Annotated in this window: 31 protein-coding genes and 2 pseudogenes; 20 read left to right on the forward strand and 13 right to left on the reverse strand. The window is 56.7% G+C overall.

All coding sequences use genetic code 11. The features are described from left to right. Positions 1–242: hypothetical protein (locus U5798_RS35155; protein ID WP_322084703.1), on the reverse strand; the 242-nt coding region annotated here is incomplete at its 3' end. 1,002 nt (positions 243–1,244) lie between these two features. Here U5798_RS35155 and U5798_RS35160 point away from each other — a divergent pair. From U5798_RS35160 to U5798_RS35175, 4 genes are all read left to right on the forward strand, one after another. Then, positions 1,245–1,559 (forward strand): hypothetical protein, encoded by a 315-nt coding sequence (locus U5798_RS35160; RefSeq protein ID WP_322084704.1) that lies wholly within the window; start codon positions 1,245–1,247, stop codon positions 1,557–1,559. Positions 1,560–1,678: 119 nt separating this feature from the next. Then, positions 1,679–3,292, forward strand: a complete 1,614-nt coding sequence (locus U5798_RS35165; protein ID WP_322084705.1) for a recombinase family protein — start codon at positions 1,679–1,681, stop codon at positions 3,290–3,292. Next, entirely contained in the window at positions 3,289–4,191 is a 903-nt protein-coding gene (locus tag U5798_RS35170) for a ParB/RepB/Spo0J family partition protein (RefSeq protein ID WP_322084706.1), read from the forward strand. Before U5798_RS35165 ends, U5798_RS35170 begins: the two co-directional genes overlap by 4 nt. Beyond that, positions 4,188–5,096 carry a plasmid partitioning protein RepB C-terminal domain-containing protein gene (locus U5798_RS35175; protein ID WP_322084707.1) on the forward strand — a complete coding sequence of 303 codons (909 nt, stop codon included), beginning with the start codon at positions 4,188–4,190 and terminating at the stop codon, positions 5,094–5,096. The genes U5798_RS35170 and U5798_RS35175 overlap by 4 nt, the downstream gene beginning before the upstream one ends. A gap of 79 nt (positions 5,097–5,175) precedes the next feature. Here U5798_RS35175 and U5798_RS35180 read toward each other — a convergent pair whose 3' ends face one another. Together U5798_RS35180 and U5798_RS35185 are read right to left on the reverse strand one after the other, a co-directional pair. Beyond that, positions 5,176–6,180: a hypothetical protein gene (locus tag U5798_RS35180; protein ID WP_322084708.1), complete on the reverse strand. Its 1,005-nt coding sequence runs from the start codon at positions 6,178–6,180 to the stop codon at positions 5,176–5,178. 57 nt (positions 6,181–6,237) lie between these two features. After that, positions 6,238–6,540 carry a DUF6388 family protein gene (locus U5798_RS35185; RefSeq protein ID WP_322084709.1) on the reverse strand — a complete coding sequence of 101 codons (303 nt, stop codon included), beginning with the start codon at positions 6,538–6,540 and terminating at the stop codon, positions 6,238–6,240. A gap of 290 nt (positions 6,541–6,830) precedes the next feature. On the opposite strand from U5798_RS35185, the gene U5798_RS35190 reads away from it, so the two are divergent. Further along, positions 6,831–8,612 (forward strand): hypothetical protein, encoded by a 1,782-nt coding sequence (locus U5798_RS35190; protein WP_322084710.1) that lies wholly within the window; start codon positions 6,831–6,833, stop codon positions 8,610–8,612. A gap of 146 nt (positions 8,613–8,758) precedes the next feature. Next, positions 8,759–9,226 (forward strand): HAD domain-containing protein, encoded by a 468-nt coding sequence (locus U5798_RS35195; protein ID WP_322084711.1) that lies wholly within the window; start codon positions 8,759–8,761, stop codon positions 9,224–9,226. 49 nt (positions 9,227–9,275) lie between these two features. On the opposite strand, the gene U5798_RS35200 is transcribed toward U5798_RS35195, so the two are convergent. Next, complete coding sequence (locus U5798_RS35200; protein WP_176051391.1) at positions 9,276–9,719, reverse strand: 3'-5' exoribonuclease; 444 nt, start codon at positions 9,717–9,719, stop codon at positions 9,276–9,278. A 546-nt stretch (positions 9,720–10,265) separates the two neighbouring features. Between U5798_RS35200 and U5798_RS35205 the strand changes: the two genes are divergently transcribed. Further along, positions 10,266–11,540, forward strand: a complete 1,275-nt coding sequence (locus tag U5798_RS35205) for an IS256-like element ISBcen18 family transposase (protein WP_415859532.1) — start codon at positions 10,266–10,268, stop codon at positions 11,538–11,540. On the opposite strand, the gene U5798_RS35210 is transcribed toward U5798_RS35205, so the two are convergent. The 8 genes and pseudogenes from U5798_RS35210 to U5798_RS35240 form a co-directional block, all read right to left on the reverse strand. Continuing rightward, complete coding sequence (locus U5798_RS35210) at positions 11,521–12,603, reverse strand: hypothetical protein (protein ID WP_322084712.1); 1,083 nt, start codon at positions 12,601–12,603, stop codon at positions 11,521–11,523. The genes U5798_RS35205 and U5798_RS35210 overlap by 20 nt on opposite strands. A 326-nt stretch (positions 12,604–12,929) precedes the next feature. Further along, complete coding sequence (locus U5798_RS35215) at positions 12,930–14,075, reverse strand: hypothetical protein (protein WP_322084713.1); 1,146 nt, start codon at positions 14,073–14,075, stop codon at positions 12,930–12,932. A gap of 36 nt (positions 14,076–14,111) precedes the next feature. After that, positions 14,112–14,438: pseudogene (locus tag U5798_RS37175) on the reverse strand (TniQ family protein); the annotation flags it as partial. A gap of 1 nt (position 14,439) precedes the next feature. Beyond that, entirely contained in the window at positions 14,440–15,414 is a 975-nt protein-coding gene (locus U5798_RS35220; RefSeq protein WP_322084714.1) for a TniB family NTP-binding protein, read from the reverse strand. Then, positions 15,368–17,329, reverse strand: coding sequence for a DDE-type integrase/transposase/recombinase (locus U5798_RS35225; RefSeq protein WP_322084715.1), 1,962 nt, complete (start codon positions 17,327–17,329; stop codon positions 15,368–15,370). Before U5798_RS35225 ends, U5798_RS35220 begins: the two co-directional genes overlap by 47 nt. 13 nt (positions 17,330–17,342) lie before the next feature. Continuing rightward, complete coding sequence (locus U5798_RS35230; RefSeq protein WP_322084716.1) at positions 17,343–17,972, reverse strand: TnsA endonuclease N-terminal domain-containing protein; 630 nt, start codon at positions 17,970–17,972, stop codon at positions 17,343–17,345. A gap of 279 nt (positions 17,973–18,251) precedes the next feature. Next, positions 18,252–18,656 carry a helix-turn-helix transcriptional regulator gene (locus tag U5798_RS35235; protein WP_322084717.1) on the reverse strand — a complete coding sequence of 135 codons (405 nt, stop codon included), beginning with the start codon at positions 18,654–18,656 and terminating at the stop codon, positions 18,252–18,254. Between the two features lie 61 nt (positions 18,657–18,717). Further along, entirely contained in the window at positions 18,718–18,939 is a 222-nt protein-coding gene (locus U5798_RS35240; protein ID WP_322084718.1) for a hypothetical protein, read from the reverse strand. A gap of 447 nt (positions 18,940–19,386) precedes the next feature. Between U5798_RS35240 and mads1 the strand changes: the two genes are divergently transcribed. From mads1 to drmC, 9 genes are all read left to right on the forward strand, one after another. Further along, positions 19,387–19,599, forward strand: a complete 213-nt coding sequence (mads1, locus tag U5798_RS35245) for a methylation-associated defense system helix-turn-helix domain-containing protein MAD1 (protein ID WP_415859451.1) — start codon at positions 19,387–19,389, stop codon at positions 19,597–19,599. Positions 19,600–19,664: 65 nt separating this feature from the next. Further along, the gene (locus tag U5798_RS35250) at positions 19,665–20,711 is read left to right on the forward strand and encodes a DNA cytosine methyltransferase (RefSeq protein ID WP_322084719.1); all 1,047 of its coding nucleotides are present in this window, start codon (positions 19,665–19,667) and stop codon (positions 20,709–20,711) included. 17 nt (positions 20,712–20,728) lie between these two features. Further along, on the forward strand, positions 20,729–21,187 hold the full coding sequence (locus U5798_RS35255; protein ID WP_322084720.1) for a very short patch repair endonuclease: 459 nt from the start codon (positions 20,729–20,731) through the stop codon (positions 21,185–21,187). 13 nt (positions 21,188–21,200) lie between these two features. Then, positions 21,201–24,335: a DISARM system SNF2-like helicase DrmD gene (gene drmD / locus U5798_RS35260; protein ID WP_322084721.1), complete on the forward strand. Its 3,135-nt coding sequence runs from the start codon at positions 21,201–21,203 to the stop codon at positions 24,333–24,335. Next, positions 24,332–28,450 (forward strand): Eco57I restriction-modification methylase domain-containing protein, encoded by a 4,119-nt coding sequence (locus tag U5798_RS35265; RefSeq protein WP_322084722.1) that lies wholly within the window; start codon positions 24,332–24,334, stop codon positions 28,448–28,450. Before drmD ends, U5798_RS35265 begins: the two co-directional genes overlap by 4 nt. 88 nt (positions 28,451–28,538) lie before the next feature. After that, positions 28,539–29,741, forward strand: a complete 1,203-nt coding sequence (locus U5798_RS35270; protein WP_322084723.1) for a restriction endonuclease — start codon at positions 28,539–28,541, stop codon at positions 29,739–29,741. A gap of 8 nt (positions 29,742–29,749) precedes the next feature. Continuing rightward, a complete protein-coding gene (gene drmA / locus U5798_RS35275; protein WP_322084724.1) occupies positions 29,750–33,733 on the forward strand; it encodes a DISARM system helicase DrmA in 3,984 nt (1,327 codons plus the stop codon). A 2-nt stretch (positions 33,734–33,735) separates the two neighbouring features. After that, the gene (locus U5798_RS35280; RefSeq protein ID WP_322084725.1) at positions 33,736–35,607 is read left to right on the forward strand and encodes a DUF1998 domain-containing protein; all 1,872 of its coding nucleotides are present in this window, start codon (positions 33,736–33,738) and stop codon (positions 35,605–35,607) included. Position 35,608: 1 nt separating this feature from the next. After that, positions 35,609–36,370 (forward strand): DISARM system phospholipase D-like protein DrmC, encoded by a 762-nt coding sequence (gene drmC / locus U5798_RS35285; RefSeq protein ID WP_322084726.1) that lies wholly within the window; start codon positions 35,609–35,611, stop codon positions 36,368–36,370. 38 nt (positions 36,371–36,408) lie between these two features. On the opposite strand, the pseudogene U5798_RS35290 reads toward drmC, so the two are convergent. Next, a pseudogene (locus U5798_RS35290) lies at positions 36,409–36,641 on the reverse strand (transposase); the annotation flags it as partial. Between the two features lie 165 nt (positions 36,642–36,806). On the opposite strand from U5798_RS35290, the gene U5798_RS35295 reads away from it, so the two are divergent. The 4 genes from U5798_RS35295 (at position 36,807) to U5798_RS35310 (ending at position 42,002) form a co-directional block, all read left to right on the forward strand. Then, on the forward strand, positions 36,807–37,850 hold the full coding sequence (locus U5798_RS35295; protein WP_322084727.1) for a DNA cytosine methyltransferase: 1,044 nt from the start codon (positions 36,807–36,809) through the stop codon (positions 37,848–37,850). 91 nt (positions 37,851–37,941) lie between these two features. Continuing rightward, positions 37,942–40,137, forward strand: a complete 2,196-nt coding sequence (locus tag U5798_RS35300; RefSeq protein WP_322084728.1) for an ATP-binding protein — start codon at positions 37,942–37,944, stop codon at positions 40,135–40,137. Beyond that, entirely contained in the window at positions 40,127–41,392 is a 1,266-nt protein-coding gene (locus U5798_RS35305; protein WP_322084729.1) for a hypothetical protein, read from the forward strand. Before U5798_RS35300 ends, U5798_RS35305 begins: the two co-directional genes overlap by 11 nt. A gap of 4 nt (positions 41,393–41,396) precedes the next feature. Further along, positions 41,397–42,002, forward strand: a complete 606-nt coding sequence (locus U5798_RS35310; protein WP_322084730.1) for a hypothetical protein — start codon at positions 41,397–41,399, stop codon at positions 42,000–42,002. The last annotated feature ends 904 nt before the right edge of the window (positions 42,003–42,906 follow it).

The following is a 42,906-nucleotide window of genomic DNA, read 5'->3' on the forward strand; positions in this document are numbered from 1 at the left end:
AAAAGGCGGGGGTTTTTGCATTGGCGCGGCAGAAATGTGCGCGGTGCCCGTCCAGCCTCGAATCCCGCGTCCTCAAGCGATACTCCAGTCAATTTGATCCACGGGTAATACGCTGTGTTCAGTTTCCGGTGCGCTCTGATAGCACGGAGAACCCCAGACAAGGAATGATGGCGTGCTGACTCTTGAACAGTGACGAAGCGTTCCGTTACGGGGGTACGTGACTTATGATTGATGTTAGCCATTTCCGACTCCTGCGTTGAGTTGGTGGTGGTCAGCGGGTCGTATGGGTGGCAGCCCATGCGGCCCGCGCTTTTTGCGGTGATGCTGTTTGAGTCTACCTAACTGGGCATCTCGAAATATGGAAACTTCGAGAGATGGCCGAACGGCATAGCTGGGAAAGAACTCCGCAACATCCCGAAATCAAACCGGCTTGATTTGCTGCGTCGATATATCAACGCAAAACTTAAGGGGTTGTGCTCAAATAATGCGGTCATTGACAACTCCCCGAACAGCAATCGACAGAATGTCGCGGAGTTCAGCTCGAACAACCTTCGCTTCTAGCGCCAGATCCACTGTAGCGAATGCGACGGCATGTCCTTGAATCGTAAATGACTCGTGGAGGCAAACATCAACCGCTGGGTGCAAAAACAGCCCTGATGCTTGATCCCACAATAGATCGACCCCCTCTTGCGATCGCAAATACGTATACATTTGATATAGGTAAGGACTCTTCAGACTTGCGTCACGAAAGCGGCTTGCAGCAAGAATCGATGTGAACTTGGCGTAGGGCGACTTAGTTGATGAGACGCCGTACACTAAAAATCAAAGACTTACGAAGACGCCCGCCACAAGCACTTTGTGGCGACGACGGAGTTGTTGCGACTGGTCTACTTCCGCGCCGAAGTAATAGCGTCTGGGTGCGACCCCAATAACGCGTGAGCTCTCTGAGCGGCTCGTGCGATCCTCGGAAGGTCCAGGCCTAGAAAAAGCTCAAGAGCGTCTCCAAGAGCGGGAAAATCTGCGAGGGTGGGACGCCGCGTCCCGTGAGCTGGCTTCAACTGACCCTGGCCCCGAACACGGCCGGCCCCACTGCGATTCCTCTGTGGAGCACGGCCATGAAATCGGATCGGATCTGTGCCGCCTGCGGCACACCCTTCACTCCGCTCTTACACATCCCGCATCAACGCTTCTGCTCGGCCAAGGCATGTCAGTGTGCTCGCCGGCGTGCATGGCAGCACCAGCGCATGCGAGTCGATCCCGACTATCGCGAGAATCAGATCCGCGCCCAGGCCAGCTGGCGGGCCCGACATCCTAACTACTGGCGCCACTACCGCGAGACGCACTCAGCCTATCGCGATCGCAATTGCGCGATGCAGCGACGACGAAATGCGCGGCGCACTGCTAGTGCTGTTGCAAATATGGACGTGTGGCCGGCCCATCGCCCACTGGCATCTGGGTTTTATATCCTGCGCAACGCGGTTGAGGCCGGCGTTGCAAAGATGAACGCGTGGACGGTGCACATCGCCGTGCTATCTGAGCCGAGGCCGGTTCTGGCGTGATTGCAAAGAGATGACGTGTTCGACAAGGGTCTATGGCCTGCTACCTTGGCTGTGTACTCGCTCGCATTCGACGTCATTGCAAGGCGCGACGCGTTCGCCGATACAAGTCCTCGTAGCTGATGTCGGGGACGGCGCAGCGAGGAGCGGTTGCCGGTGGGAGCTGGATCGTGGACCTCGATTGCACATGCGAATCCGTTGATGAGCAGGCCTGCAGGATGCGGGCTGCTGAATACGTTCGGATGTCGACGGAGCACCAGCAATACTCGACGGAGAATCAGCGTGATCGCATTCGCGACTACGCTGCTCGTCGCGATCTCGAGATCGTGCGGACCTACGCCGACGAGGGCAAAAGCGGTTTGCGTATCGATGGGCGCCAAGCGCTGCAGCAACTGATCCGGGACGTGGAAACCGGCATGGCCGATTTCCAGGTGATCCTCGTCTACGACGTAAGCCGCTGGGGACGATTCCAGGATGCAGACGAAAGTGCCTATTACGAGTACATCTGCCGGCGCGCTGGCATCCAGGTCGCCTATTGCGCCGAACAGTTCGAGAACGACGGCTCGCCAGTTTCGACGATCGTCAAAGGCGTGAAGCGCGCGATGGCCGGTGAGTACAGCCGCGAGTTGTCAGCGAAGGTCTTCGCTGGCCAATGTAGGTTGATCGAGCTCGGTTTCCGGCAAGGCGGGCCTGCAGGCTATGCGTTACGCCGGATCCTCGTGGACGAACATGGCCTCATGAAGGGGGAATTGCAGCGCGGTCAACACAAGTGCCTGCAGACGGACCGCGTCATTCTGATGCCTGGCCCGGAAAGCGAGGTTCGAATAGTCAACCTCATCTACAGCTGGTTCATCGACGAGTCACTCAACGAGCACGAGATCGCCGCACGCCTGAACGGCATGAACGTTCATACGGACCTTGGCCGACCTTGGACTCGGGCGACCATTCGGGAGGTGCTGACCAACGAGAAGTACATCGGCAACAATGTCTACAACCGTGTGTCGTTCAAGCTGAAGAAATCGCGAGTCACGAATCCGTCGGAGATGTGGATACGCAAGGAGGGTGCGTTCGAATCCATCGTGCCGAGCGAAACGTTCTATACCGCGCAGGGCATCATGCGGGCGCGCGCCCGGCGCTACTCAAGTGAGGAACTGATCGAGCGTCTGCGAAACCTGTACCGAAGCCGAGGCTTTCTATCGGGCGTCGTGATCGACGAAACGGAAGGCATGCCGTCCACCTCAGTCTATGTGTATCGCTTCGGTAGCCTGATTCGTGCGTACCAGACGGTTGGCTTCACGCCAGGTCGTGACTATCGTTACATCGAGACGAATCGCTTCATTCGGCAACTGCACCCAGAGATCGTTGCCGAGACGGAAAAGAAGATCGCTGATCTCGGCGGATCCGTGTCGCGTGATCCGGCGACGGACCTGCTGACCGTGAATCGGGAGTTCACTGCCTGCATCGTGCTGTCACGGTGCCAGGTGCGCGGCAGCGGTCGTAACCACTGGAAGGTGCGATTCGATACGAGCCTGCTGCCGGATATCACCGTGGCCGTCAGGTTGGACCAGAGCAATTCGACGGCGCTCGACTACTACCTGTTGCCGCATATCGATTTTTGGCAGCCTCGTATCAGCCTCGCTGACTGGAATCCGATCGAGTTCGAGAGTTATCGCTTCGAAACGCTGGACTACTTATACGGTATGGCACAGCGAGCTCGGCTGAGGAGAAGAGCATGACTCAGCGTGAACAGCCCGGTGAGGTTCGGATGATCCCCATCAGTCAGATCGAGGTGATCAATCCTCGCGAGCGTAATGGTCGAGTTTTCGACGAGATCGTCACCAACATCAAGACGATTGGCCTGAAGAAACCGATTCTGGTCACGCCACGGGCAACGGCAAGTGGCGTGGAGAAGTATCTGCTCGTGTGTGGGGAGGGACGACTGAAGGCGTTCCGATCGCTCGGCGAAACGACGATACCAGCGCTGGTGGTGAGCGTGAGCGACGAAGACGCGTTCATCATGAGCCTGACGGAGAACATCGCGAGACGGCAGTGCCGACCGCTCGAGTTGCTCGCCGGCATACGCGAACTGCAAGAGCGCGGATACGCACCGAAGGTGATCGCCGAGAAGACGGGGCTCACGCAGCACTACGTGCAGGGAATCCTGACGCTGCTGCATCAGGGTGAGGAGCGTCTCGTGATCGCTGTGGAGAAAGGCCGAATTCCGCTAAACGCAGCGTTATCGATTGTGGGTGCCGGCGACGATGATGAGGCAATCCAAGCAGCACTCCAGGAGGCATATGAATCGGGGAGATTGCGCGGGCGCCAGCTGATGGACGCTCGGCGCGTCATCGAGCGCAGGAAAGCGCTCGGCCGCACGGCGAATCGAAACATGACGCGCAAGGTGATGGACGTGACCACATCGAGCCTCGTCCGAACGTATCAGCATGAAGTTGAGCGGCAGAAAACGATGGTGCGGAAGGCAGAGTTTACGCAGCAGCGGTTGCTGTTCATTGTCGGCGCCCTCAGGCAGCTATTTGCCGACGAGAACTTCGTCAATCTGCTGCGCGCCGAGGAACTGGCGACTCTGCCGAAGTATCTGGCGGAACGTGTATGGCCGAGCGGGAGTCCAGCATGACCGGCGTAGCACTTGGGTTCATTCCGGAACCACTCTCCGTTCCGATCACGAGCATCCTGCCATCACGGCGCACGCCGGCCGGCATGATGAACTCGCGAAAGTTCAGGCAGATCATAAGCTCCATCGAAGAGGTGGGCCTGATCGAGCCGCTTTCAGTGACGCCGGTCGATCAGGCATCGGGCAACCACGTTCTGCTTGATGGACATCTTCGCTTGATCGCATTGCAGGAACTCCAGTTCAGCGCCGTGTCGTGCCTCGTTGCCACGGACGATGAGAGCTACACGTACAACAACCGCGTCAATCGACTATCGACCATCCAGGAGCACTTCATGATTCGTCGGGCCGTTGAACGAGGGGTGTCCCCGGAGCGGCTCGCGAAAGCGCTGTCGGTAGATGTGTCGCAGATCATCAAGAGGATTGCATTGCTGGATGGGATTTGCGCTGAAGCGACCGAGCTCCTGAAGGACCGGCAGTTTTCACCTGAGCTCGCGCGAGCTCTGCGGAAGATGAAGCCGACACGGCAGGTCGAATGTGTCGAGCTCATGGTGGCAGCAAACAACCTGTCTGTCTCGTACGCTGAAGCGTTGCTCGTTGCGACGCCGGCTTCGCGACTGGTTGAAGGGAAGAAACCGAGGAAGCTTGCCGGCGTGAGCCCCGAGCAAATGGCGAAGATGGAGCGGGAGATGAGCAATCTGCAGGGACAGTACAAGGTAGTCGAGCAGACTTATGGACAGGACGTGCTCAACCTCGTGCTGGCAAAGGGCTATCTTGCGAGGCTGCTTGAGAACGAGTCCGTGCGCCAGTACCTGCAAGCCCAACAAGCGGACTTGCTATGCGAGCTCCAGTCTGTCGTCGATACGATTGCCTTAGAGCAGCCAGCCCTCGAAGCGGCGACAACGGAATAGAGGCGGGTCTAAGCGGCATGGGACTATTCACAATGCCATACTGGAACGCGTCCCATCATTTAGTCGGCTTTACCGACTCTCAGCCGAACACATGTTGTGCGTGGGCCACATATGCTAGCGGTCGATTGGCCAGAGCATGATCTCCCCTCATGCTGTTGATTGCTTGGTAAATGACGTTAGTAAGCGTCAACGCGGCGCCCGCCCGGCCGGCCGGGCTACTGGGGTCTGTTGCGTAGAGTGATAGTCCAGCGCCGCCCAACGGAACTAGCGAGCCAAAAACTATATCGCCGAAGGACGGACGCATTGCATCTTCGATCTCCGCAATGCGCGATTTGCAGCTTAGCAAAAATGCTTCGTTAGCCTCAACGCGGCCATTCGCGTCGGGAAGCGTTGCCACGTATGCGCAATGGGCTTCGACTTGCGCACGTAGCGGGGGAAGAAGGTGGCCATGCTGGCGCTTGAACCGCACTAGTTTGTCCAACTCCACCGGGCCTGTAGGGGTTGGTAACAGATGCTGTAATACGACTTCACGGCTCTTATGATGGTGCAAGGGGCGTACCGAGCGGCTAAGACTCGAGTTGAGCCCTGCAGCGAAAACCATCTTGTTGGTTACGGGGGTGGCGTCGACCTCAGGAACCGCGCCTAAACATGCGGCAAGATAGGACATGAACAAGTTTGCGGTGGGAGTCTCAACGTCGTACCACACGCCATCAACCTGCTCGGCGAGACCCGATTCCACAAGAAAGTGCGGTATTTCACCCAATTTCTCGACATGAATTCGAGTCGTAGCTCGTGGCGAAAGTGCGGGCTCGATGCGTTTAGAGTTTCGTCTCAATCGTTGTTCGATTAGTTTAATGAAACTCTCATCAAAGCTGCGTACATGATGTATGTACTGAGCCGGTATTACGGGCTCCACGAGTCCTTCTGTTAGAAGTTCCCGCATGAAATCACTCATCTGATCGGGGCGTGTCATATAGTCCATCGGCACGATCGACGATAGCCTGTCCCAATACAGCAATGACTTGACTGTCCATGCATCGTCGGGAAGTGCGATGTAGGGGAAATAGAGGGCGTTGGCGCGCATGGTCTGCTTATAATTTAAGGATCTTATCGTTCGAGATAAGAATGTGATGCATGGGTGCTAGCGCAATCCGATAGCGCGCTCCATCGCCTCACGATTGGCTCTGAGAATTTCATTTCTCTCTGATTCGTTATCGACCGCGAATTGAAGAAGGTATTCGAAAGGATCGATGTTGTGGCTCTTTGCGACCTCGTCCAAAGCCTTGGCTGTTTCAACTTGTCGGAGTTCATCGAGTTTTACTCCGAGCATGTCCGCAACTTCTTGACTGATTTCGTTGACGCGCGCTCTCGCCTTCGGGAATTTTGACAAAAACTGCTCATATCCGGATGTAATTTGCTGGTCGGATAAAAATGACAGGCTCATTGATATAAATGTCACGAGAGTTGAATGTGTTATGAGATTTACCACGCCCGCCCGTATTTGGTCAAGTGGATGTTGTGAAAAAACCTCCTGTCGCACGGTTAATCGACATCGAGTACAAGAGGCGAGTAAATATCATACTTGAATCAATATACTTGATCTGCCGCCACTGGGAACGGCATGACAATTTTGTAGTTGCGAAGTGACGGTGTCGCGGTGATGGTTTTTGTTGAATCAAATTGCCGTTGGCGGATAGTGAAATAATTCGCGTGAAAATATGGGGGTGTGCAAACATGTCGAATGGCAAGAAAAATAGAGGCCTTGGAGAGTTAAGTAAGATCATATTTGGCGCAATTACAGGAAATCTATCCGTCGTCGCGTCGGTATCTGCATTGGCAATCGGCGGTTTAACGCTGCTGATGTATGCTTTGAGTATTGGGCAGCTGCCAGATTTTACGTGGAATGAGCTCACCGGAACTTTGCTTGCGGTATGTGCGACGGGGGTGTTGGTAGTCACGGTAGTCGTAATGTATTGTCTGAGTGCGGGATATTTCGCCAGGGCGGCATTGGAATCAGTGTATCCAGAGGCGGCATTACACACGTCTACGTCGCTTCCGGATCCAGATGCACCAGTCGAACCATATGTGAGGCTAATCCGTGGCCCGTTTATCTTTGGTGTGACCTGTATTAGTGTGCTCGCATGGATTGCACTATTCATATGTGCGATGGACGGAACTCTGATTTCACCTCATAACGAGCACCTTGTCGGTGCGTTGATCATTGCATTTGCTACTGCAGTGACACTGCTCTTTGTCGATTGGCGTAGATTCCGTCGGCAATGGCTGAGAAAAGCACTTCTCAGCATATTCAGTGGTGCCGTAGTGGCACTAGTCGTAATCATGACCGCATGGTCTGTCGGACCCAACAACCTATCGACAAAGGCGACAGTACGATATTTGGGGCAGCCAATATCTATTGATTGGGCCACGTACAGTGTCGCATTGCTCAATAATGTGATTTTGGTGGGTGTGTTGGTGGTCGCAGCCACCACGATTCTACTGAACATTCAGGTGATTGCCGCGCACATAAGACGTGCGGCGCGCTGGTGCACTAAATTCATTCCCTGGAAGATGCCGTCATGGCTGAGTGTGACTTTGGCTCGCACGTCACGCGTCGCGTTGGGAAATGCATCTGATCGGAGACTCGTGAAAGCAAAGATCTATGTCACGATTGTGTTCTGTTGCTTCACAATTGGCGTGTTTTTGACAGCATATGCGATGGCGAGTATAGGAAGCAAAAATGACTGGAACGTCAATTTCTTCTTTGTTGTTTCGTTGCTCACGGTCTTGAATTGGGTTTCATTTTCCGTGAGGCATTGGAGGGAACGTGCAGGTCTGGGTCTTGTAACGGCCGCGCTGGTATTTCTTACTTACCCTATTGTGGTTAATAATCCAGTATTGTTCCCCCGGGCAATCGTGTCGATGCTAGGGTTGGGTAATGAGCGACTTGATGTCGTTGCTCTATCTAGTAAACAATGTGCAACGTTGGCTAACTATGGTGTAAGTTGCATAGCTGATAATGACAGGGCGATAACACTCGCAAATGTGAATATGCTCAACCGGTTGGGTAACTCAATAGTGTTGGAGCTTCTGATAAAGGACGAAAGAGCTGATAAGAAGACTGCGATCGTAGCTTCGAGCGTAAATGATTTGGCGCCTCCTTCGTCTAGCTTCGGACAGGTCTCAAAGATGCCGACAACTCTAGTTGCGAATTCGCTAATGGGGGCGAGCAGTCCGTCGGCAAAATTTTGCGATAAATCCTTGTTGTCAAACATTAGTTCAACTGATGCGATCAAAGTCGATGCACTGCGTTGTGTAGAGCTCGTCGTTCCGAAGGATCAGGTGCTTGGATATTCAAAGGTAAGTTGGCGAAACTACCGAGGTGAATATACAGCATATCGACCTGGTCCAATTAAGCCGCCGGCGACGGTGAATGTGACAACTTCCTCAGCAGCAGAAAAGAGAGGTGTAGCGGCAGCTGTCTCAGCGGCGACGACATCGCAGACATACAATTGAACGTGGCATATGTCGGATCTGCACGATCGACGACATCATTTCGTAGGGCCAATCGCCCGGCATAGAATAGTGCTGAGCGGAGCACGCCTCCCCGGCGCTGTCGCGGTCCGGCGTGCTCTCATTGTTCACTATGGGCGACCTCCGCAATGAGCAAGAGGGCAACGATATTCCTCGACATCGATGGGGTCCTACATCCAAATTCTGTGGGCGACCTCGAATACGGCCCCAACGGACCGGTGGTGGTCGGCCAGGGAGTTTGTTCACTGCAGACCAAACTCGCCGAACGGGTTAACGGGAAAGCGGTCGACATCGCAATCCATAGCACCTGGATCTATATGTTCGACCTCAAACGCTTGCAGGATGAGTATCTGCGTGAGCTGAGTGCGGCCGCCAAAATTTATCTCACGAACCGGCGTATCGAGAGCCGCTCGCTACGGATAATGGACTACATGCGAAGGCGCCGACTGACTTTGGCCGATGTCTTAATTCTGGACGACGCCCCCAAGGAATTTGCGTCCACGCCGGAACTGCAATCCCGCCTCGTCGTATGCGATCCAGCGCGCGGGATAGACGATCCCGCGGTACTTCAACGGATCGATGAGTTCGTATGCTAGGCGATCACAATCGATATCAGTCGGAACACGGTTGGGTAGCATGCGTGGATTACGTTCCACCTTGCGTCGCGTAACGCAGGGCACGGGCGTCGTGTAGTGCGTGGTGTCGGCCACCAAATTGCTTGTAGTAAGACTCCAACCGGACCTGGTCGGCCTGATCACGTACAAGCAGCCCTTGCCAGCCATTCGGTACACCATCGAGGGTGTCTACAAGAAGATCCCAGTCTCCGGGGAAATCCATACAGAAGATGCCGCTCTCGAACGGTCGGAGCCACTCGAGCAGTGCTGACCGAAGGTTCTCTCGAGAGAACACACGATCAGGATATTGACCTAGCTGTGGCAACACCGCTTCATGGACGAACGGGCTGCAGGTGCGTCGATCGAAATCGTCGCGTTCACCGTAAAATTCACGGCCGTCTTCGGCGACCAATGCAATGCTGATCAGTTCGCAATCGATGAAATCGGTGAATTCAGTGTCGACGTAAACTCGCATCGTTGGCTCGCTTGCTTTGCGCACTCAGTTGATCAAGGTCTGACACCTCCGCATCATGCAAACAAGTTGCATGGTGGTCGTCACGTGCCATCGTAGCGTGGACCGGACCGTCGTTGAACGGCGGTTCGTCACACATCCGGTTCTATGCTGGCGGATTTGTCCCAGTCGACTGGTTTGCGGATCCAATACTGTCGCCCGCCATCAACTGACGGACCCGTGATCATCTCTATGCCGTGCTGTACTGCCCAATCTGGGGCATTGCGTACGGAGATTCCGGCTGACCGTGCGAACACGGCCAATGGTAGAAATGTTGCGGTGAAGTCCCGCAGGTCGTCTATGTTGACGGCTCGTATTGTGCGATTCCGCCGTCTAGCGATTCGTGTCCTAACGAGTCCGGCGTTGACGAGGTGGTACATCACTTCCTGTTTGATGCCGAGCCGCTGAGCAGCCTCAACGATGGACATCAACGTTTGCGATTTCGATGGAGTTCGGACCTATCCGTGATTTCGTGGGCGAGGCATATCATGAGAGGCAAAAGTCATGGATATGCCGATGAAGAAGAAAAGGCAAACTGTAGCGCGTCAGGCAGCGGCCCGCGGGCCGCTGCCTGAACTGCCTAAGGAACTGCTGGACCAGTTGGTCAAGGGGCCGATGACACCGGCCGAGGTGCAGGACTTGATGCTGGCGTTCAACAAGGCAGTCATCGAGCGCGCGATGGGCGCCGAGATGAATCTGCATCTGGGCTACCCGCCGGGCCAGTCCAAGCCAGCCGGCCAAGCCAACGAGCGCAACGGCGCCAGCGGCAAGACGGTCATCACCGATCGCGGCCCGGTCCGGGTCGACGTCCCCCGCGATCGCGACGGCAGCTTCGAACCGATCCTAATTCCCAAGCATGAGCGCCGCTTCACCGGCTTTGACGAGCGCATCATCGCGATGTATGCCCGCGGCATGAGCGTGCGCGAGATTCAAGGGTTTCTGGCTGAGCACTACGGCACCGAGGTGTCTCCCGACTTCATCAGTTCGGTCACTGACGAGGTAATGGCCGAGGCGCTGAGCTGGCAGAGCCGCCCACTTGAGACGATGTATCCGGTCGTCTTCTTCGATGCGCTGCGGGTCAAGATCCGTGACGACGGAGTGGTCAGCAACAAGGCCGTCTATCTTGCGCTGGGCATCCAGGCCGACGGCCAGCGCGACGTGCTGGGCCTCTGGATCGAGCAGACCGAGGGGGCCAAGTTCTGGCTCAAGGTGTTCAACGAACTGAAGACGCGCGGCTGCCAGGACATCCTGATCGCCGTGGTCGATGGCCTGAAGGGGCTCACCGAGGCCATCAGCGCAGCCTATCCGCGGACCACCGTTCAGACCTGCATCGTGCACCTGATCCGCAACAGCCTCGAATACGCCAGCTACAAGGACCGTAAGGTGCTCGCCGCCGCGCTGCGCCCGATCTACGCGGCTGCCAGCGAAGAGGCGGCACGGCAGGCGCTGCAAGACTTCGCCGACGGGCCTTGGGGCGCGAAGTACCCGACGATCGTGCAGTCGTGGCAACGCGCGTGGGAGCACGTCGTGCCGTTCTACGTGTTTCCGCCGGAGATTCGACGGGTCGTTTATACGACAAACGCCATCGAGAGTCTGAACATGCAACTGCGCAAGATCATCAAGACCCGTGGTCACTTCCCGAACGACGAGGCGGCCATCAAGCTGCTCTGGCTGGCGCTGCGCAATGTACTGGCCAAGACCGTGCGGTCCGCATTCGACTGGAAATCAGCGATGAACCAGTTTGCTATCCTGTTCGGCGAGCGATTTATGCAGGCGCGTGGGTAACACGTTGTTCAACCGCCTCGCCCACAAAAATGCGGACAGGTTCTGGAGTTCGACTGGCCGAAATTGCGTCGCCCTTGTCGATGTAGATTGTTCGCAATGTCGGCGTTTTGTCACGCGCGACAGCAAGGCGTACTGTGCCGTCGGTGAGTCGACGGACGAACGCGGCGGATGCGTCAATAGAGACATACAGCCGCAAAGCCTCGGCGATGCTAATCGGGTCTTCAAGGGGCCGAATGCCTTGGCCGCCGGCAGCCACAATGCTATCGAGTAGACGATCGAGTGACTTCGTATTGATCCGTTTTCCATTCGTGTCAATTATGCCGGCCTGAGCCAGTGCCTCGACACGTTTGACCGACATCTTAATGTAGCGGGCAGCAGTCTTCGGCGCGACGAGCGACCTCTGGATCTCCATGAGACGCTGAACATCGGTCTCATTGATCACAAACTTCTTTCGTCCTGTCCGAGTTCGTCGAATCGGCGCCACTTCGCCTGTCTGGGCGAGCATATTGGCAATCGTTCGGCTCCCGATTGGCCGACGACCGGGCTGATCAGTGTCTGCCGCAGCCTTAACAATTCTTCGTCTCCACGCGACCATAGGCTCATTGCCTGACGTATGCTCTACGTATTGGTCTAATAGATCGAGCATCCAGCGACGCTGAGCGTCGTTCAACTGCTTGCGCAACATGACGAGCAACTGCGGGAACGCTTCTGATAGTAGCGGGACGTTCTGTCCCTCGGTTCGAGGAGCGCGGAGGCGACTCAGCAGTTCGAAGCAATCACAACGATCGCCCATCAATGGCGCACCAGCCGTCACGACGATTCGCTCGATATTCTGTGATTGCCGCGAGGACTTCTTCAACGGTTTGCCGTCTAGTCCGAACATTGACAATGCCCCAAGAAAGCGGGCGAGGCCCCAACGATCGGAAGCAGATAGCAGACCAGCACCGGTCTCGAACTGGTCGTTCAGCAACTGCAGGACATCATCCGAAAATGCTTCAACCTCCGCGCTTTGGAGCGATGCGCCGCAACTGCAAGTCTCGAAGCGAACGTGTTTCCAGCGCAACGTTCGTCTGCACATCGCGCATTGCGAAGTGAGCCAGCATTTGTGAACGAAGCATCCGGTGTTCCCCGCGTACCAATCATCACGCCAGTAGCTATCAGATGTTGCGAGGCAGTAGGGGCACCAGCGCACAACGCCGTGAGTCTTCGGTAGGTCTGGCCCGGAGTAGGTGAGCCAACTAGGTCTGGAAAGACCGTTCGCGAATGCGACGCGTAAGCGATAGCCTAGAAAACTTTCGTTGGAATGTGCGGAGGGGCGCACCAAGAAATGGCCCGAGAACAAGGCCATTCCAATGGTGCGCCAGTGTTTGCCATTGACCGGCTCGCGATTCATGACGGTAACAATGAAAGCTGGCCCGGCATGTGCTCTTCGTACTTGCGCCGCGCAGTTTCTATGCGTCTGAGCTTCCGGAGGAGTTCGACTGCATATTGATCAATGAAATAGGCGGATAGACTGGCATCGTCGGGTTTCTTGAAAACCGGTAGCTTTCCACTAAGTGCCTCGTTCACCAAAGCGAGCGAGGCAGTCATTGGGCGCTGATGCCAGGACATCCATTGGCCGAAGAGTGGATAGAGTAGAGGGCCGCCAGCAGCAAAAGGCCGCGATACGCTGTCTAAGGTTCTGCAGACATCAGCCACATCCGATTTCCGAACGAAAGTGTACTTACCAACAGTGACTGGACGAAGCAATCCCATAGCTGAAAGCGCAGCGTATCCTCGGTGCTCAGTGTGCGATCTGCTGTGTACGTGCCGTAAGGGAACCAGTGATGCGAACCATCGCCGGCACGCCTCGACGGTCCGCTGCGGAAGATAGGTCTGATACGTCATGCCATATGCGACGATGCGAGCATCTGAACCAAGCCTGTTCAGTGCAAGGTGCTTCAGAACACTACGCGGGCATCCGATGGAAGACACAGCTTCATGGAGCCTGACATAGTCGTGTGGTACACCGTGACAATTGGGGCGATACTGGTGGGCCGCCGCAGTACTGTCCGACCAGTCGCTCATAAAATATCTTTGTCGCAGTTCTTCGATAGGTAGCTTCGACAAGCAGGTTGGTCGATGAGGCTCCTCAAGCAGCATGCGACGAAGACGGGAAAGTATTGTGAGCCTTGGCGCGCCCGTAGCCTCCTGCAAAAATGCGCGTATGCCGTCCAAGTTCGGCTCGAACGAAAGCTGTTTTTTTTCGATTATCTCGGCGATTCGGATCGATCGTGGGACATCAAGTTGTCGATATCCGATTTCGTCTACAGTTGCCGCAACTGCGTCGAATAGCGCTTCCAAGAACAGTATGCAAGTGAGTTGAGCATACGCCTGCGGAACTTGGCCGTCGATGATCAAGCGTTCGAAACCAGACCATAGTCGCTGATAGTGACGCCGTTCGACTGGCATGGGGCATACCGCGCCTTCACATAGCTGTTCATTCGTCACCTCGGTGAGGAAATGTTTGTCGGATTGCTTGTAGCCGAGTGTCATCACCGGTTCGGCTAGATCATCTTTGAGGCGAACACTATGGATAGTGCACATCTCGAGCCGCGTTAGGCGCCAGCGTGATCGGATGTACCGTGACTCCAGCATGCACTCGGGGCAATACCGAATCTTGTTGGCGCGGGTGACAACGCTCCAACGCGGTAACGCTAAATCGCCCCAAACAGGATAGCCCGTTGAATTGGTCGCAGCTGTTGCCGCGAGTGTGGGGCGAATCCTCTCGATATCGCCCAGTCGAGGGCGGTATGTACCGTTTGCTCTGGCAACTCTGAATAAGTACGTCTCGGACCACTCATCCGGTTGAGGAGCCGGACGATACAATGGCTGACCGCATGGAATCGTGAACTTCATATTAGCGCTCCACAGGTGCAAATGGTTCGTCGCCCTTCACCAGCGGCATCTTGTTGAACTGTTTGTGGAAGGGATTTCTAGCGTCAGGACAGCCGGGGTAGATGACGGCTCGGAAAGCCTCGGCAAGGACCGAGGTAGTTAACTGCGGGGCCGGCTTTGCATAAGCTAATTCGACGGCCCGAACCAAGAGCCTACGAATGTCGCGAAGTCGCCCGTCAGTCGCAAATGCGAATACCCGGACCATGACCTTGTTCGAAATGTCCACTGTAGGCAGGTCTCTCAGATATCCCTTGAAAACGTTCAGTACGCTTCGGAACTCATGTTCGGCTCGGGCGTTTGCGACGGAGAAGCGCTCGATTTCGACGACTTCTCTGAAACGTCCACGCAATTGATCGTTGGTCGCGAGTACACGCCTACTGCGGGGGATGCCAGCAAGGACAAACGACACCCTAGTTGCATCGACGAGACGTTTGAGCCAATCCGCGGTGGTATGTAAGGTCTTTTCTCCACCTCGATCGACCAGATGATTAACCTCGTCGACAATGACAATTCTGACGCGACATGTTTTGATCAGGAAGACGAGTCTAGCTGTTAGGTCAGCTTCCTTTCCAAGATTCCACTTGGGATCGCCGAGTGCTAGGAGCATGGTGCTCGCCATCGATTTTGGGGAGGGGGCTTGCCCAAGCGGCACATAAAGCACGGGTATCTCGGTGAGTTCTTGGTGCTCAATGACGGGATGCTTCCGAGCGTAATTGCTGAGGAGAGTCGACTTGCCTACGCCAGACTCGCCTATCAGCATGAGGTGCTCCGCTTCCTCATGTATGCACTGGTATTCGTACATATGTTCCAACCTCGCGAGCACACGCTTGACGTGATGAAAGTGAATGAAGTTCGATCTGGTATCCTTAATAATTAAGGCAAGAGAGGAATCAATTTTCACGATCAACCTCAATATCGAAGGAATCGAGATCAACATCGATGAGCTCATCTGCATTCGACGAAAGCAGATCCGAGTTGATATCGGATTGTTGCATCAAGGGAGGCACTTGGGGGCGGTTAGCTGATTTGGATGTGATGTGTCCCTGCCGAGCACCACGTTTGCGGTCTTTGAGCTTCTTCGAGAGCATTGCGTCGTTGCTCATCTCACGAATTATTTCCTCCGCACTTGCCCGAGTTCGTTGGTACACGTCAACACTTTTGCATTGATTCTTCACAGCCTTGGCTTGCTCCACCGTTAGATTCTGATACTGATCATCGATGTTGCGTGCGCTGAAGTACCGATTTTCGATCGGGTCCCATACATAGATCACACCAGCGTTTTCGTACGGCGCCTTGATATGTACGGTAGGTTTAGCCGGCATCATGAGCCGCAGGGCGTGTAGCTCTTGTGAGGTGTAACGGAAGGTGTTGTGGTCGATGCCGTAGGGCTGGAGTGCGCATTCGGCATGTTCGCCGAATTCAATGCTTAGATCCTCGGCATTGCATTTCAACAATGGAGGATGTGCAGTGGCACCCTCGTTCCAGACGTCGATTGGCGCGCGACCGTCTAGTCCTTTATGAGGCCTCAGGTGGTAAATCTGTGTGATCCAGATATGAATCATCTCATTGAGCTTCTCGAACGTAAGGCATGCGTCGTCTTCCGCCTTGAATCCGATGCGTTGATGAACTTTCGCGAGGGTGGTGCCGGGAAGTTTGTGTATGAAAGAGTAGTTGAACGTTTTGAGAAAACGTTCGACAAATGGTTTGTCGTTTGGGGAACGTGATGCCGCGTATTCGCAGACCACACCCAAATTGTTCATCGCGTCAACAACCGCCTCAGCATGCATCTCTCTCCCGTTGTCCATGAGTAAGCGTTCAGGCCAACCATGGCATGGCCATTCGTGCTCCAACCCCGGAAAGCGCTCTCGCAGATAGCTCTTGGGCATCATGGCGTGCCGTAACGCTTCGAACACCGCATGGACGCCATGTCCGGCTGAACTGATACAGAAACCAAGAACGCATCTGGAAAACCGATCGATGACGACCGTGAATATCGGCCTATCGATAGCATTGCCACTCGCGTTCGTGTAAATGAGATCTATGGGCGTATGGTCGATTTCGACGATCTCGAGGATTCGCGATACCTGTCGTGCGCGATGCTGGTCAGCGAAGCGGCGCCGAGCTTCGCGCAAGCCAAAGCGAGCTGCGGTTCGGTCGTATGCCGCGAGGTCATGGATGCGCCTTTGAACTGTACGGAGCCCTGGAACATTGAGCCACTCTGACTCGATGCGCAGCGAGTTTTGCAGTTGAATTTCGAGAAAAACCGCGTTGTGGACAGCCTCGGCTGTCCCCGTTTTGCTATCGAGGAAAGCTGTTTCTATTTTTTCGTGGATGATGCCCTCCACAATCGGATCTAGCCTTGATTTCCTCTTTCCACCCCGATGTTCCGTCTGATCAAGCAGAGCACGGATATCGAATCGCGATATGCGGTAACGGCGGCGCCATCGATATATGGTGGTCTCATGAGGAGGCTTGGGATCGGCGAGTTCTATCGCGACATTTTGTATGGCTTCCCGTAGTTCAGATCGAGGCCCACCGAACGCGTCTATTCGATCGAGCATCACTAAATAGTTGACTCGTCGTCGGGTCTCGAAATCGCCCAGGCCGCGCGTGGATGTGCTGGCCTCCAATGCATCTCTGATAGTGGTGCGCTTCGGGGCTCGTTGATATTGCTTGCTATTGGCTGTACGAAGATACCCACGCAAATATTCTTTCAGAAGCTCGGCCTCGCTGTGGTCGGAGAACTTGCCCGTAACCGTGTTTTCCAACTGAGCGATGTCATCTTGTACCCGGACGATGCGAAATGAGCCTTCGCCCCGGAAGATGATCTGATCCATGATGAAGTTAGCCATGGTGAATCTCCAGTTAACGAATCGAGACAGGCAGAAGATCGTCTGGGTCGCGTTTCATGATCCGGTGGAGCAGTGCATCACATTCTCGTTTCGCGCTATCCCATTGCTGCTGCATCTCTGCCGACGGATGGGTTCCGTACTCGGGATCCCAGAGGGTTGTGTCGATACATGGCCGATACCTGCCGGGCATTGGACGCGCTCTGAAGATCAGTTCGAGCTGGCGCTGGAGGTCGTTGGCGATGAGATCGCTTCGCAGTACTAGGTGGAAACGGATGCGACGATGCCGGAAGTGCCGGGCGGCAGCCGAGACTCGAACGGTAGCTTGCGAGTGCTTGGTGATTGACCTGTCGTCCTTGACCTCGAGAAATATTGCTCCGGCGGCCGTTTCGATCTTCACGTCGGGTGTGTAACGTCGCCTGCAGGTACCGTCGAGATATTCAAATACTTGTGGCTGAGTTGTGATCGATTTGACTGACGGCGCGATCTCCAGGATTCGCAGCATCATCACCTCGATCAGGCTTTCGTACTGCGCGCGCTTGGCGGATTTTCGACTGGGAAATATTCCACGCGCACCGTGACCAGAAACGGTCACGACGCGGCGCGGCCGTCGCGATGACGAAGGAATTGCTGATGATTCGAGCACGAATTTGCTCCCTCGCGTCTGCCATAGACGCTTGCGATTGAGAAAGCGCGCCCCCTTCGACAACTGTTCGTTGTCGAATTCGGCCTCGATGAGCGGACGAGTGATTCCCGGGATTCAACCAAAATTCGTTGAATCCAGTGGGCGCGCAAATCAAAGGGCGATAGAAGGGCTTGACGCTGAGGTCAGATCGGCGGAGACTCGTACTTGCCCGGTGACGAGTCTTTTCCGATTCTGATCCACAAGCGCTACTGGCCTTCTGGTTTTGTGGCGCTTTTTCTTTTACATAGCTCCTCCACTATCGATGCTCACGGTTGATGCCGTAGCATTCCGAATCTGAACGATCGCTGCATGTACTTTTGCGATCGTCTCCATGTCTGCTTCCGTCAGAGCTTGGTCCCCGACCAGAGCCGCTATGACCCGATACTTGTACAGCGGTAGCGGGTCGGATAAGCGCAGCAGACGCTTGGAGCTTTCTGCGACCTCCTCCAGCTCGAGCCGACCATCGACATCGAGTGCTAGAGCTCGTCCCAACTGATCGATGAAGACGACGTCGCCGGGCGTACGAACTCCGCGTTCGATCGCACTGATATATGCGTCGTCTACGCCGAGTCGGCGTGCGAGTTCGGTCTGCGTGAGCTTGAGCATTTTGCGGCGAGCTCGGACAAATTTTCCAAAGTCTGTCACGTGGAATTCAACGACAAGGTTTTCTCGAATTTTTGCAGAATAAGATCGTGGAAGGCGAAGGTCAATAAGTGGTTTTGGGGGAGATATGAGGAATAAAATTAAGATATTTTTCTAAATCGTGGTCGACGGAAATTCGAATATGTTTTTGATCGATTGGGCGCGTTGAAACCTCAGGATTAGAAATTGCGTCTCCCAATTGATAAATTTCATCGCCGCGATGTGAGAGCCGCGGGCTATCACGTGTGGTCACCGAGAAGAAAAATCCATCGTCGTGCCGTCGCATGGGTGTCGCGGATCGTTCTCAACATCGACCTGCCCCCAGTTTCGTTTTGCAAACGCCATTGCTATACCGTCTGTCGCGTCGGTGACCGCTCCAGTCAAGCTAGCGACTTTGAGTGCGTGGTTGAGAGTGTCAGTCCGAACAGGCTGACGGCCAAGGGAAGGGGTGACCGTCAGCATTCTGAGTGGAAGTCGTGCCAACGCGGGATCGTGATGACGAAGCGAGCGCAACTGGCCGCGTCTGGGGGGGCGAATATAGGGTTGAATAATTTTGAATCGGCGACTGCTGAGACGACTAGGCGCCAGTACACGGCTTCACGGTCGCGCGCGTGACGTGCCTAGGCAAGCCTTCCTGTTAAACCTTGCCTAACCGGGTTGAACCCAACGAAACCTGATTTTCTTCGGTCAATTCATGAGATCATTACATGATTGGCCGGTTCTCGGCTTTTTGATGGAAATCGACGTCATGTCAGATCGCTGGTTGTCGGTCGAGGAAATTGCGGAGTACCTCGGCGTGAGCAAGGACACCGTCTACACATGGATCAACAAACGGAGCATGCCTGCTCATCGGATCGGCCGGCTGTGGAAGTTCAAGACCGATGAAATTGATGGATGGGTGAGGTCCGGTGGTGCGGCAGAGCCAGATAGCCGGGCCAAGGAATAAAGCGTTGACTGTATTCGGTTTCAATTGCGCCGTAGGTTGCTTGAGATGTAACGAGGAGGTTTGAAGTGGCGAGTATTTCGTGTGTCGACTTGTTCTGTGGGGCCGGCGGGCTGACGCATGGCTTCGTTTTGGAAGATTTGCCGGTGGCCGCAGGTATCGATCTAGACCCGGCGTGCCGCTTTCCTTACGAGGCTAACAATCAGGCCAAGTTCGTCGAGCGGAACGTCAGCACGGTAGCTGCCGAAGAGCTGGGGGCATTGTTTGGTGATGCGGAGTTGAGGATCCTTGCCGGATGCGCGCCATGTCAACCTTTCTCGAGCTATGCACAGCGTTATGAGCTTGATGGTAAAGACGGCAAGTGGGGTTTGCTGTACGAGTTTGCTCGCCTTGCGCAGGGTACTGAGCCTGATGTCATCACGATGGAAAATGTTCCGACGGTTGCCAAACATGCTGTTTTCCATGATTTCGTCGATACGCTGACGCGATTGGGTTACAAAGTGTGGTTCGATGTGGTCGATAGCTCACGCTATGGGGTGCCGCAAATGAGGCGACGCATGGTGCTGCTCGCATCAAAGCACGGCGATATCGAAATGATCGCGCCAACACGCAAAACGCCGAAGACAGTGCGCCAAGCCATTGGTCGACTACGTTCTTTGTCCGCTGGCGAGAGTGCTCCTAGGGATAAGTTGCACGTCGCGTCGACGCTATCGGAAAAGAATCTGAAGCGGATTAAGGCGTCGAAGCCCGGCGGGACGTGGCGCGATTGGCCAAAAGACCTTGTCGCTGATTGTCATCGCGCCAAGAGCGGACGTACGTACCCAGGTGTCTACGGTCGAATGGAGTGGGACAAACCGGCTCCTACTATGACGACTCAGTGCTATGGCTTCGGAAATGGGCGATTTGGTCACCCGGAACAAGATCGCGCGATTTCACTGAGGGAGGCGGCAATACTGCAGAGCTTCCCACGCAACTACGCCTTCGTTCCGAGAGACGGTGAAGTCAGTTTCACGGTATTGGGGCGTCTGATCGGGAATGCCGTGCCAGTGAACCTGGGTCGTGCTATCGCACGGAGTATCAAGGATCACCTGGCTTCGATCTCGCTTGCCGACTAATAATTGAGGCTGAGCACATGTCCTTCCGCGATCCACCGTCGGCTGAAACCAGTCGTCGAATGGCGAAGGTTCGGCAAAAGGCAACGGGTGCTGAGGTTGCATTGCGGCGAGAGCTATATAGGATCGGTTTACGGTATCGGGTCGATTGTGAGGTCTTAAAGAAACCCCGCCGCGTTGCCGATATTGCGTTCCCGGGGCGGCGAATCGCAATTTTCGTAGATGGCTGTTTTTGGCACGGCTGTCCCGAACATGCCACATGGCCGAAACGGAACGCGGAGTTTTGGCGGCAGAAGATTGAGGCGAATCAACAACGGGATGCAGACACGAACGAACGCCTGCGATCCCTTGGTTGGACGGTGCTTCGATTTTGGTCGCACGAGTCACCGATTGATGCGGCGAAGGTCGTGGCAAACGCGGTCGCCATAATCGACGGTAAGCGTAGGACCGCGTCGTACGGTGTAAACGATAAGAATTGAAAAAGGTGGCCACATGAGTATCCAAGGGGAGCGGCAAGCACTGGCATACCGGACTCGACCGGAGCCAGGGCAACTGGTCGAAGTGCGTCGCCGCCAATGGGTCGTAGCGGATGTTGATGCGGCTCTGCTGGATTCGGACCATTCAGCACGTCAACACTGCGTAACGCTTTCCTCGATCGACGAGGATGGGCTTGGTGAAGAGCTGGAAGTCATTTGGGAAATTGAGCCGGGTGCTCAAGTCATCGAGCGCGCGGGCCTTCCCTTGATTACGGGACAGGACGATTCGGGTACGCTCGACGCCTTCCTTGATGCTGTGCGATGGGGGGCAGCAACCAACGCCGATCGGGGGTTCCTCCAGGCTCCGTTTCGCAGCGGCGTTAGTATCGAGGACTTCCAACTCGATCCGCTGGTACGTGCGATCGACATGGCGCGCGTCAATCTGCTTATTGCCGATGATGTCGGTCTTGGCAAGACGATCGAAGCTGGTCTGGTCATTCAGGAACTTCTTCTGCGGCACCGTGCGCGCACCGTATTGATCATCTGCCCCGCGTCTTTGCAGGAGAAGTGGCGCGTCGAGATGTTGGAGAAATTCGGGCTCGATTTCCGAGTTGTGGATACCGAATACATCAAGCAACTGCGGCGCGAGCGTGGTATCCATGCCAATCCGTGGACGTCGCATCCTCGTCTCATCACGTCAATGGATTGGGCCAAGAGCGGCGAAGGGTTGCGCGCCATGCGTGACGTGATTCCGCCGCATGCCTGCTATCCACGCAAGTTCGATCTGCTGATCGTGGACGAGGCGCACAACGTTGCTCCGGCCGCAGGGGCTCACTATGCTTTGGAGAGCCAGCGGACGCGCCTCATCCGCGCCATCGGTCCGCATTTCCAGCATCGGCTGTTCTTGACCGCCACGCCACACAACGGATACACGGAGTCGTTCACCTCCTTGCTGGAATTGCTCGACGACCAACGTTTTGCCAGGAACATTCTCCCCGACGAAAAGCAGTTGAGTCAGGTGATGATTCGCCGCTTGAAGAGCGATCTGGTCGATGCGGAAGGCAACCCCTTGTACGCCCGGCGCACTTTGCAGGCGCTCACGGTCCCGTACTCGGCCGAAGAGCGAGAGATTCACCGCAAACTCGATGACTACTGCACCAGTCGCGAAAAGGATGCTGAGAAGGCGGGTAATGGTTTCGGCACGGCCTTCATCAATCGGCTCCTCAAGAAGCGCTTGCTCTCGTCGCCGGCGGCATTCGCTTCCACGCTCGAAAAGCACATCGCATCGCTATCCGAAGCGCGACCTGCGAAGCAAGACGCCATGGCAGAGCGCATCCTGCACAAGGCCATCCTCAAAGCTGACGAGGACTACGCGGACGATCAGGAAGTCGAGAATGCCCATGCCGAAGCTATCGAGGAGGCTACGCGCCGTTCGCCGCCACTGACGGTGGAACAGCGTGCGATGCTGGACGATTTGAGGGTATGGGCACAGCGCGCCAAGAATCAGGCCGACTCCAAGGCCCAAGCCATTCTCGACTGGCTTACTGAGAACCTCAAGCCGGATGGCTCGTGGAGCGATCGCCGTGTGATCCTGTTCACCGAGTATCGCACCACGCACCAGTGGCTGCATCAAATCCTAGCCAGCCACGGCTTTAGCGGCGAGCGTCTCGGCTTGCTTCACGGTGGCCTTTCCCAAGACGAGCGCGAACCTATCAAGGCGGCGTTCCAGGCATCACCGCAGGAATCCCCGGTGCGCATCCTGCTTGCCACTGACGCAGCGTCCGAAGGCATTGACTTGCAAAACCACTGTAGTCGACTCATCCACCTTGAGATCCCATACAACCCCAACGTGATGGAGCAGCGCAACGGGCGTATCGACCGCCATGGGCAGCGCGAGAAGGAAGTGCTGATCTGGCATCCGGTCGATGGCGGCGACGCGAGTGGTGCATCGGTCGGTGGCCACGGCGAGGACATCTTGCGCGCCTTGCGGAAACTAGACTCAATGCGTGCTGACATGGGCAGCGTGAATCCGGTCATCGCGCCGCAGATGTCCGGCCTCATCGAAGGCTCCCTGAAGGACTTGGACACGCGTCTGGCCGAGGCGCGGATCGCCCGCGCCAAGAACTTCGTGCGCGCCGAACGCGAGTTGAAGGAGCGCGTCGCTAAGCTGCACGAGCGTTTGCTTGCCACCAAGCAAGATTTCCACCTCACACCCGACCACGTCCTGATGGCCGTGAAGACCGGCCTCGCGCTGGTGGGCCGTCCGCCGCTGGAACCCGTCGAACTTGCGGGTGCACCGTCTGGCAGCGTCTTCCGTATGCCTACGCTGTCCGGCTCGTGGGCGCGCTGTCTGGAAGGGCTGCGCCACCCGCACACGCAAAACATTCGGCCCATCACCTTCGACCACGCCGTCGCCAGTGGCCGCGACGACGTAGTGCTCATCCACTTGAACCATCGCTTGGTACAGATGTGCCTGCGTCTGCTGCGCGCCGAAATCTGGGCGCAGGACGATGTGAAGAAGCTGCATCGTGTCACCGTCCGTACCGTGCCGGACGCTCTTGTCGATGGCCCCGCTGTGGTCGTCGTCTCGCGGCTCGTCGTCACCGGCGGCAACCATCATCGGCTGCACGAGGAGCTGACGGTATCGGGCGGCTACCTGCGCGACCAATCTTTCCGTCGCGAAGAGGGCGTCACCCGCGTCCAGCAGTGGCTGGACGAAGCGAAACCGACCATGGCGGCCTCGTCCCTGTTCGACGTGCTCCGTGTACGCTTCGACCGTCAACAGGAAGCCATCTTGAAAGCGGTGGAGTCCCGCTCCAAAGAGCGTCTCCGCTACCTGACCAACACGCTCCAGACTCGCAAGCAACAGGAAATCGACGACATTGGCACGGTGCTCGACGAACTGGAAAAGGCGATCCAGTCCGAATTGAAGAAAGGCGAGCAGCCCGAACAGCTCTCGCTCTTCACAGAGGACGAGCGTATGCAACTGCGGCGTGACATCGCCGCGCTGGAGGCGCGCCTCGCGCGCATCCCCGACGAGCGCAGGATGGAAACGCAGGCCATCGAATCCCGTTACGCCAAGCTCGACGACCGCACCTTCCCGGTTGCGGTGATCTTCGTCGTGCCCGAGTCCGCCGGAGGTGTCGCATGAGCATGCACCACGAATGGCTCTCTCTCATTGAGATTTCAGGCCCGTTTCTCGCTGTCCCCGTCCTGAAGGAAACCTTCCCACAAGGACTCGAAGAACTCGATTTGGCCAAGCGCAAACGGCTGCGCCAAGCGTACGACGAATGGCGCGAGGCCCTGGAAATCGACGATCCTCGTTTCGCCGATCTGCACGCGGCATGGATCGACGAGGTCTTGTCGCGCGGACTGGAACTTGACGAAGACAGTCGCGGCGACGTGCTCAGACGCAAGGACTGGTGCGCCGCGCACCTGACCGTCGCTCTGCCCGAACACGGCGTCATCCTGTCGCCTGATTTCTCCGTCATCGGCAACGGCGACGCGCCGCTGATGCTCATCCACGCCTACGGGCCGGACGTCGATCTCGACGCCACCCAGAAACTGGACGGCTGGGCTAGCACTGCGGCGGAACGCATGGTCAGGCTCTGTCGCGCCACGGGTTGCCGCCTCGGGCTGGTGACCAACGGCGAACGCTGGATGCTGGTCGATGCGCCGGTGGGGGCAGTCACCACATTCGCCAGTTGGTATGCGCGCATCTGGGCGCAGGAACCCGTCACCCTCCAAGCCTTCGTCCACCTCTTGGGCGTCCGGCGCTTCTTCGTTGACGAAACCGAACGGCTGCCCGCGCTGTTCGATCGCTCGCTGAAGTTCCAGGACGAAGTGACTGACGCCTTGGGCGAGCAGGTGCGGCGCGCGGTCGAAGTGCTCATCCAGGCGCTCGACAAGGCTGATCAAGACCGCGACCGCGAATTGCTGCGCGGCGTAAACGAAGCCGAACTCTACGAAGCCGCGCTGACGGTGATGATGCGGCTGGTTTTCCTGCTTTCCGCTGAAGAACGCGGCCTGCTGCTCTTGGGCGACGAACGCTATGAAGCCAACTACGCGCTCTCGACCTTGCGAATGCAGTTGCGTACCGAATCCGACGAGATTCTGGAGCGCCGTTGGGATGCGTGGTCGCGTCTGCTGGCCGTCTTTCGCGCAGTGTACGGCGGTATCGAGCACGAAAACTTGCGCCTGCCCGCGCTGGGCGGCTCCTTGTTCGATCCGGATCGCTTCCCCTTCCTTGAAGGTCGCGCCCGTGGTACCGACTGGCGCACCGACCTCGCCAAGCCGCTGCCGATCGACAACCGCACCGTCTTGCTGTTGCTCGAAGCCATCCAGCAATTCCAAGGTCGCACGCTGTCGTATCGGGCGTTGGATGTCGAGCAGATCGGCTACGTCTATGAGGGCTTGCTGGAACGCACCGTCAAGCGCACTGCCGAGGTCACGCTGGAACTCGACGCCACCAAGAGCGCCCAGTCGCCTTGGGTCACGCTGGCCGAACTCGAATCCGCTCGGTTGGACGGTTCCGCTCGCTTGGCCGCACTGCTCCAGCAGCGTTCCGGCAGTTCCACCAGCCGCGTGCGCAACGATCTGGCTCGTGCAGTGGACGATGCGCTCGCCGATCGCATGCTGACGGCTTGCAACGGCGACACGGCACTGCGCGACCGCATCAAGTCGTTCGGTCATCTGGTGCGCACCGACCCCTGGGGCTACCCGCTGGTCTACCCTGCTGGAGCCTTCATCGTCACCACAGGCTCCGACCGACGCGAGACCGGTACCCACTACACGCCAAAGCCGCTCACCGAGGCTATCGTTGCCGAGACGCTTACGCCTATCGCCTACGTCGGCCCGGCGCAAGGCGCGCCGCGCTCTGACTGGACGCTGAAATCACCCGCCGAACTACTCGACCTGAAGATTTGCGATCCGGCGATGGGTTCGGGTGCGTTCCTCGTCCAAGCCTGCCGGTGGCTGGCCGACCGGCTGGTGGAGTCGTGGGCGCAGACCGAGGCGCAGGGTCATACTGTCGGCATCGATGGGCGGGTGGTGGATGCAGACGCCAACGTCGAGGCGCTGCCGCGCGACACCGAGGCGCGCAACATCGTCGCCCGCCGCCTCGTCGCCGAACGCTGCCTCTACGGCGTCGATCTGAATCCGCTGGCAGTCGAACTGGCTAAGCTCTCCATCTGGCTGGTTACACTGGCCAAGGGTCGGCCCTTCGGCTTCCTCGACCACAACCTGCACTGCGGCGACAGCCTGCTCGGCATCCACCGGCTGGATCAGCTCACCCAGCTTTCGATGCATCCCACTGGGCAAGGCCAGCTACGGCTGTTCGGCCAGAACATCGAGCAGGCGGTGCATGAGGCCATCGAATTGCGCTCGTGTCTACGAGAAATATCCATCCGAGACATAAAAGACGTGGAGGCGATGGCGCATTTGGACGCCGCCGCGCACCGAAGGCTCGAAGTCCCGGGGCGGATCGCCGATGCGTTCATCGGAGAAGTGTTCGCATCGGGAGGCGGTAGCACGGCATTGGAGAATATGCTGGCATCGCTGACCGTCCAAGCTGAACGGGTCGCCGATGGCGACCACGACGCGCTGGTCTCAATGTGCCGGAGATCGGTCGCCGCTCTCTCGACTGATTTGCCAGCCGACAAACCCGCACGGCGGCCTTTCCATTGGCCGCTGGAGTTTCCTGAGGTGTTCGCTCGGGAGCGCAGCGGCTTCGATGGCTTGATCGGCAATCCGCCTTTCTTGGGGGGGAAACGCATCACGGGTGTCGCAGGGACGAACTTCCGCGATTGGTTGGTTGCGCACGTCGCCGAGGGGCGTCGCGGTTCGGCTGATCTGGTCGCCTATTTTTTTCTGCGGGCCTGGAGCCTTTTGCGCGAAGGTGGTGGCTTTGGACTGCTCGCGGTGAACACCATCGCGGAAGGCGACACGAGGCAGGTCGGGTTGGAGGCTATGGTTGGCGCGGGCGCCGTCATCCATGCGGCCTATCCGAACGAGCCTTGGCCTGGAAAGGCTGCGGTTGTTATCAGTCGCGTGCACGTTCACAAGGGCGAGTGGCGGGGCGAACGCTCACTGCTTGGTCGGCCGGCTCCGTTCATTTCGGCATTCTTGTCCGATCGTGAGGAGTGGAGTCCCATACGTCTGAAAGCAAACGCAGGCATCGCGTATCAAGGCTCGATCGTGCTCGGCATGGGATTCGTTCTATCGCCAGATGAGGCATATAGGATGCTGGATGCCGATCCGAGGAACGCGGAAGTGATCTTTCCGTACATCAATGGTGATGACCTCAACTCGGATACCGAACAGCGCGCGAGTCGCTGGGTGATCAATTTCTGGGACTGGCCAGAGGAACGCGCACAACAATACCACTTACCGTGGCAATGGATCGAAGAAAGGGTTAAGCCGGAGCGACAGCGCCGCAACGAAGAAGGCAGCTTTGTCCTGCGAAACCCGTTGCCAGTGCGCTGGTGGCAATATGCCGACAAGCGTCCTGCTCTGTATCACGCTATCGGTCGCGGCCACTATTTCGAGCGTCATCCGACGAATTGGGATCGACATCATAGTCAGGGAAAGGTAATCACTTGCTCTCTGGTGTCGAAGTACCTCGGCTTTGCTGCGATTGATGTGCGGTGGGTTTACGCGCACAGGCTTGCCATCTTCGCCACGGAGTCGATGTCAGTGTTTGCACTCCTTGCATCTTCGATCAATGACGTGTGGGCACGTAAGAACTCGTCGTCTCTAGAAACGCGGTTGAACTACTCGCCCAGCGATGCGTTTGAGACCCTGCCGCTATGTAATCTCGCAGACCCGAGCCTCGAAGAGATGGGGGCCAACTATGAGGCTGAAAGGCGGCGGTGCCAGCGGGCTCTGGGACTCGGCTTGACCGACGTCTATAACCGTTTCCACAACGCGAACGACCAGACATCAGGCTTCATAGAACTGCGCGAGCTTCACCGAAACGTCGACCTCTCCGTTGTGCGGGCCTATGGCTGGAACGACCTCGACCTCGCGCATGGTTTCCACGAAGTGCCGTATTTGCCCGAAAACGACCGTGTTCGCTTCACCATCTCAGAGGCTGCTCGCATCGAAGTGCTGCGGCGACTATCGGCGTTGAACCGTATGCGATACGAGGAAGAAGTCATGCAAGGTCTGCATGGAAGTGGTGCCACACGTACTCCGTCTCGTACTCGTCGTCGCGCCGAGGCCGAGCGTTCACAGTCCTTGCTCGACCATCAAGAGGAAACGTCGTAGTCCGCGGTGCACGGGAAGGCTATTCGGGCTATATCGATCAAAGTAAGGTGCTCTACTAGCTGGTGGATAGAATTTCAGTGAGGACCAGGTGACAAGAGTCTTTCCATTCCATGCATTAGCGACGGCGGATTTGATCGTCGACGCGGTGTACGAGAGCAGTGCTGATGGCCAACTTTCGGGGGAACCAATTGCAAAGTTGCTTCCAGGCTCAGGAAATATGGGTGGGTTTCGTGTATCCGGGCGCGGTGAGCGCAAGAATTGGGTGATTCTTTTCACGACCGGAGAGGACCGCGACTGGCCGGATACGCTCGATCTGAGTACTGGGCAGTTTGTCTACTACGGCGACAACAAGACTCCTGGTCATGAGCTGCACGAAACTCGTGCAGGGGGGAATAGGGTACTGCGCCATACGTTTGCTCGTTTACACGATGAAGTGGAGCCTCGATTAGGAGTTGCCCCATTTTTAGTATTCAAGAAGCATGCAACTTCGACCGGCGCACGGTCCGTTCAGTACAAGGGACTTGCAGTTCCCGGATTTCCTGGCCTCTCAGCGACGGAAGACCTGGTTGCCGTATGGAAATCATCAGTGGGTCAACGCTTTCAGAATTACCGCTCTGTGTTTACGATTTTGGACGTTCCGGTTGTAAGCAGAAGTTGGATCAATGACCTTGGGGTTGGAAACTTTATTACATCCAACGCACCAAAAGCGTGGGCCGATTGGGTGGCATCTGGGAAGTATTTGCCTCTCGCGGCTGAACCAACGACGATCATCCGAACTCTTGAAGAGCAGTCGCCGGATACGCCAATTAAAGCTAGCCTTCTACGCAGTGTATGGGAACACTTCGAAGGAGCCCCAATTGCATTTGAAGCGTTCGCCGCACGCATCTATCAGATGACAGATTCGCGGGTGATCGTAGATGAAATTACTCGCGGAACCATAGATGGTGGCAGAGACGCAGTTGGTCGCTATCTACTTGGCCTGGGAGAAGATCCGGTGTATGCAGAATTCTCCCTTGAAGCGAAATGTTACAGGCCCCCCATGAACGGAGGGGCACCTAATTCGGTAGGTGTGAAAGAGGTGTCGCGGCTCATATCCAGGATTCGACATAGGCAATTTGGTGTGTTGGTCACGACCTCGGTCGTTGCGCGTCAGGCGTATGAGGAAGTCCGAGAAGATCGTCATCCGATTATTTTTATATCAGGTCGGGACATCACCGAAATTCTCATCAAGAACGGCTTCAATACAAAGGAAAAGGTTGTAGCCCTTCTCAAGAATGAATTCAAGGTCTAAGGAAAGTCATGGAGCCGAGCACTGCTGAAAGAGCTACCAATGCGTGGGTTGCCATTGATCTTGGCCTCAGGACCGATGGTAGGTTGTTGCCCTACACCCTGGTCTTGAAGGGTGATCGCTCACTATATCCGGGCATTGTTGAGGACGATTGGGTGCTGGTGCTGAACCTCGCCGGCGAGATCGTTCGCGTAGGGCGCGTGTTGCGGGTTCGCTCCGACCTTGAGACGACCACGTTGTTCTTCGATCGGGTGTCGGTCGTCGACACTTCCGTGCCGGTCACTAGCGTCTCGCTGGCCTCGCCGTCGTCGGGGAGCGTTGGTCGCATCCAGTGGGAGGAATTCCTCTCGGTTTTGTCTGCGGTACTACATCAGACTGAGGGCGGGGTGCCGGCGATTGAGGATCGGGCATACATCCGCGAACTGCTTCAACTAGCCGTAGTGGATGACCTGCTCGGCCCTGCGGGCGGCCCGCACGAGCGCATTGTGGACATGAGCGTGCGCGACCGTTATCTGGTCGGCAAGCTGGCGCCACGCGACGATGCTCAGGGCGGCATCGAAGGGTTGGAGGGGCCACTGGCGGGGGACGAGATGGGGGAACCCACTGACCCCATCGTCCCGGGCCAGCACGAACCCGGTGCAGAGTTCGGTACGGCCACCGGACGGGTGGAACCCGAATCGGATGCATCGGACGAGATCGATGCAGCTAGCAACCAGTCGCTGGTGCCTAGCAGCTTCGGCATGACGTTCTGCGTCGATAGCGATGCAGAGCGCATCGAGGTCGAAGCGTGCTGGGGTAGCTACGAACGTGTGCCCAACGACGAGCACGAGCAGACGCGGTCCAATGGGCAGAAAGCCAAGGTCTGGCAACGTATCCCCTGCGGTGGAAAGATCGTGCTGCCACTCACCGAAGGCGTGATCTCCCATCAGGCACCGGATTCGAATCGCCCGTCAGTGCGGATACAGGGCTCCATTCGTGCCAAGAACCTTAACGGAGACCGTTTGGTGACGCTGTTCCTGATCAACGCGCAGGAGGAGCCTGACACAAACCGCGACACCGCATGGCTGTTCCAGCCGGAGCTGATCGTGCGTGCGGAAGCCGATGCGTCCAAGCGCGCCATTTTCCGCCGCCGTCCCGTGTTGGACACCGACGGTATGGACACTGAACGCGAATCGCTTGAGATGATCTATCGAAACCGCGTGGAGTTCGCTGTCGGGCATGGTGTTGCCGTCCACGCGGAGATTGCGGACGACGTGACATTGGCCACCGAAGTGCGCACTACTGTCCTCCCGCAGTGCGAAGTGCAGGTCACGGAGACGCCGGGCCTCGATCCTACCGATCGTCCGGCGATGAAGCAGATGGTAGCGAGCGGTCTGCTCGACATGGAGCGGCTTGCCACGCTAAGTGTCACCGAGTTGGTTGATGCCTTGAGCGTGCTGACGGAGGATTACGCGGCATGGATTGGCGAACAGCGCAAGCGCATCGGCGAAGATGTAGTGGGGTATGACGCGCAGGCCGGCGAGGCACTGGATCGGTGTCAGGAAATCCAGACCCGATTGCAGCAGGGCATCGACACCCTCAAGCGCGACGAAAAAGCCTTGACGGCATTCCGCTTTGCTAACCGGGCAATGGCCATTCAACGCGTTCGCAGTCAGTACGCGCTTGAAGTGCGGCGTGGGCGTGACGTGACGGTCGATAGGTTTGACCAGCCAAAGAACCGGAGTTGGCGTCCGTTCCAGTTGGCATTCCTGCTGCTGTCGATTCCCTCGCTGGCCGACCCTATGCATGTGGATCGCGTGCAGCCGATGGAAGCTCATGCTGATTTGCTATGGTTTCCCACCGGCGGCGGCAAAACTGAAGCCTATCTGGGCGTGGCGGCGTTCACGATGGCGATCCGCCGTCTGCAAGGCAAGCTCGGCGGCTACGACGGTTCGCGCGGTCTGGCCGTGATCATGCGCTACACGCTGCGCTTGTTGACCTTGCAGCAGTTCCAGCGCGCCACCGCGCTGATCTGCGCGATGGAGGTACTGCGGCGCGAGGCGCTGACTAACGGTGATTCTGCGTTGGGCCACGAATCCTTCACGATCGGCCTGTGGGTTGGCAATAAGGTGACGCCAGGCACGACCGAGGACAGCCATCGCGCCATCGAAGATATCCGTAACCCTGGAAAATACCATGCTGGGGCGGCATCGCCTGCGCAACTGACTAGCTGTCCGTGGTGTGGCTCTGACATCGCCCCTGGGCGTGACATCGAGGTCGACAAAAATCACGGGCGCACGCTTGTCTATTGCGGCGACAAGAAGGGACGCTGCGAATTCTCGCGCGGCAAGTCCAGCAAGTCGCCACACCCCGGTATTCCGGTGCTGACGGTGGACGAGGAGATTTACCGCCGCCCGCCGACGATGATGATCGCCACCGTGGATAAGTTCGCCATGATGGCGTGGCGCGGTCAGGTGCGCACGCTGTTCGGTCGCGTGAGTCAGGAATGCGAGCGTCACGGCTTGATGTGGCCTGGCTGTGAATGTAATACAGGTCACCGCGCGGCCAAGGGACTACCTGCGGTGGTGGTGAAGCCCGTAAGTCCGATTCGCCCCCCCGATCTGATCATCCAGGACGAGTTCCATCTCATCAGTGGTCCATTGGGCACGATGGTCGGTTTGTACGAATCGTCTGTCGACGAATTGTGCGGCTGGACACTTGATGGCAAGACGGTCAAGCCGAAGATCGTCGCATCCACGGCGACGGTACGCAAAGCCAAGGAGCAGGTGAACAACGTGTTCATGCGGCGTGTGTCGGTGTTCCCGCCGCACGGCTTGGACGTGGAGGACAACTACTTCTCGGTGCAGCGCCCGATCGAAGTGCGGCCCGGGCGGCGTTACCTCGGCGTGTGTTCGCCCGGTAGCTCGCGGCCAGCGATGCTGATTCGCGTCTACACCGCCTTCCTCACCGCAGCCCAGGCCTTGTTCGATCGCTTCGGCGAGTCAGCCGACCCGTACATGACGATGGTCGGCTATTTCAACTCGTTGCGCGAGCTGGGCGGAATGCGGCGCTTGGCCGAGGACGACGTACAAACACGTTCCTACCGCGTGCGAATGAGCATGGTCGAACGGCCAGCACTCGCGCAGCGTAGCGTCAACAATATCCGCGAGCTGACGTCTCGCGTTTCCAGTCAGGACATCCCGAAGTACCTCGACGATTTGGAGGTCAAGTTCAAGGTCGCGTTCGACGCTGCCAACGGGAAGTACGTAACGAAATGGAACGAGGGCGACACCCGGGCGATCGACATAGTTCTCGCGACCAACATGCTTTCGGTTGGTGTGGACGTGAATCGCTTAGGCCTTATGGCAGTTAACGGTCAGCCCAAGGGTACGGCGGAATACATTCAAGCTACCAGCCGCGTGGGTCGTTCTTTCCCCGGTTTGGTTTGCACGGTACTTACGTGGGCACGTCCGCGCGACCTCTCGCATTACGAGACCTTCGAGCATTACCACGCGACCTTCTATAAGCACGTGGAAGCTCAGTCGGTGACGCCTTTCTCGCCGCGTGCGATGGATCGTGGCCTAACCGGTGCGCTCCTCTCCCTGATGCGCTTGGGAACCGACGCCTTCAACCCGAACGTTGGAGCGGGCGAACTGGACAAATCCGACAAGCCAGAGATCACCGAAGCCATCGACGTACTGGTGCGGCGAGCTTGGAACGTCAGCGAGGCGCCCACCATCAAGAATCTAGCTGAGCGTGAGCTGAAGGAGCGCGCGGACGAATGGGCGAAGGAAGTGAGCGTGCCCGGTCGCACGCTGGCTTATGAAAAGCGTGGCGCGCAGGCCGCGACGATGGTCGGGCTGGTTAAATCACCGGGCATCCATGCGTGGGACAACTGGACGGTTCCGATGTCGATGCGAGAAGTGGAGCCAGGCGTGCGCCTGATCATGAACACGGGACATATCTCGGACGACCACGGGTGGAAGCCGCGTCCGGTGCCAAAGGACGAAGACTAACCATGACTACCAATAGAACACCCGTGGGGGAAGTCCGCCCTAGCCAACTGCTCTGGACATACGGACCCGGCGCGCTGATCGATTTGCCGAGCCTTTCGGTGGTGACACTGGGCATCGACCAATGGGAGAAAGACAGGTGCCAGCCTATTCCCGAACCACGCCTGCTCGCCGCCGTCCGTAAGGTTCTTGGGCCGCAGGTGGAGAGCCTGCGCATGCCACCGTTCCAGAAGAGCGAACTCGTCGATCCATGGTCGGCCGAAGCAAACATCGGCGTCCCTGTTCGACCGTTCCCGCGCTGGATGCGGTGCGTGAAGTGTGGCCTGCTGTCACCTTTCGATGCTGGCCTGTTCGAAATCAAGGAAAACCGCTTCCGGCCGGAGCGAACCCGTTTCGTCCACAAGGGATGTCGTGGCTCCAAGGGCGATCAGCCCGCGAAGGATGCCGATGCCGTCCCAGCCCGCTTTCTCCTGGCTTGCCGTGATGGCCACCTTGATGACTTCCCTTGGCGCTACTTCGTGCACGGCGGCAACAGCCTTTGCAAAGGGTCACTTCGGTTTTTCGAGAGCGGCGCCTCACTGCAGACTGAAAACCTCTGGGTACGATGTGACGGTGACAATGTGCATTGCCGAGGCGTTTCACGCAGTCTTGCCCAAGCCTTCGGCAAGGCCGGGAGCGAAAACCTGCCGAGTTGCCGGGGCAGGCATCCACATCTTGATCATTTCGACGAGGTGTGTGATGAGGAGGCGCGGGCTGTCCTGCTGGGTTCGACGAACAGTTGGTTCCCGATTACCCTGTCGGCGCTTGCTATCCCGCAGGCCGACGATCCGCTCGGCCAGTTGATTCAGGATGGTTGGGCGGTCTTTCAGGGTGTCACGTCCGAGACCATGGTGCCGATCGTGGTGCAAACGCTGAAGGTTACAGGTGGTCTTCCGGGTATCGAAAAACATTCCGCATCAAACATCTGGTCGGCCATCGAAGCCCATCGCAACGGTGGTGGACAGGAAGGGGGCGGGGAGGCAGACATCAAGGGGCCCGAGTGGGAAGTGCTGACTGCCGTCAACCCGCCGTCGGATTACCCGCACTTTATGAGCAAGAGGGTGGCCACGCCATTCGGCTTTGAGAAGTGGGTCGGCAGAGTGCTGTTGTTGGAAAGGCTTCGCGAGGTCAACGCTTTGTTGGGCTTTACTCGTGTAGAGGCGCCCGAAGAAGCGAGTGGTCCGAGCGAACGCCCGCAGAGGGCGGGCCTTGCGCGCCGCAACCCAAATTGGGTTCCTGCGAATCAAGTTCACGGCGAGGGCATCTTCATCCAGTTCGACGAAGATGCGCTCCACAAGTGGGAGACGCTCGATGGCGTCAAACATGTCAATCGCATGCTTGAGGGCGGTCACCGCGGATGGCGCAATTCGCGTCGCCTTGACCCTAACGAGGGCTACCCCGGTATTCGGTACGCCATGCTCCACACGCTCTCGCACTTGCTTATCCGCGAACTGGCGCTGGAATGCGGCTACAACGCCGCGAGCATCCGCGAACGCATTTACGCCGACGTGTCGAGTGCGAATCCTCAGGCAGGCATCCTCATCTACACGGCAGCAGCCGATTCCGATGGGACGTTGGGCGGGCTTGTCGACCTTGGCAAACCAGAAAATCTCGGTCGACTGCTTCGTCAGGCGCTGAACCGTTCGAAGGTCTGCTCGTCCGATCCGCTTTGCTCGGAACACGATCCGGACAAAGACCGTTCGCTGCACGCAGCAGCTTGTCATGCATGCAGTCTAGTCGCTGAGACGTCTTGTGAGCGAAGTAATCGTTACCTCGACAGATCGTTGCTAGTGCAGACCCTCGATCAAGGGTCTGCTGCGTTCTTCGCGGGGCTTTGACATGGAGACGTTGCTGGAAGCCGTCACTGCCGTGGTCTGTCTCATGTCGCCGGAGAAGGTTCGCGCGCTGGCGGGAAGGATTCGGAAGATCGAGAGCGTGAAGGCGAACGTCTCCCTGTCGGATGTTGTCGGTACGGCCACGGCCAAGACTATTGTCGACCGGCTCGTTGAGGTTTGGCAGGCTAGCTCGATCGGTTCCGGTGAGCTGGCCTCTATGCTGTTGGCAGCCAGCTATGCGTCCGAGAACGTGTCGAAGCGTCAATCTATCGAACTCGTGTGGACCGGGCCGACGACGCCATTTGTCTCCGCTCGTCGAACGGAGCAGGCGCTACTACAAGTTATCGGCGCGGCCAAGCAATGCTTGTTCGTTACCAGTTTTGTGGCCTACGACGTCTCGACGATCGTGAAGGCGTTGAGCGAAGCAAGCGCACGTGGCGTGAGCATCGCGATGTTGCTCGAATCATCACTGGATCACGGCGGAAGCATCTCGTTCGATGCGATCGGTAAGATGAGAAAGCTACTCCCGTCCGTGAAGCTCTATGCGTGGAGGGACCGAGTTGCGCCATTTTCCGACGGTCGGGTCCACTCTAAGATCGCCGTTGCTGACGGTAGCATTTGTTTTATCACCAGCGCCAACCTGACCGGTCATGCAATGGAGCAAAACATGGAGGCTGGGGTTCTGATTTCAGGTGGGGCGGTTCCGATGTTGCTCTATGAGCATTTGGACGCGTTGGTCAATACCAAAGTCGTATCCCTAATCTAAAGGCTGGTCGGGGGACAGCATTTGCGAGGTAGATTGCCCAGCGAGTTGCGAATCAGGCGCACGATGCAGGTCTGAACAGTCGTTTTCGGGAACACTGGGTTAATCGTATTGAAGAAGCCCTTCAGTCCATCGACCACGGCGATCGGAATGTCCTTCACGTCGCGCTGTTTCAGGCGTTGACCACGCGAAGCCAAAACTTGGCGCCTTCGTCTGCTCAATCCAGAGACCATGCGCGTCACGCGTGTCGTCGGCTCACTCCCAACACCAGGTAGATCGAGCTTGTTGCACAATGCGCCTTCGGCGCCGTCTTTGCGGACATCGTGTCTGTTCCAGACAGCAGTCCAAAAATGACCACGGGTCCCAGTGCCGAACTCTGTAAAATCAAAGTGGTACGGCGACTTTGGTGCCAAATTTCACAATATGCAATGAACACACAATGAGCGTCGCAGCTGTTGATCTATTCTGCGGGGCCGGTGGGCTCACCCACGGCCTTCGGAAGGCAGGGATTGACGTCCAGGCGGGGTATGATCTTGACCCCAAATGCCGGTGGCCTTATGAGCGTAACAATCATGGAGCGTTGTTCTTCGAGCGCGACATTTGTTCCGTGTCGGGTGAAGAGCTCGGGAAGCATTTCGGCGGAGCGCGTATCCGAGTGCTGGCAGGGTGTGCTCCGTGCCAACCCTTTTCCAGCTACAGCCTTGGAAAGACGGACACTGCCGATAAGCGATGGTCGATGCTGACTGAGTTCGGGCGACTGGTACGCGAAACGCTTCCGGACATCGTGACGATGGAAAATGTGCCTCAGGTACGACGGCATGGGGTGTTCGAGCAGTTCGTCCGCGCGCTTTTCCGAGCACGCTATAAGGTTTCTGCTGAGATCGTTGCCTGTACCGACTACGGTGTTCCACAAGAGCGCAAGCGGTTGGTACTTCTCGCCTCAAGATTTGGCGAGATCAAGCTCCGTGAGCGTGACCCCCGTCGAGACCGCCGGCGTACCGTGCGCGACACGATAGGCCACTTGCCCGTTTTGGGTGCCGGCGATTCCTATGCACCGGACATCGTTCATACCTCTTCAAAGCTGAGCGAGCGAAACATGGCCCGGATTCGTGCATCGATCCCAGGCGGATCATGGCGCACTTGGGATCAAGAACTCATAGCTGACTGTCACAAGGAAGCATCCGGCAGTTCGTTCCCGTCTGTATACGGTCGCATGCAGTGGGACAAACCGTCGCCAACCATAACAACCCAATTTTTTGGGTTTGGTAATGGGCGCTTTGGTCATCCAGCTCAGGACAGGGCCATCTCTTTACGAGAAGGAGCACTGTTGCAGACGTTTCCGCGTAACTATTCGTTTGTTGCGCCTGGTGAAGTTGTCGAGATTAAATCAATCGGGCGCCTGATCGGAAATGCCGTTCCTGTCCGCTTGGGGCAAGTTATAGGTGAAAGTATCCTTCAGCACTTGGATGAACTTGGAGCTTGAGTTGCCGGCCCCGTGAACTTCTCGATAGTGTCTTGAAGGAAACGTTAGTATGTTGTGTTAAGAACGCGTTGAGGCAACATAAAGGCTCCTAATGCGAAATATAGTGCCGGTCGAACCTCAGTCTCCTAAGGTACTCACATTTACCGTAGACTCCGCGCTGCTGCGTGAGCTCGGAGAGCGCCTTGTCGGGAAGGCGCATATTGCGCTGGCAGAGTTAATCAAGAATTCGTACGATGCAGACGCCTCGCGATGCGAGATCACATTCCACGACGATTCCATAGAGATCGTCGATGATGGTCACGGGATGACTCTAGACGAGTTCACCCGATTTTGGATGAGGGTTGGTACAACTCACAAGCAGCATGAAGAGTTTTCTCGCGAGTTACGTCGTCCGCTGACCGGCTCAAAGGGGGTCGGTCGACTTGCGGTCCAGTTTCTGGCGCACCAAGTGGAAATCCATTCTACTGCGCAGGGAAAGAGAGAGCTGCTGCATGTTACGGTAGATTGGGATAAGGCAGTACGGCGAGAGTTCCTAACCCAAGCGCAGGCAGAGTATGAAGTGACACGGACTGCAGCCTCTTACGCCGGTGGAAGCCCCCATGGGTTCCGGATTGTTCTATCGCGCCTGGTACAAGAATGGAACGAAAAATCCTTGAGCTTGCTGGCACGAGAAATCTGGACTCTGCGCCCCCCCTTTAGTGGATTTGCAGGCAAAACTGGTGTCGATCAGTCGAGGGATTTCACCATTGATCTACACGCAGATGCAATTACTGGGGGCGCGGAAGCATTTCAGCGGCAGGTTAGCCAAGGGTTGTCACGTTGGATTGCGAAGATCGAAGGAGCAATTGAGAAGGGCTATCAGACGCGAAGCCAGCGCGTGACAGTAACGTTCGAGGATGGTGAAACGATCTCGGAAACTTTTCCTCTCCAAGATTGCGATCTAAACGATGCGACATGGGAAATTCGCGTCTTTAACTTGTCGGGCCATCTTGGTGGAAACGTCAAAGTTGGTGACGTGCGGACTTACCTTTCGGAGTTTGGGGGCGTGCACGTCTACGACGGGCCATTTCGCTTGCCCTACTACGGCATTCATCAAGATTGGTTGGGTCTAGAATTCGACCACTCGCACAGAAAAGTAAAATCCCGGCTACTGCCGTCGAGGTTTCATGTCGAACGGGCTCTAAACGACCTCCCGACGCAGGGGCGGATCATTGGCGTCGTGCGCGTAGATACCGGGGCGGAGCAGCGTGCTGCTAATAGGGAGGAGCGTTCCAACAGCGAATTTCTCAAGATCCAGGTGACGCGCGATCGACTCCAGATCAATAACGCCTATGAGCAGTTGCGTGATGCCGTAAGACGATCTGTGGATTTCTACGCCGTTTGTTCGATGCGCCGGCGTATTGAAGTTGCGAAGCGTCAACGGCCGAGCGAGACTCCGGAAGAGGGGGCCAGTCGGGTCGAGAACGCGCTAAGCAACTATAGAGCTTCGATGCCCGCGGAAGTCTACGATGACCTAAAGCATCAAGTGTCGTCGTTCGTCGTTGCTACGCAGCGAGAGCAGACCTACCGCGACGCGGTTACCGCCCTTTTGGGCCCTTTGGCTACCGCCGGTATGGCGGCACTCGCCTTGGAGCATGAGACGGGCCGCCAATTATCTGTGTTGGAGGGCATCGCATCAAGGCTGGAGAACGCCGGTGGCCGAGCTGCCGACTTTGCTTCAGACGTGATGGAATGGGTGCATCGATTCAGGGAGATGCGGAAAATTTTTGAGCCGCTGTCCAACGCCGAAGATCGCGAGCGGGTCGCGCCGCTGCGTGCAATACGTGTGATTGAGACAGTTCGTGCCTCTATGTCTCAATTCCTCGAAGGGGTTAGTGTTACGGTATCCGGTAAGCGCGATGTCTACCTTCCGATGGCAACGCTGGCAGAGTGGCACGGCGTCTTCCAGAATGTGTTGACCAATGCGCTGAACGCCATGGTTGACTCGCGTCGTCGAGAGATTCAGATTGACATTGGAACAGGGCCGAAACAGCGTTCATGGGTCCGAATTTCTGACAGTGGTAAAGGGATCGACCTGGAGAAAGCGTCTGAATTTTTTGAGCCGTTCAAGCGTGAAGGTCTGATTTCTGAACAGCGGCAGGCTATGGGTTTGGGCGGGCATGGACTCGGTCTGACGATCGTGCGCATGATTGCGGAGTCGCGTGGTGCTAAGGTCGGCTTCATTGAACCCGAAGAAGGATACGCTTCTACTTTTGAATTGTCTTGGGTGACTTCTGATGACAAATAAGCTTGAGATACTGATCCTAGATGACAATGAGGACAGTGCAAGCAGAAACGAGCAACGTATTAAAGACGCATGCGAAAGCGTCGGTGTAAACGTCTCGGTTCGCTATATGGACGCCGCACGCAAGAGTGCACTGATCGCCGCAATCGAAAGGTTTGGGGCTGATGGTGTATCGAGCGAGCCGCATGCTCCGATTGGGTCTCTCACGGACCTCGACGGAGTCGATGTGCTATTTATCGACTATCAGTTGAAGACGTTGAAGGACCATGCATGGCTTACGGCGGAGGACTTGGCGGGCTGGATTAGGGCGTATAGCGAAGTGCCGGCGATCGGTATCTTAAATAGATTCTTCGATGTTGATTTCGATCTCAGCATGCAAATCGCAACATCGTTGACCTCAAGTGATTTTCACCTGAATGATCGCTTGCTGGATCTAGCTGCACTGTGGCAGGAGCCGACAGGCGCTGTTCCCGTCAAGTCCAGTTTTCATCCCTGGAGCTGGCCTTTGGTGCCAAGACTGGTCACTGATATTCGGCAGTGTCGCGACGAGCTTGAGGCTGTCGACCTATCGCAACCTATTCTTCCTTGGCTGGGGTTCAGTGACCAAGATATTCCTCAACTGACAATACATGCGCTCGGTTTTCTTGACCCGACTTCGACCTCACCAGGTGGCGCCACATTTCAACAATTCTTCACGGAAGGGCGTATAGCGATATCCAAGGAGCTTCGCGCCGGGTTGATTGCTGCGCTCGACCAGGGGGACGAAGCTATTCGCATAGAAGTGCGACGAATCATCGCGCGGGTATTGGTGAGTGAGCTAAGGCGATGGTTGAGTACCCTCGTGCTGACGACGCAAGACGTTTTGATTGACGCGCCGCATTTGGGGCACCGGATGCCATGGACTGTTCGTGAACCAGAAAATCAGGACAAGTGGCAATGGCTCGCTAATCATAGATACAGTGAATCGTTGGTCGAGCAGGTGTCACCCCACAGGTTCGAGAAGCAGCACTGGGTCTCGCGGCCTGTGTACTGGGTTTCCAAAGTTCAAGGCGACGAAGTACTCGACGGCTTATACCGGGATTTTCCAGCACCCGAAAAAAACTTTGTGTTTGTCGAAGATTTTTCATGTTTTGTGGAACAAGAATTGGCAGATGCATTCCAGCCAGCATTCGAGTCAGTCTGGCCTACTCGATACGTTCTCGCGGAATCCGTGATGAGCTGGGGATACAAGTACGCACCTAAAGTTCGCTTGATTTGAAGAAATGTCTAAAGACCACGAATACTTCTCGGACATCATCCTTTCTTTGTTTAACGAAGGATTGCTCTACAGAAAAACATTAAAGGGAACCCAGCCCGGTTTCGAGGCGGTAAATTGGTTCAAGACGGTGCTGCCGGTAAAAAAGGCGCTCGCGAATGAGAGCGGGAATTTCGGCGATTACTTGGTGCCGCTACGTACGCCGTCGGGATTGGGGGTTGCCAACATCGGTCTTTGGTGCGAGTGGGATTTCACGGCCGATCCGGGCACGTGCAAGCTGGAGGTCCTAATTGGACGCCAGAACACCCAGATATGGGGCTTCAGGGTAGATCCGCCGCACGGAGGCGCAAAACATAACTATTGGCACACGCAATTCACGCGAGGTTTTTCCGTGTCTCAGACGAAATTTCCGCGATGTCAGACGGTTGAATGGATCGACGATAGTACGCCGGCATATCCCATAGCGCTCGAGAACCCTGGGAAAGTCAGGGCTACGGATGCTGCGCTATACGCGCTTATTTCCTTATATGGTCAAGATGGCGTTTCGTTACCGATGAAGACCAAATTGAAATCAGCCGCGGTGAGTGGGTCGTTACGGCACATAGTCTCGTAGTTCAGTAAACTGATGAGGCGCTTGCCTCGCGCAGAGCACTTATGCGAAGAGGCGGCCAGAAGGGATGGGCCACCGTCGGGGTATTGCTCATGTGCTTGACTTCCGCTTTCAGCTTCACTGAATGGACCCTACCAGGGGCACCTCGTCAAAAGGTATAACGGTGAGTACGAGCAGTTGCAGTGATCCTCAGGCACTGGCGACGGAGCTTGAGGGACTTCGACAACTACGGCGAAAACTTGAACTTGCGGTCGAGGCGCACCGATCGACCGCTTGGTGCCTCCGCTTGTGGAGCAGGTTTGTGAAAGCGCGCGATCTATCGCGCTGCGTGTGCTGTAATTCGACAAAGGCTATTCAAGCGCACCATATTGTGCGGAGAACGCTTTACCCTTGGGGGAGCTTCGCATCTGGAAACGGCATAACGCTCTGTCGCGAATGCCACAACAGAGTTCATGCGGTGTCCAATGGCCGGGCAGACCTGACACAACCGCTCGGCGCGGGGGACGATCAAGATGAGTGGGCTTTTCTGTTCGGATTGTTAGTAGAAGACGCTACACAGCGTGGTCTTGACCACGACGAGTTCTACTTCTTGGACGATCACATGCTTAAATTCTTCGTCAATGTCCAAGGGTACGAGGAGTTATACGCGATGGTGATGCGAGGGGATATTACACGGATCAGATATTCATATGAGATTTGGCGCAACATGCCGAAAGTTTGGTACACCGATGTTGTGGCTCAGCTCATACGGGCCAATCTTCCTTAACTTATATTGGCCGGGACTCGACCTAACAAGTACGCAGGCCGATAGAGAGTGAATCATCAATGGGGATGGGCGTCTCCTTGGCGAGTGCCAGAGCTATGTTCCGAGTGTTCGAGGGCGACGCCAATGCAGTGCGCCCATCCC

The sequence above is a fragment of the Burkholderia sp. BCC1972 genome, from assembly GCF_905339605.1.
In the GTDB taxonomy this organism is placed as follows: Bacteria; Pseudomonadota; Gammaproteobacteria; order Burkholderiales; family Burkholderiaceae; genus Burkholderia.

Bases quoted from the DNA above. Each gene is read 5' to 3' on its own strand.
- drmA (WP_322084724.1), top strand. From the start codon at position 29,750: ATGGAGCCGAGCACTGCTGAAAGAGCTACCAATGCGTGGGTTGCCATT.
- U5798_RS35280 (WP_322084725.1), top strand. From the start codon at position 33,736: ATGACTACCAATAGAACACCCGTGGGGGAAGTCCGCCCTAGCCAACTG.
- U5798_RS35225 (WP_322084715.1), bottom strand. From the start codon at position 17,329: ATGGCTAACTTCATCATGGATCAGATCATCTTCCGGGGCGAAGGCTCA.
- U5798_RS35200 (WP_176051391.1), bottom strand. From the start codon at position 9,719: ATGCGAGTTTACGTCGACACTGAATTCACCGATTTCATCGATTGCGAA.
- U5798_RS35190 (WP_322084710.1), top strand. From the start codon at position 6,831: ATGTCGAATGGCAAGAAAAATAGAGGCCTTGGAGAGTTAAGTAAGATC.
- U5798_RS35240 (WP_322084718.1), bottom strand. From the start codon at position 18,939: ATGCGACGGCACGACGATGGATTTTTCTTCTCGGTGACCACACGTGAT.
- U5798_RS35295 (WP_322084727.1), top strand. From the start codon at position 36,807: ATGAGCGTCGCAGCTGTTGATCTATTCTGCGGGGCCGGTGGGCTCACC.
- drmD (WP_322084721.1), top strand. From the start codon at position 21,201: ATGAGTATCCAAGGGGAGCGGCAAGCACTGGCATACCGGACTCGACCG.
- U5798_RS35175 (WP_322084707.1), top strand. From the start codon at position 4,188: ATGACCGGCGTAGCACTTGGGTTCATTCCGGAACCACTCTCCGTTCCG.
- mads1 (WP_415859451.1), top strand. From the start codon at position 19,387: ATGGAAATCGACGTCATGTCAGATCGCTGGTTGTCGGTCGAGGAAATT.
- U5798_RS35300 (WP_322084728.1), top strand. From the start codon at position 37,942: ATGCGAAATATAGTGCCGGTCGAACCTCAGTCTCCTAAGGTACTCACA.
- drmC (WP_322084726.1), top strand. From the start codon at position 35,609: ATGGAGACGTTGCTGGAAGCCGTCACTGCCGTGGTCTGTCTCATGTCG.
- U5798_RS35310 (WP_322084730.1), top strand. From the start codon at position 41,397: ATGTCTAAAGACCACGAATACTTCTCGGACATCATCCTTTCTTTGTTT.
- U5798_RS35160 (WP_322084704.1), top strand. From the start codon at position 1,245: ATGCGAGTCGATCCCGACTATCGCGAGAATCAGATCCGCGCCCAGGCC.
- U5798_RS35215 (WP_322084713.1), bottom strand. From the start codon at position 14,075: ATGACACTCGGCTACAAGCAATCCGACAAACATTTCCTCACCGAGGTG.
- U5798_RS35205 (WP_415859532.1), top strand. From the start codon at position 10,266: ATGCCGATGAAGAAGAAAAGGCAAACTGTAGCGCGTCAGGCAGCGGCC.
- U5798_RS35195 (WP_322084711.1), top strand. From the start codon at position 8,759: ATGAGCAAGAGGGCAACGATATTCCTCGACATCGATGGGGTCCTACAT.
- U5798_RS35170 (WP_322084706.1), top strand. From the start codon at position 3,289: ATGACTCAGCGTGAACAGCCCGGTGAGGTTCGGATGATCCCCATCAGT.
- U5798_RS35255 (WP_322084720.1), top strand. From the start codon at position 20,729: ATGTCCTTCCGCGATCCACCGTCGGCTGAAACCAGTCGTCGAATGGCG.
- U5798_RS35185 (WP_322084709.1), bottom strand. From the start codon at position 6,540: ATGAGCCTGTCATTTTTATCCGACCAGCAAATTACATCCGGATATGAG.
- U5798_RS35305 (WP_322084729.1), top strand. From the start codon at position 40,127: ATGACAAATAAGCTTGAGATACTGATCCTAGATGACAATGAGGACAGT.
- U5798_RS35220 (WP_322084714.1), bottom strand. From the start codon at position 15,414: ATGTTGATCTCGATTCCTTCGATATTGAGGTTGATCGTGAAAATTGAT.
- U5798_RS35180 (WP_322084708.1), bottom strand. From the start codon at position 6,180: ATGCGCGCCAACGCCCTCTATTTCCCCTACATCGCACTTCCCGACGAT.
- U5798_RS35265 (WP_322084722.1), top strand. From the start codon at position 24,332: ATGAGCATGCACCACGAATGGCTCTCTCTCATTGAGATTTCAGGCCCG.
- U5798_RS35165 (WP_322084705.1), top strand. From the start codon at position 1,679: ATGTCGGGGACGGCGCAGCGAGGAGCGGTTGCCGGTGGGAGCTGGATC.